Origin of the sequence: Thermobacillus sp. (genome assembly GCF_003390775.1) — a bacterium.
GTDB lineage: Bacteria > Bacillota > Bacilli > Paenibacillales > Paenibacillaceae > Thermobacillus > Thermobacillus xylanilyticus.
Genome location: NZ_QEWA01000021.1, coordinates 1 through 57671 on the forward strand (window position 1 = coordinate 1; position 57671 = coordinate 57671).

Annotated in this window: 55 protein-coding genes, 2 tRNA genes and 2 pseudogenes (1 of these 59 running past the window's edge); 38 read left to right on the forward strand and 21 right to left on the reverse strand. The window is 59.0% G+C overall.

All coding sequences use genetic code 11. The features are described from left to right. Nucleotides 1-113, reverse strand: a pseudogene (locus C6W55_RS01340) (IS5/IS1182 family transposase); the annotation flags it as partial. A gap of 776 nt (nt 114-889) precedes the next feature. After that, a pseudogene (locus tag C6W55_RS01345) lies at nt 890-1321 on the reverse strand (M56 family metallopeptidase); the annotation flags it as partial. A 392-nt stretch (nt 1322-1713) separates the two neighbouring features. Between C6W55_RS01345 and C6W55_RS01350 the strand changes: the two are divergent. Continuing rightward, entirely contained in the window at nt 1714-2004 is a 291-nt protein-coding gene (locus tag C6W55_RS01350) for a CGCGG family putative rSAM-modified RiPP protein (protein ID WP_286891030.1), read from the forward strand. A gap of 72 nt (nt 2005-2076) precedes the next feature. On the opposite strand, the gene C6W55_RS01355 is transcribed toward C6W55_RS01350, so the two are convergent. Genes C6W55_RS01355 through C6W55_RS01370 form a run of 4 tightly spaced genes read right to left on the reverse strand, consistent with a single transcriptional unit; the run spans nt 2077 to nt 4596 of the window. Next, entirely contained in the window at nt 2077-2382 is a 306-nt protein-coding gene (locus C6W55_RS01355; protein WP_286891032.1) for a metal-sulfur cluster assembly factor, read from the reverse strand. Between the two features lie 27 nt (nt 2383-2409). Then, nucleotides 2410-3639 (reverse strand): heme-copper oxidase family protein, encoded by a 1230-nt coding sequence (locus C6W55_RS01360; protein WP_286891034.1) that lies wholly within the window; start codon nt 3637-3639, stop codon nt 2410-2412. A 13-nt stretch (nt 3640-3652) separates the two neighbouring features. Then, a complete protein-coding gene (locus C6W55_RS01365; protein ID WP_286891036.1) occupies nt 3653-4255 on the reverse strand; it encodes a DUF2249 domain-containing protein in 603 nt (200 codons plus the stop codon). After that, nucleotides 4177-4596 (reverse strand): DUF2249 domain-containing protein, encoded by a 420-nt coding sequence (locus C6W55_RS01370; RefSeq protein WP_286891038.1) that lies wholly within the window; start codon nt 4594-4596, stop codon nt 4177-4179. Before C6W55_RS01370 ends, C6W55_RS01365 begins: the two co-directional genes overlap by 79 nt. Before the next feature lie 272 nt (nt 4597-4868). Here C6W55_RS01370 and xylA point away from each other — a divergent pair, with 272 nt between their 5' ends. From xylA to C6W55_RS01390, 4 genes are all read left to right on the forward strand, one after another. Continuing rightward, nucleotides 4869-6182 (forward strand): xylose isomerase, encoded by a 1314-nt coding sequence (gene xylA / locus C6W55_RS01375; RefSeq protein WP_015254235.1) that lies wholly within the window; start codon nt 4869-4871, stop codon nt 6180-6182. Nucleotides 6183-6297: 115 nt separating this feature from the next. Then, nucleotides 6298-7794, forward strand: a complete 1497-nt coding sequence (xylB, locus tag C6W55_RS01380; RefSeq protein ID WP_213484112.1) for a xylulokinase — start codon at nt 6298-6300, stop codon at nt 7792-7794. Nucleotides 7795-7824: 30 nt separating this feature from the next. Next, a complete protein-coding gene (locus C6W55_RS01385; protein ID WP_286891042.1) occupies nt 7825-8826 on the forward strand; it encodes an aldose 1-epimerase in 1002 nt (333 codons plus the stop codon). After that, entirely contained in the window at nt 8826-9488 is a 663-nt protein-coding gene (locus C6W55_RS01390) for an HAD family hydrolase (RefSeq protein ID WP_286891043.1), read from the forward strand. The genes C6W55_RS01385 and C6W55_RS01390 overlap by 1 nt, the downstream gene beginning before the upstream one ends. A 144-nt stretch (nt 9489-9632) precedes the next feature. Here C6W55_RS01390 and C6W55_RS01395 read toward each other — a convergent pair whose 3' ends face one another. The 4 genes from C6W55_RS01395 to C6W55_RS01410 form a co-directional block, all read right to left on the reverse strand. Then, nucleotides 9633-9995, reverse strand: a complete 363-nt coding sequence (locus tag C6W55_RS01395) for a LytTR family transcriptional regulator DNA-binding domain-containing protein (RefSeq protein ID WP_286891045.1) — start codon at nt 9993-9995, stop codon at nt 9633-9635. Between the two features lie 76 nt (nt 9996-10071). After that, nucleotides 10072-10191, reverse strand: coding sequence for a cyclic lactone autoinducer peptide (locus C6W55_RS01400; protein WP_286891047.1), 120 nt, complete (start codon nt 10189-10191; stop codon nt 10072-10074). Further along, the gene (locus tag C6W55_RS01405) at nt 10188-10718 is read right to left on the reverse strand and encodes an accessory gene regulator ArgB-like protein (protein WP_286891049.1); all 531 of its coding nucleotides are present in this window, start codon (nt 10716-10718) and stop codon (nt 10188-10190) included. Before C6W55_RS01405 ends, C6W55_RS01400 begins: the two co-directional genes overlap by 4 nt. Then, entirely contained in the window at nt 10711-11361 is a 651-nt protein-coding gene (locus C6W55_RS01410) for a hypothetical protein (RefSeq protein ID WP_286891050.1), read from the reverse strand. The genes C6W55_RS01405 and C6W55_RS01410 overlap by 8 nt, the downstream gene beginning before the upstream one ends. Nucleotides 11362-11593: 232 nt before the next feature. Here C6W55_RS01410 and C6W55_RS01415 point away from each other — a divergent pair, with 232 nt between their 5' ends. The 13 genes from C6W55_RS01415 (at nt 11594) to C6W55_RS01475 (ending at nt 24894) form a co-directional block, all read left to right on the forward strand. Then, nucleotides 11594-12754: a methyl-accepting chemotaxis protein gene (locus C6W55_RS01415; RefSeq protein ID WP_286891119.1), complete on the forward strand. Its 1161-nt coding sequence runs from the start codon at nt 11594-11596 to the stop codon at nt 12752-12754. A 40-nt stretch (nt 12755-12794) separates the two neighbouring features. Then, entirely contained in the window at nt 12795-13358 is a 564-nt protein-coding gene (locus C6W55_RS01420; protein WP_286891051.1) for a stalk domain-containing protein, read from the forward strand. A gap of 201 nt (nt 13359-13559) precedes the next feature. Then, nucleotides 13560-14618, forward strand: a complete 1059-nt coding sequence (locus C6W55_RS01425) for a PstS family phosphate ABC transporter substrate-binding protein (RefSeq protein WP_286891052.1) — start codon at nt 13560-13562, stop codon at nt 14616-14618. A 223-nt stretch (nt 14619-14841) separates the two neighbouring features. After that, a complete protein-coding gene (gene pstC / locus C6W55_RS01430; protein ID WP_041854244.1) occupies nt 14842-15705 on the forward strand; it encodes a phosphate ABC transporter permease subunit PstC in 864 nt (287 codons plus the stop codon). A 2-nt stretch (nt 15706-15707) separates the two neighbouring features. Further along, nucleotides 15708-16583, forward strand: coding sequence for a phosphate ABC transporter permease PstA (gene pstA, locus C6W55_RS01435; RefSeq protein WP_286891053.1), 876 nt, complete (start codon nt 15708-15710; stop codon nt 16581-16583). 36 nt (nt 16584-16619) lie between these two features. Next, nucleotides 16620-17408, forward strand: coding sequence for a phosphate ABC transporter ATP-binding protein PstB (gene pstB / locus C6W55_RS01440; RefSeq protein WP_052835844.1), 789 nt, complete (start codon nt 16620-16622; stop codon nt 17406-17408). Nucleotides 17409-17442: 34 nt separating this feature from the next. Continuing rightward, the gene (phoU, locus tag C6W55_RS01445) at nt 17443-18102 is read left to right on the forward strand and encodes a phosphate signaling complex protein PhoU (protein ID WP_015254250.1); all 660 of its coding nucleotides are present in this window, start codon (nt 17443-17445) and stop codon (nt 18100-18102) included. Nucleotides 18103-18624: 522 nt separating this feature from the next. After that, nucleotides 18625-19086 carry a hypothetical protein gene (locus C6W55_RS01450; RefSeq protein WP_052835845.1) on the forward strand — a complete coding sequence of 154 codons (462 nt, stop codon included), beginning with the start codon at nt 18625-18627 and terminating at the stop codon, nt 19084-19086. A gap of 110 nt (nt 19087-19196) precedes the next feature. Next, nucleotides 19197-21878, forward strand: a complete 2682-nt coding sequence (polA, locus tag C6W55_RS01455) for a DNA polymerase I (protein WP_286891057.1) — start codon at nt 19197-19199, stop codon at nt 21876-21878. 33 nt (nt 21879-21911) lie between these two features. Next, nucleotides 21912-22844 (forward strand): DNA-formamidopyrimidine glycosylase, encoded by a 933-nt coding sequence (gene mutM / locus C6W55_RS01460; protein ID WP_015254252.1) that lies wholly within the window; start codon nt 21912-21914, stop codon nt 22842-22844. A 115-nt stretch (nt 22845-22959) separates the two neighbouring features. Further along, nucleotides 22960-23703, forward strand: a complete 744-nt coding sequence (locus tag C6W55_RS01465) for an MntP/YtaF family protein (RefSeq protein WP_286891060.1) — start codon at nt 22960-22962, stop codon at nt 23701-23703. A gap of 13 nt (nt 23704-23716) precedes the next feature. Next, on the forward strand, nt 23717-24325 hold the full coding sequence (coaE, locus tag C6W55_RS01470; protein WP_286891061.1) for a dephospho-CoA kinase: 609 nt from the start codon (nt 23717-23719) through the stop codon (nt 24323-24325). Beyond that, on the forward strand, nt 24322-24894 hold the full coding sequence (locus C6W55_RS01475; RefSeq protein ID WP_015254255.1) for a lytic transglycosylase domain-containing protein: 573 nt from the start codon (nt 24322-24324) through the stop codon (nt 24892-24894). Before coaE ends, C6W55_RS01475 begins: the two co-directional genes overlap by 4 nt. A gap of 95 nt (nt 24895-24989) precedes the next feature. On the opposite strand, the gene C6W55_RS01480 is transcribed toward C6W55_RS01475, so the two are convergent. Beyond that, nucleotides 24990-25211 (reverse strand): alpha/beta-type small acid-soluble spore protein, encoded by a 222-nt coding sequence (locus C6W55_RS01480; RefSeq protein ID WP_015254256.1) that lies wholly within the window; start codon nt 25209-25211, stop codon nt 24990-24992. Nucleotides 25212-25345: 134 nt separating this feature from the next. On the opposite strand from C6W55_RS01480, the gene nrdR reads away from it, so the two are divergent. Beyond that, complete coding sequence (gene nrdR / locus C6W55_RS01485; protein WP_286891064.1) at nt 25346-25837, forward strand: transcriptional regulator NrdR; 492 nt, start codon at nt 25346-25348, stop codon at nt 25835-25837. Nucleotides 25838-25910: 73 nt separating this feature from the next. Here the strand turns inward: nrdR and C6W55_RS01490 are convergent, their stop codons facing one another. Then, the gene (locus C6W55_RS01490) at nt 25911-27188 is read right to left on the reverse strand and encodes an ISNCY family transposase (protein WP_286891066.1); all 1278 of its coding nucleotides are present in this window, start codon (nt 27186-27188) and stop codon (nt 25911-25913) included. Between the two features lie 171 nt (nt 27189-27359). Here C6W55_RS01490 and C6W55_RS01495 point away from each other — a divergent pair. Together C6W55_RS01495 and C6W55_RS01500 are read left to right on the forward strand one after the other, a co-directional pair. Further along, a tRNA-Ala gene (locus C6W55_RS01495) sits at nt 27360-27435 on the forward strand. Nucleotides 27436-27624: 189 nt separating this feature from the next. Next, nucleotides 27625-27700 (forward strand) — tRNA-Lys (locus tag C6W55_RS01500). Between the two features lie 63 nt (nt 27701-27763). On the opposite strand, the gene C6W55_RS01505 is transcribed toward C6W55_RS01500, so the two are convergent. Then, nucleotides 27764-28039 carry a nuclear transport factor 2 family protein gene (locus C6W55_RS01505; protein WP_213485171.1) on the reverse strand — a complete coding sequence of 92 codons (276 nt, stop codon included), beginning with the start codon at nt 28037-28039 and terminating at the stop codon, nt 27764-27766. On the opposite strand from C6W55_RS01505, the gene C6W55_RS01510 reads away from it, so the two are divergent. Both C6W55_RS01510 and C6W55_RS01515 read left to right on the forward strand, forming a co-directional pair. After that, on the forward strand, nt 28008-28517 hold the full coding sequence (locus tag C6W55_RS01510; RefSeq protein ID WP_052835847.1) for a LysR family transcriptional regulator substrate-binding protein: 510 nt from the start codon (nt 28008-28010) through the stop codon (nt 28515-28517). The two genes, C6W55_RS01505 and C6W55_RS01510, sit on opposite strands and share 32 nt — an antisense overlap. 14 nt (nt 28518-28531) lie before the next feature. Next, the gene (locus C6W55_RS01515; protein WP_052835848.1) at nt 28532-28714 is read left to right on the forward strand and encodes a hypothetical protein; all 183 of its coding nucleotides are present in this window, start codon (nt 28532-28534) and stop codon (nt 28712-28714) included. 207 nt (nt 28715-28921) lie between these two features. Here C6W55_RS01515 and C6W55_RS01520 read toward each other — a convergent pair whose 3' ends face one another. The 4 genes from C6W55_RS01520 to C6W55_RS01535 all read right to left on the reverse strand — a co-directional run bounded on the left by C6W55_RS01520 (nt 28922) and on the right by C6W55_RS01535 (nt 33576). Then, entirely contained in the window at nt 28922-29608 is a 687-nt protein-coding gene (locus tag C6W55_RS01520; RefSeq protein WP_286891067.1) for a transcriptional regulator, read from the reverse strand. A gap of 421 nt (nt 29609-30029) precedes the next feature. Then, entirely contained in the window at nt 30030-32018 is a 1989-nt protein-coding gene (locus tag C6W55_RS01525) for a glycoside hydrolase family 15 protein (protein WP_286891068.1), read from the reverse strand. Between the two features lie 48 nt (nt 32019-32066). Further along, nucleotides 32067-33080, reverse strand: a complete 1014-nt coding sequence (locus tag C6W55_RS01530) for a LacI family DNA-binding transcriptional regulator (RefSeq protein ID WP_286891070.1) — start codon at nt 33078-33080, stop codon at nt 32067-32069. A gap of 130 nt (nt 33081-33210) precedes the next feature. After that, nucleotides 33211-33576, reverse strand: coding sequence for a hypothetical protein (locus C6W55_RS01535; RefSeq protein ID WP_286891072.1), 366 nt, complete (start codon nt 33574-33576; stop codon nt 33211-33213). Nucleotides 33577-33626: 50 nt separating this feature from the next. Between C6W55_RS01535 and C6W55_RS01540 the strand changes: the two genes are divergently transcribed. The 5 genes from C6W55_RS01540 to C6W55_RS01560 all read left to right on the forward strand — a co-directional run bounded on the left by C6W55_RS01540 (nt 33627) and on the right by C6W55_RS01560 (nt 40007). Next, nucleotides 33627-34967, forward strand: coding sequence for a sugar ABC transporter substrate-binding protein (locus C6W55_RS01540; RefSeq protein WP_286891074.1), 1341 nt, complete (start codon nt 33627-33629; stop codon nt 34965-34967). An 81-nt stretch (nt 34968-35048) separates the two neighbouring features. Next, entirely contained in the window at nt 35049-36374 is a 1326-nt protein-coding gene (locus tag C6W55_RS01545; RefSeq protein ID WP_286891075.1) for a sugar ABC transporter permease, read from the forward strand. 30 nt (nt 36375-36404) lie between these two features. Next, a complete protein-coding gene (locus C6W55_RS01550) occupies nt 36405-37247 on the forward strand; it encodes a sugar ABC transporter permease (protein ID WP_286891076.1) in 843 nt (280 codons plus the stop codon). Continuing rightward, nucleotides 37244-38779 (forward strand): alpha-amylase family glycosyl hydrolase, encoded by a 1536-nt coding sequence (locus C6W55_RS01555; protein ID WP_286891078.1) that lies wholly within the window; start codon nt 37244-37246, stop codon nt 38777-38779. The genes C6W55_RS01550 and C6W55_RS01555 overlap by 4 nt, the downstream gene beginning before the upstream one ends. Nucleotides 38780-38975: 196 nt before the next feature. Next, complete coding sequence (locus C6W55_RS01560) at nt 38976-40007, forward strand: FecCD family ABC transporter permease (RefSeq protein ID WP_286891080.1); 1032 nt, start codon at nt 38976-38978, stop codon at nt 40005-40007. 53 nt (nt 40008-40060) lie between these two features. On the opposite strand, the gene C6W55_RS01565 is transcribed toward C6W55_RS01560, so the two are convergent. Then, a complete protein-coding gene (locus C6W55_RS01565) occupies nt 40061-41014 on the reverse strand; it encodes a YhfM domain-containing protein (RefSeq protein WP_213485378.1) in 954 nt (317 codons plus the stop codon). Between the two features lie 143 nt (nt 41015-41157). On the opposite strand from C6W55_RS01565, the gene C6W55_RS01570 reads away from it, so the two are divergent. Together C6W55_RS01570 and C6W55_RS01575 are read left to right on the forward strand one after the other, a co-directional pair. Then, nucleotides 41158-41454 carry a hypothetical protein gene (locus tag C6W55_RS01570; RefSeq protein ID WP_213485377.1) on the forward strand — a complete coding sequence of 99 codons (297 nt, stop codon included), beginning with the start codon at nt 41158-41160 and terminating at the stop codon, nt 41452-41454. Between the two features lie 63 nt (nt 41455-41517). Beyond that, entirely contained in the window at nt 41518-42684 is a 1167-nt protein-coding gene (locus C6W55_RS01575; RefSeq protein WP_286891090.1) for a copper amine oxidase N-terminal domain-containing protein, read from the forward strand. An 85-nt stretch (nt 42685-42769) separates the two neighbouring features. Here the strand turns inward: C6W55_RS01575 and C6W55_RS01580 are convergent, their stop codons facing one another. After that, nucleotides 42770-44005 carry an MFS transporter gene (locus tag C6W55_RS01580; protein WP_213485373.1) on the reverse strand — a complete coding sequence of 412 codons (1236 nt, stop codon included), beginning with the start codon at nt 44003-44005 and terminating at the stop codon, nt 42770-42772. 171 nt (nt 44006-44176) lie between these two features. Here C6W55_RS01580 and C6W55_RS01585 point away from each other — a divergent pair, with 171 nt between their 5' ends. Next, on the forward strand, nt 44177-45799 hold the full coding sequence (locus C6W55_RS01585) for an alpha-L-arabinofuranosidase C-terminal domain-containing protein (protein ID WP_015254271.1): 1623 nt from the start codon (nt 44177-44179) through the stop codon (nt 45797-45799). 70 nt (nt 45800-45869) lie between these two features. Beyond that, a complete protein-coding gene (locus C6W55_RS01590) occupies nt 45870-46901 on the forward strand; it encodes a LacI family DNA-binding transcriptional regulator (RefSeq protein WP_213485366.1) in 1032 nt (343 codons plus the stop codon). Nucleotides 46902-47031: 130 nt separating this feature from the next. Here the strand turns inward: C6W55_RS01590 and C6W55_RS01595 are convergent, their stop codons facing one another. Next, nucleotides 47032-48762, reverse strand: a complete 1731-nt coding sequence (locus tag C6W55_RS01595) for a sensor histidine kinase (RefSeq protein WP_286891093.1) — start codon at nt 48760-48762, stop codon at nt 47032-47034. Nucleotides 48763-48928: 166 nt separating this feature from the next. Between C6W55_RS01595 and C6W55_RS01600 the strand changes: the two genes are divergently transcribed. The 3 genes from C6W55_RS01600 (at nt 48929) to C6W55_RS01610 (ending at nt 52464) form a co-directional block, all read left to right on the forward strand. Then, nucleotides 48929-49867 carry an ABC transporter permease gene (locus C6W55_RS01600; protein WP_353682004.1) on the forward strand — a complete coding sequence of 313 codons (939 nt, stop codon included), beginning with the start codon at nt 48929-48931 and terminating at the stop codon, nt 49865-49867. A 45-nt stretch (nt 49868-49912) separates the two neighbouring features. After that, nucleotides 49913-50818 (forward strand): carbohydrate ABC transporter permease, encoded by a 906-nt coding sequence (locus tag C6W55_RS01605; protein WP_286891097.1) that lies wholly within the window; start codon nt 49913-49915, stop codon nt 50816-50818. Nucleotides 50819-50895: 77 nt separating this feature from the next. Next, complete coding sequence (locus C6W55_RS01610; protein WP_286891099.1) at nt 50896-52464, forward strand: ABC transporter substrate-binding protein; 1569 nt, start codon at nt 50896-50898, stop codon at nt 52462-52464. 67 nt (nt 52465-52531) lie between these two features. On the opposite strand, the gene C6W55_RS01615 is transcribed toward C6W55_RS01610, so the two are convergent. Beyond that, nucleotides 52532-54157: a helix-turn-helix domain-containing protein gene (locus C6W55_RS01615; protein ID WP_286891100.1), complete on the reverse strand. Its 1626-nt coding sequence runs from the start codon at nt 54155-54157 to the stop codon at nt 52532-52534. Between the two features lie 250 nt (nt 54158-54407). Between C6W55_RS01615 and C6W55_RS01620 the strand changes: the two genes are divergently transcribed. The 3 genes in view from C6W55_RS01620 to C6W55_RS01630 are tightly spaced (at most 36 nt apart) and all read left to right on the forward strand, a layout consistent with a single transcriptional unit that may run on beyond the window. Continuing rightward, nucleotides 54408-55169, forward strand: coding sequence for a response regulator transcription factor (locus C6W55_RS01620; RefSeq protein WP_286891102.1), 762 nt, complete (start codon nt 54408-54410; stop codon nt 55167-55169). Between the two features lie 36 nt (nt 55170-55205). Beyond that, nucleotides 55206-57005 carry a sensor histidine kinase gene (locus tag C6W55_RS01625; protein ID WP_286891104.1) on the forward strand — a complete coding sequence of 600 codons (1800 nt, stop codon included), beginning with the start codon at nt 55206-55208 and terminating at the stop codon, nt 57003-57005. After that, nucleotides 57005-57671, forward strand: the 5' portion of a protein-coding gene (locus C6W55_RS01630) for a response regulator transcription factor (RefSeq protein ID WP_286891106.1). Its footprint extends 125 nt past the window's final position; 667 of the gene's 792 nt are visible here — the first part of the coding sequence; the start codon lies at nt 57005-57007; its stop codon lies off the right edge, out of view. Before C6W55_RS01625 ends, C6W55_RS01630 begins: the two co-directional genes overlap by 1 nt.

Below are 57671 nucleotides of genomic sequence, written 5' to 3' on the forward strand. Positions count from 1 at the left end.
TCCATGCGCGGACGACCGCCCTTCGGTTTTGGCGGTTCCTCCGGTAGCAAAGGTTGGATTTTCTCCCACAGTTCATCGGGAATCGAAAAGAGTTGCTTCGGTGCATTTGCCATGACGATCTCCTCCAAGTGCTTCTCTTGAAGGAATTCGACATGTTCCACCGTTTTCCTACTTGCTTATAATGGTTTTCGGATAGGCTCTTAATCGTTGAATCCGAGGGGTTTCCTGCGTAAATCGAGTATTCTCCGGTCGTATTGACTTGCAGGGGAGCCGAACCCTCGCCTCCGGACAGCTTTACATAATAGACAGTATTGTTTGCATGGGACAGAAGGCCGACTTGCAAGTCAGCATCGGTCGGGGTCCAGGACGCATTAATGGTAACAGTTGATCCTTTGCCGATCTTTTGCTTATCAAAAGTGTATGCCTTGCCCGGGCTCAAATTTCCGGTAGCCAGCGGCTCCACATCGCTAAGTTGTGCTGCGGATGCGGCATTGGATTCGGAAACAGCCGGATTGGGGGATTGCAGGCCGTTATGAGGAGTTGCAGCCAAAAATTGAGTTTCGGAACTTTCAAGTATTGAAATGGCGTCGCTGCTTCCCAAGCCATTGACAGTTGAATGGCTTCGAAGTGTCGGGACCGAGTCGGAATTTACGACAGTAACAGGTGCGTCCAGTTCAGACCCATCAGCAGCCGGAAGCTTGTTGAAAAGCTGATCATTGGACGAAACGGAAGCGTAGGCAATTGATGTACCGAACAATGCCATGGTCAAAGTCGTTCCGAGCGCCAACGCCCGAACCCATTTTTTCTTTTTTGACGCTTCCATGTCGAGAATCATGGTCATTCTCCTTTCCAGTTCACTTTTACTTCCGCCGAATGCGGGGTACAACCCGTCCTTCCGATCCACCGTCTGCCACAGCACACGCAGAATTAACTCACAATATCGCCTCTTTTCTTGCATATCCATTGGTTTCACCACCTTTTCGTCACAGGAAAACTCGCAGAACCGGTCTGCATCCCGGCGTGCCATGTATGTAAACGGATTAAACCAATGGATGGCATTAATGAGCAGCAGCAAGAGTTTGACCCAAGGGTCGCGCCGCTTGTAGTGCACCAATTCATGAAGAAAAACATAATGATAATCGTTTGCGTTAAATGGCATGTCCGGCAATACAATGCGAGGCCTCACCCATCCGTAGAGGAAAGGGGTCGTCATGTTCGGCGACAGGTACACGGCGATTTTGCGTTTGATGCCCAGTTGCCGTTTGCATATTTCCAACGCATTGAGCATTTCAGCCTGGCCGGCCGGCCGGCAGGTGCGCATGATGCGCAAATGCAGTTTGCAATACTGGACAATGACTGAACCTGTAAAGACAAGAGTTCCGCCATGCACAGCCAGGGCAGGATGTCATGCCACGGAAACAGGGCATCTTTGAACCATCTTCTCATTGCTTCACCGCAAAGTACGATGCCAATCGCACGCACGTACACATATCTTGCGATTTTGAACCTTTTTAGGACTACAATATGTAGGTCGATTTAAAACTACAACATGTAGAATGGAAATATCAAGCATAAAAATTTAATATTTCCAATTAGATTGTTTATGGCTGGCGGTATGGAACTTCGGTTTTTTTGTGACAGGCTTCACAATATTGCCCGGCAGACGGCGGTACAATTTTTTCAGAAACATGAATGGAAGGCGAGGGGAACGGATTGAAAAAGCAACTCGCGCTGCTCAAGGACGGGGACTGGTCCGTCAATCTCGAGGATGCCTGTTACGAGGAGCATCCCGAAGAAGTGCTGGCGGAAAGCATGGACGCCATTCGACGGACGAAAGCGGGTCATTACGTCAATCTGGTCACGCCCGGCGTGCTGGGTGATCCGAGAGAATGGCTCATTCCCCGGCTGTCCGCGATGGTGAAGGATGCGGATCTTGCGGTTCGGGAAATCCGATATATCGATGAGTGCGGGTGCGGCGGTCATGTCACGCGGGTGTATCGCTGAATCGGAGACAATAAAAAGGCTTCGCCTCCGAAGAAACGGACGGCGGAGCCTTTTCGCCTGCGCCTTGTTTTTTCAAATGATGATGCCGAGCTGTTCTTTCGCCTCCCGCGACATGAAGTCCGGCGACCATCTCGGCTCCCAGACGACGTCGACTTCAATTTCGCGATTCCCCGCATGGGCCATGAGCGCCCTCCTGACTCCGCCGGCGATCGTGTCGTGCATCGGACAGCCGGGTGTCGTGAGCGTCATCCGGATATAGAGCCTTTCGGGTTCCACGCGGATTTCGTAGACGAGGCCGAGATCGACGATGTTGATGCCCAGCTCGGGGTCATAAACCTGCCGCAAAATTTCCCGCACCTCTTCTTCGCGAAGTTCCATTCCGTCCAACCTCCTTTGTTGGTATCCTTAACGGGAGAAGACACGGCCGATCAACAGCATGTATGCGATGGAAAAAATGGAATGCGCCGCGCCGCCGGCAGCGACGATCGGATGGGAATCCGAAAGCAGTCCCGCGAGCGGCAGCAGACCGGAAACGGCCACGGCCGCCAGTCCGGCGCTTACTTTCTTGTCGCTCAAGAGATCGGACATGACCGGGGTGCCGGGTTTGCCCGCCTGGCTGCCGTATTTCCAGGTCCACCACAGAAACGGAACGATCTTCGTCAGGTAGCACAGAATCGTAAACGACACCCAGCCGGCCAGATACACCCAGACCGCCAGCGTGACGGATTTCGTCTGGTACAGCACCTGCGGTTTCCACAGCGCATAGGCCAGCATGGCGATGACCGCGGCGCCGAGCGTGTAGTTGCCATACACGGACCACTGAATGCCCGATCCCGGACTGCGTTTGAAGCGGTGCTTCTGAATCTGGACGATGTGCGCATTGTAGACGACGACGGCGGCCGCGACCAGCAGAAGCGCGGACAGCAAGGACCAGCTGCTCCCGTCCAGCAGGAAGGAAGCCGCTCCGGCGATCGTGCCGGCGTTCCACAGGACCGGCACGACCTTCTGCAGCCCCGTCGGATAATGATGCGACAGGTAAAACATTGGCAGCAGCTTGTAGCTGAACCCGGTGATGAGCAGCCCGAACCAGCCGACGGTGCCCAGCCAGATGTGGGCGCCGAACAGACGGTTGTGCATGTCGTCCCACAGACCGGTCGCGAAGTTGACGCCCATCGCCATCCCGGTCAGTCCCGTCAGCACGAGATAAACCACCGCCGCCGCGCTGATCGTGATCGCATCCCACCGGGAGGCGCGGAACAATGTGACCGCCATGTTCCACGCGAACAGCAGAATGCCGGCGAAGCCGGTTGTGGCGAAGGCCGCAATCCAGTAAATTTCCCCGCGAATGAAGCCGTACAGCAATCCGGCGAGGCCGATGGTGAACATCGCGTACTGGACATAGCCGAGCCGTTCGCTGTAAATGTTCGATTGCAGAATGACGCTGATCAACTGATAGACCGCGCCCATGGCCAGCATGGTCGCCCAGCCGAGCACGAACAGATGGGCGTGGAACCACCCGGCAGGTCCGCGCACGCCGTCTCCGAGCCAGCCGAAGAACGACAGCAAGGACGCAGCGTGGAAGAGCACGAAACCGGCCATCCCCGAGACGATGAACAGGAAGGGGAGACGGGACACGGCGGTTGCCTCCTTACGTTTTCCGGATTTTCACGATCGCCGATCCGTCCGGCTGCTCCTCGATCTCGTACGGATAGCCGAGACGGTTCAACTCCTCGAGGAGAAACACGGGCACCCGGTCATTGTGAATGACGACTTCATCGCCCGGGCGGCACCGGACGAGCGCGTTCAGCGTGCGGACCATCGGCTGCGGCGGTTCGAGCCCGCGGTTGTCCAGTTCGATGACGGCGGGACCGTCCTCCCGCGGCAGGCTACCCTCTCCCGAGAGGTTGTCCTCCCGCGAGAGGCCGTCCTCCCGCGAGAGGCCGTCCGAGACTTCCTGTCCCGCGTCTTCCGCCGCTTCGGCCGAAATTCCGGCGTCCAGCCAGTGCTTGTTCCTCTTGTGAACGAAGGTGGCGATCCAATGCTGCTTGTCGACCTGTTCCGCTTTGCCGGCATAGCCTTTCAATTTCATGACCCCGAACAGGGGAGTCGGCCGGAATGTGGCATGAACCTTTAAGATGTCGTCTTTGCCGAGCTTTTTGACGGTGTCCATGATCAGTTGGAACGGTTCCAGCTTCTTCTCCAGCATCGGTCTGACGTCAAGCTCGACGACTTTGGCGTCCTTGCGGTCCATCCCGATCCACCTCCCGCGCGTAAAATCATACGAATACCCGCTTCTTCGCTTCTTCGTACAACGCCGCCATCCTGCCGTACAGCGACATGGAAGAAGGCGTCCTCCAGGGACGCTTTGATCCGGATCGTTCTGTCATCGACGATTTCGACGTTTGCCATCTCGGTCAGCTTCTGGCCGGGGTACATCGCTTCGAACTGGAAGCGGAGCGGCACGGGATCATGGTTGTTGATCAGCAGCATCGCTTCGGACGGCGCCAGCTTGCCGAACGTTTCAAAGATGACCCTGTGCTTCAGATGCGGCGGATATTCCGTGGCGTTGACCGTCGCGGCAAATTGTCCCATTGTGCATTCCTCCCGAACAGAAGTTTGGTTTGCGCTTTGATTATAGGAGAAGGGGGAGATCAACTTTGTGAGACGTGTCACAAATCCATATTTTTGGCATATTTTCCGGCCGGACCGGGGATGGCAGCGGCGCATGGCAACACAAATCTTTTTATAAAATTCTTAGTTTGTTTAATAGACAAACAAAGTCGGGGAAGCTATAATAATAATCGAAGCGTTTACAACCGCACTTATTTGCATCGATTACCAATTCAAGGAGGCGTCAGTCGGCAATGGCTTATTTCGAGAACGTCGGCAAGATCCAGTTCGAGGGCAAAGGCTCGGACAACCCCTTCGCGTACAAACATTACAACCCGCAGGAGAAGGTGCTCGGCAAGACGATGGAGGAGCATCTCCGCTTCGCCGTCGCGTACTGGCACACGTTCACGGGCACCGGCGCGGATCCGTTCGGCGTCGGCACGGCGATCCGCAGCTGGGACAAGTTTGACGGCATGGACCGGGCGAAGGCGCGCGTCGAAGCGAACTTCGAATTCCTGGAGAAAACGGGCATCGACTACTACTGCTTCCATGACGTCGACATCGCGCCGGAAGGCGACACGCTGCAGGAGACGCACAAGAACCTCGACACCATTGTCGCCATGCTGAAGGAATTCCAGAAGTCGACGGGCAAGAAGCTGCTCTGGAACACGGCGAACATGTTCACGAATCCGCGCTACGTGTTCGGCGCGGCGACGACCTGCAATGCCGATGTCTACGCGCATGCAGCCGCGCAAGTGAAGAAGATGCTTGAAGTCGGCAAGGAGCTCGGGGCGGAGAACTACGTGTTCTGGGGCGGCCGCGAAGGCTACGAGACGCTGCTGAACACCGACATGGCGCTCGAGCTGGACAACCTGGCGCGCTTCTATCATATGGCTATCGAATATGCGAAGGAGATCGGCTTCAACGCGCAGTTCCTGATCGAGCCGAAACCGAAGGAGCCGACGAAGCATCAGTACGACTTCGATGCGGCGACGACAATCGCCTTCCTGCAGAAGTACGGCCTGAAAGATCACTTCAAACTGAACCTTGAGGCGAACCATGCGACGCTCGCCGGCCATACGTTCGAGCATGAACTCCGCGTCGCGGCGATCAACGACATGCTCGGTTCGATCGATGCGAACCAGGGCGACCTGCTGCTCGGCTGGGATACCGACGAATTCCCGACCGATCTGTACAGCGTGACGCTGACGATGTACGAAATCCTGAAAGCAGGCGGCTTCAAGACCGGCGGCATCAACTTCGACGCGAAAGTGCGCCGCGGTTCGTTCGAGCCGGAGGATCTGTTCCTCGCGCACATCGCGGGCGTCGACACGTTCGCATGGGGTCTGAAGGCGGCGGCCAAGATCATCGAAGAACGCGTTCTGGACAGTGTCATCGAAGAACGCTACGCTTCGTTCCGCGAAGGCATCGGCAAGGAGATCGTCGAAGGCAAGGCGACGCTGAAGAGCCTCGAAGCTTACGCGCTTCAGAACAAGCCGATCGTGAACCGCTCGGGCCGTCAGGAACGAATCAAGCTGGTACTCAACGAAATCATTTACAGCGTATAATGAGTTTGTCTGGCTATCGGACGCAGCCGGCCGCAAAGGGCCGGCTGTTCGTCCCTGTTCGGGCAGATAAGGAATTCACGGGAGCGAACGGGCTCCTTCGGGGAGGAAAGAGGACATGAGCTGTGTGATCGGGATCGATCTCGGGACGAGCGCGGTGAAAGCGCTTTTGGTTGATCGGGACGGCAAAGTGCGGGCGGAAGCGTCGCGAAACTATCCGCTGTTCCATGAGCATACCGGATGGAGCGAGCAGCGGCCGGAAGACTGGGTGGAAGGAACGATCGGCGCGCTTCGCGAATTAATCTCAACATCCGGCGTGCGTCCGGATGAAGTCGAAGGCATCAGCTTTTCCGGCCAGATGCACGGCCTGGTGCTGCTCGACGAAGCGAATCGGCCGGTCCGGAACGCGATTCTGTGGAATGATACGCGGACGACGGCCGAATGCCGCGAGATCGAGCGGGTGCTGGGACCCGATCTGCTCGGCATCGCGCGCAATCCGGCGCTTGAAGGGTTTACGCTGCCGAAAATTTTGTGGGTGAAGCGGCATGAGCCGGACGTGTTCGCGAAGGCGAAACGGTTCCTGCTGCCGAAAGATTATGTCCGCTATCGGCTTACGGGCGAAATTCATATGGATTATTCCGATGCGGCCGGCACGCTGCTGCTGGATGTGGCGGGCAAAAAGTGGAGCACCGAAATTCTTGCCGCATTCGATCTGCCCGCATCGTTCTGCCCGCCGCTTGTCGAATCGCACGATCATGTCGGCGGCGTGCTGCCGGAGGTCGCGGATCAGACCGGCCTTGCTGCCGGCACGAAAGTGTTCGCCGGCGGCGCGGACAACGCCTGCGGCGCCATCGGCGCCGGCATTCTGTCCGAAGGGCTGACGATGTGCAGCATCGGTACGTCAGGTGTCATCCTGACCTATGAACAGAACCGGGACACCGACTATGCGGGCAAGGTGCATTTCTTCAACCACGGCAAAGCCGACAGCTTCTACGCGATGGGCGTGACCCTGGCGGCCGGCTATTCGCTGAGCTGGTTCAAGCAGACGTTCGCGCCGAATGAATCGTTCGCCGATTTCCTCCGCGGTGTCGGCGATATCAAGCCGGGTTCCGGCGGCCTGCTGTTCACGCCCTACCTGGTCGGCGAGCGGACGCCGCATGCGGACGCCGTCATCCGGGCGAGCTTCATCGGCGCGGACGGTTCGCATACGCGGGATCATTTCGCCCGGGCCGTCATGGAAGGCATCACGTTCTCGTTGAACGAATCGATGGCCATTTTCCGCGAGGCGGGCAAGCCGGCGGGCCGCGTCATCTCGATCGGCGGCGGTGCGCAGAACCCGGTCTGGCTGCAGATGCAGGCGGACATCTTCGGTGCGACGGTCGTTGCGCTGGAGAACGAGCAAGGCCCCGGACTCGGCGCGGCGATGCTGGCGGCATACGGCTGCGGCTGGTTCGACAGCCTGGACGCGTGCGCGGCGAAATTCGTGAAGCATGCCGCGTCTTATGATCCGAATCCGGAAGCGGTCGAGACCTATCGCGGGTTGTTCGACATCTACCGGGAAATTTACACGCAGACGCGGGGACTGAATCAGGCGCTGGCCGCTTACCGGGGGTAATCGGCCGGCCCGAAAGAGGAGAGATGGGAAATGAGCGGTATTTCGGCCAGGGAAGGCGACTTTCACGGCGAACGTGCGGTATGGCTGCGCGCCGGAGCCTACGAGGCGGCGCTGCTGCCGGAAATCGGCGGCAATCTGATCGCGTTCCGCGACACGGAGCGGGGGCATCGCTATTTGCGCGAGCCCGGACCGGAGGAGATGAATGCATTCAAGGCGAACCCGTTGATTCACGGCATTCCGGTGCTGATTCCGCCGAACCGGTACGAAGACGGCAAGCTCAAATGGCGCGGCGTCGTCTATCAATTGCCGGTGAACGAGGAATCGACGGGCAACCATCTGCACGGCTACGCGAACACTTCGGCGTGGGAGCTTGTCCGCTTCGGCGCGGATGACGAAGAAGCTTTCGCTGAAGTGAAGCTGACGGTGGACAAGGGGCACAAGCTGTTCGAATATCTGCCGTTCAAGTTCTCGCTCCGGCTGCGCTACGGGCTCAGCGCCCATGGGCTTGCGCAGCAGTTGACGCTGGTGAACGAGGGCGATGCCGACATGCCGGTGCTGCTCGCCTTCCATACGACGGTCAATGCGCCGTTCGCGCCGGGCAGCACGGCGCGCGACTATAAGCTGAAGCTGACCATCGGCAGCCGGTGGGAACTCAGCGAACGGATGCTGCCGACCGGACGGCACCAGCCGCTCACGCCGGAGGAAGAAGCGATGAAGCATGACGGCGTTTATCCGTTCTTCGCGTCGATGGACAATCACTATACGGCGGCGCCGCAGAACGGCCGCAACCGGATGGAACTGACCGACACGCGGATCGGCACGACGCTGGTGTACGATGTCGGCACGTCCTGGAAACAGTGGATGATCTGGAACAATGGCGCCCGCGAAGGGTTCTTCTGTCCGGAGCCGCAGGTCAACCTCGTGAACGCGCCGAACACCGATCTTCCGGCTGAAGAGATCGGCCTGTTCAGCCTCGCGCCGGGCGAAATCTGGGAGGAGACGTCGCGGCTGTACGTCCTGGAGAAGGCCTGATGCCGAAGGCGCGGCTGCGTGTCCGGGCGATTCTGTTCGACATGGACAACACGCTGCTTGCGTCCCGGATCGACTATGCGGCGATGCGCGGAGAAGTCGGCGCCTGGCTCGTCCGCGAAGGGTACCTTGCGGAGGACGAGGCGGAAGGCGGCACGACGGCTTCGCTCATTCAAGCCGCGACGGAGCGCGGGCTCGCCGGCGGCGCGCTGGATCAGGTCTGGGCGATCTGCGCCCGGCATGAAGCGGAGGGCATGCGCGGCGCCGAGCTGGAGCCGGGCGCGCGGGAGACGCTGGAGCGGCTTCGCGGACGCGGCCTGCTGCTCGCGGTGCTGACGAACAACGCCGAGGCCGCCGCCGAGCAAGCGCTCGGCAAGACCGGCATCCGGCATTATTTCGACCTGGTGGCGGGCCGCGAATCGGTGCCGCGGCTGAAACCGTCTCCCGAAGGCGTCCGCGCCGTGCTTGCGCGGTTTCCCCATGTGCCGCCTTCGCAATGGCTTGCCGTGGGGGACTCGTGGATCGACGGCGCCGCGGCTGCCGGCGCGGGCGTCGCGTTCGCCGCATACCGCGCGAGTATCGATCTGCCGGAGCGCGGCGTCGTGCCCGACATTCGACTCGACCGGCTCGGCGAGTTGGCGGACTTGGTGGCCCCAGCTGAATAGTGGAGTTGCAACGTTGCGCGAGCCGCATCATTGAGGCTGCGCCGTGTGCTAATCAAAACGATCGATCAGGTATCGAACTCCCTGGTCGATCGTTTCGCTTGGTTACATTTATAAATCAACAGCCGCATCCAAGCAGGAGGCGGCTCATGTTTTTCCTTTTTTTCCGGCAAGGCGATCCCTGAGTATTTTTTTCATTCTGGATGATACCGTGGAAAATTTGCTTGATTTTGTTGCGTTATCGCTAAAAAAAACGAGCGACCGCTCTTCATCAAAATGACGGATTTTCCCGATGTTGCTCAGGTTCGTGCGATCCAGCCGGAGAAATCCCAATTCTTCCAGATGCATTTCCAGGACGGACAGTTTGGGAACGACGGGATAAAACACCTCGTCCTTGACGTGAAACACGACATAACCAGAGGGGTGCGTTTCAATATAGTCGACATCGCGCAAGTCGAGATCGATCACTTCAGAGAAATTGCCGGGGTCTCTGGTAACCGGGAAACGCATGGGAATTCAACTCCATAACCGGCGACCAAGGGCTGTCCGATGTGAGCTCCCATCGGCAGCCCTTGATGCGCGGCGGTTACTTTTTCAGCTCTTCCGGGATCTCGGGACGATAAAGTACAGGTGAAGCCGTCTTCACAAACAGCCCGGCAATGCCGTTCAATACGCCGGACAGCAGCTTGGCAGCAACTTGCTTCATGTCGGGTTCACCTCCTTGTTGCGGAATAACAGGGATATCCCTTGAACAGCCAGCACGATGGCTGCTGTTCCCGAAAGGAATAAGAAATTGCTTGATACGATTAGAGCAGAACCTATTTTCAACAGCGGATAGTACTTTTCGGGTATCGTATTGTAGCCTTTCATGTTGGCAGGAGCCAGCAAAGCGACCAAGACCAGTGCGGTAACGGTCAAAAACCAAGTCCATTTCTCGGACAGTGAAATATGCGGCGGGACGGCGATAATAATGAAGGTCATCGACATGCAGGGAATGGGCGACTCGAAATGATAACCGCCCGAAATCATTCGCAAAGCGACAAAAAAGATCATCGCCGTCAATGTCTCAAGCCATTTGCCCGTCACTGCGCCGAATGCAAGAGATGCAACAACCGGGATCGTGAAATTGATGACGATGATTAGTGCAAATTTCATTACGGGAACGCTTGCGGTTTGATTCGGATTGGCTTGTTTGATTTTCGTTGCCAAGCTTTCCGCCAGCGCTTCAACCATAATATTCCCTCTCGAAAACCAAATATTGAAGAACGATATATACAATCGTTCCCAGCACTAAACCAATAAATGGAGTATATCCCCAAAAGAAAGAGATATAATAAATAGACAGTGCGACATATCCTACTATGCTCATCACGAGCAGACGAATATTTCGTTTGTTCCATTGCATCTTGACGCGATCTGTATCAGGAACAAAAGTAAAGCCCCAATTTGTCCGGATCAATAACCAGGCCATCAAAAAGGTGATGCCGGCTGTAATCGTTTGAGCTATAAATGCAGTTGGCTCATTAGGTGCGATGGTAAATCCGATAATTTGATACACAACAAGAATGACGGCCTGAATCAATGAGTACAATAAATATCCGTTTACAACCATCAAACCTGCGTAAAAAATCGGAATCCGAAAGATTTGCCAAAAGTAGAAGAACAAAATGGGCATCTGTATCAGGGGCCCGTAAGCAACCAAATCCAACGTAATCAAAATCGTATGGGACAGCAACGAAAGCATGAAAGATGACAACAACAGCCTTCCCCAATACCCCGGGAGCTGAAACTTGAATATGGCAAACGTAAGAACCATCAAGGCCAGCCATTCGAGCGACGAGAAGAAGAGAAAGAGCAAAACATCCTGGACGTCCATCTTGACGCTCCTTGCAACTCAATACGTCATGTATGAATGGATTAACATATTTCGCCAGAGCGCGCGACAAATCCTTCTTTTTTCCAACATTTAATAACGATTTTTTTTGCCGTCGCTCCGGACCGACCTTTTACATTCCGATGACGAATCGCGTCATCGGATTTAATTTTGTTTGGCTATGCTGGGCCGTGGGAAATCCCGGAAAGAAAAAGGGGGAACCACGGTGTTGACCATGATGGACCAAAAACTTGACGCGGACGCGGGGCATGCGATCGATCTGAGAGCATTCATCCGATGTGCCGTCGTCGCCGATCCGCAGATGACATGCGAACAGGTCATGCGCCTGTTCGAGCGGCATGCCGATTCGGAATGCATCGTTGTGTGCGAGGATGAGCGCGTGCCTTGCGGGCTGGTCATGCGGGACAAGCTGATCCGGAGGCTTGGCAGCCGGTTCGGCGCCAGCCTGTACAGCGACAAGCCGATTTCGCGGTTGATGGACGACCGCCCGATCGTCGCCGATGCGGCGATGCCGCTGCAGGAACTGCTGGACCTGGCGCTCGGCCGCGCGGAATCCTCCTTGTATGACTGTGTCATTGTCGTTGACGGAGCGAGGCTGGCCGGCATCCTGACCGTCGCCGATCTGCTCGGCCTGTCGAAGCTGCATCAGCAGCAGGCCGCTGTTGCGAAGCAGCGGATCATCCGCCGGATGGAACGGCTGATGGCGGACATCGACGGCGCTGTAACCAAAGTGCAACAGGCGGGCATGCACGGCGAAGCGCTGTCGCAATCGATGTCGGAACTTACCCGGACGGGCAGAGAAGCGCTGGTCGACGCCGACCGGGCGTTCGACGCATTGGCCGAACGGATGGCCGTTCAGCGGGAACGGATCGCCGAGCTTCAGCAGAGGGCGGAAGCGATCGACAGCGTGACCGCGCTGATCAAGCGGCTGGCAGACCAGTGCAATCTGCTCGCCGTGAACGCGTCGATCGAAGCGGCCCGGGCGGGCGGGCACGGCCGCGGATTCGGCGTCGTGGCGGACGAGATCCGGATGCTCGCCGCAGAGACGAAGCGGTCGGCCGGCGAAATCGCGGAGATGATCGGCGCCATCCGCGCTTCCGTGCAGGAGACGGCGGAGCAATTCATGGCGGGCATCCGCGTATCCGAGAGCAGCCGATCGGCGATCGGACGGGCGGGCGAAGCATTCGAGCGGATCTTCGCCGCGGCGGCGGACAATCACGGCACGGCCCGGGAGATCAACGCGAAGGCGCAGGCTGCCTGCGAGATGGCCGGACGAGTGGCGGCGGAAATCCGAGAGCTGGCAGACGGGTTCCGCAGTTCCGATGAGATTGGTCGGCCTGGCGAAACGAATTCCGCTGTGGCAGCGTTTAAATAAAAAAATCTACCACATCTGGAGATGTGAGGTGTGAATTTGCGTGGAAAAGAAACTCATGCTCTCGTGTGTGTTGACTATTTTGCTGCTTCTTACAGGAACTTTCGTTTCAGATGCGGCCATTGAGGGAGAAACCTTGCTGGACAGGGCCAAAAATGCCAGTTCTCCGGAAAGACCCTACACCTCATTGAAGATCGGTCAAGGAAATACGTTGGAGGAGTTCACCTGCGAAGGAGCGTACATTCCCATCAGGGACCTGTTTGCTTCACGGGTCAGTGAGATCAGATGGGACAACAAAAGCAAAATTGCCGAAGTGGTCAATGACGGAAAATCGCTGGTGCTTAATTTCTCGAATCAGGAAATCGAAAGCACAGACACCAAAATCGTACTGCCCAAGGAATGGATCCGAATGTCGCAAGGAAAGACGGAGATCCATGCGGCGGTATTGGCCTATATTTTCAATATATACGCCGACAGATTTCCGGATGAAGAACGCGATGAATGGCGGGAAAAGTTGAGTTTTCCGGGGATCCAGGGTACGGACGCGATTTCAGAAGGCAAAGGTGTCCACTTGCAAGTGTTTGTGACGTTCAAGGAGAACACCTAAGCAAGGACGGAGAGAAGCTCTTTGACTAGCGGATAAACTCGATATGCCGATGACGCAAGCCGTCATCGGTTTTTGTTTCATCAAATTTTGATCTCAGTTTTAACACACATTTTACAAAGTCGGCGTTTCGAATTAACACTTGCCCGGTAGCATGGTCGGTGAAAGCCATCATACAGACAATGTACAAGGAGTGGTCCGAGAATGTCGAAGATGCGCAAGGGCTTCCTGCCGCTGCTCATCGCGGCCGTGATGGTATTCGCGGCGGCATGCGGAAGCGGAAGCGGCGAGAGCAATGAGAGCAACGGGGGTACGACGAGCGGGGCCGGGGGTTCAAACAATGCGAACCAGTCGACCAATGCGCAGGCGAATGAATCGAACGGCGGACAAAACAACGGCGGGGCGGAATCCGCGGCGCAGAAATTGTCCGGTTCGATCGAAATTGACGGTTCCAGCACGGTCTATCCGTTGACGGAAGCCGCGGCAGAAGAATACGCAGCGGAGCAGCCGGATGTCCGCGTGACGGTCGGCGTATCCGGAACGGGCGGCGGCTTCGAGCGGTTCTGCGCCGGCGAAATCCCGATTGCCGACGCATCCCGGCCGATCAAGGACTCGGAAGCGCAAGCGTGCAGCGAAGCCGGCATCGCGTACACGGAACTGAGCGTGGCGTATGACGGTCTGTCGGTCGTCGTCAGCAAGGACAACGATTGGGTCGACTATCTGACGGTGGAAGAACTGAACAAAATCTTCGCCCAAGGCAGCACGGTGAAGACCTGGGCGGACGTCCGCGAAGGCTGGCCGGCGGAGGAAATCAAAATGTTCTCGCCGGGCGCCGATTCCGGCACCTACGATTACTTCAACGAAGTCATCCTGGAAAAAGCGGGCATCCGGAGCGACGGCCAGATCAGCTTCAGCGAAGACGACAACACGCTGGTGCAAGGCGTCGCCGGCAACAAAGGCGGCATCGGCTACTTCGGCTTCGCCTACTATGAAGAGAACACCGACAAACTGAAAGTCGTGCCGATCGACGGCGGCAACGGTCCGATCGAGCCGACGCTCGACACGATCAAGGACGGCTCCTACTCGCCGCTGTCCCGCCCGCTGTACATCTACGTCAGCAACAAGGCGCTGGAAGAACGTCCGGAAGTGAAAGATTTCGTCCGCTTCTACATCGAGAACATCGGCGGCATGGCGAAGGAAGTCGGCTATGTCCCGCTGCCGGACGAGAAATACGCGGAAGAAGCGGCCAAGATCAAAGTCTGACGGATGCGTCTGCTCGCCGAATACCGGGAGAATCATGTGATGTCGCTTCACGGCATCACATTTTTCTCGGCGATATTGTTAACGAATCGTTAAGACAGGGAGGGGTCGCCGCATGAACGGCGAGTGGCTGCAGACCGGCGGGGCCGTCGAACCGCTGAAGCAGAAGCCGGAGACCGTCCGCGCCGCCGGCGCCTATTCATTCAAGAACGAACGCAAATCCGTCATGAACCGGCTGATGCCCGTGCTGCTTATGCTGTGCGCTTCGGTCTCGATCATCACGACCGTCGGCATCGTCTATACGCTGGTGTCGGAGACGGTGCTGTTTTTCCGCGAAGTCCCGATTGTTGAATTTCTGACCGGCACGCGGTGGTCGCCGCTGTTCGAGCCGCGGGCGTTCGGCATTCTGCCGCTGCTCGCCGGCACGCTGCTCATTACGATCATCGCCTGCGTCGTCGCGATGCCGATCGGGCTTGCCAGCGCGGTATATCTCAGCGAATATGCGCCGCGCAGGGTGCGGAACATCATCAAGCCGATTCTGGAAGTGCTCGCGGGCGTTCCGACGATCGTCTACGGTTATTTCGCCCTCAGCTTCATGACGCCGATCGTGCGGGCGATTTTTCCGGAGACCGGGATTTTCAATGCCTTGAGCGCCGGCATCGTCGTCGGGATCATGATCATCCCGATGGTGACGTCGCTCAGCGAGGACGCGATGAACGCCGTGCCGAAGAGCCTGCGCGACGGCGCATACGCGCTCGGCGCCACGAAGTTCGAGTCGGCGCTGAAGATCGTGCTGCCCGCCGCGTTGTCGGGCATCGTCGCCTCGTTCGTGCTCGCGTTCTCCCGGGCGGTCGGCGAGACGATGATCGTGACGGTGGCGGCGGGCGCGACGCCGAATCTGACTTTCAATCCGCTCGAAAGCATCCAGACGATGACGGCTTATATCGTGCAGGTCAGCCTGGGCGACACACAGCGCGGGTCGATTGAATACGGCAGCATTTTCGCCGTCGGGATGGCGCTGTTCATTATCACGTTCCTGCTGAATAGTATTGCGCAATATGTCGCCAGGAAATTCCGGGAGGAGTATTGATCATGAACCTGCTGCAAGGCGGAAACCGCCATCAGATCGCCCGCCGCCGGAAAATCGATTTTTGCCTCCATCTGCTGTTCGCCGCGGCGACGTCCGTCGGCGTCATCGCCCTGTGCGCGCTCCTGATCGACATCATGATCGACGGGATCAGCAGGCTGCAGCCCGGGCTGTTCGAGAACTTTCCGTCCCGCCGCGCCGAACGCGCCGGCATGAAGTCCGCCATCGTCGGTTCGATGTACATGCTGTGCATCATGCTGCCGATCAGTTTCGTCCTCGGCGTCGGCGCCGCCATCTGGCTGGAGGAATACGCGGGAAAGAACCGGTTCACCCGGCTGATCCAGCTCAACATCAGCACGCTGGCGGGCGTCCCGTCGATCGTCTACGGCATTCTCGGCCTGACCCTGTTCGTCCGCTTGCTCATGCTGCAGCGGAGCCTGCTCGCCGGCGCGCTCACGATGACGATTCTTGTGCTGCCGATCATCATCGTCTCCGCGCAAGAAGCGCTCCGCGCCGTGCCGAAGTCGCGCCGCGACGCCTCTTACGCCCTCGGCGCGAACCGGTGGCAGACGGTGTCGCGGGCGGTGCTGCCGTCGGCGCTGCCCGGCATTCTGACGGGCGTCATCCTCGCGATGTCGCGCGCGATCGGCGAGACCGCGCCGCTCATCATGATTGGCGCGCTCACCTACGTCGCGTTTCTGCCGAAGCACATGCTGGATCAGTTCACCGTCATGCCGATCCAGATCTACAACTGGCTGTCGAGGCCGCAGCCCGAGTTCCACGAACTGGCCGCCGCCGGCATCATCGTGCTGCTCGCCATGCTGCTGCTCATGAACTTCGCGGCGATTCTGCTGCGGAACAAGTTCTCGAAGATATCCTGACGATCCGGAGGAACGCCCATGTCCATTTCCATGCCAATGCCCGCATCCGCCGCTACGCCGGCCCGGACGGCGCGGACGCTGATCGAGATCGACCGGCTCAATCTGTACTACGGCGATTTCCACGCGCTGAAGAACGTATCGCTTGACATCCCGGAGCGGGCGGTCACCGCCTTCATCGGTCCGTCCGGCTGCGGCAAGTCGACCCTGCTCCGCTCGCTCAACCGGATGAACGACCTCATTCCGGGCACGCGGATCGAAGGGCGGATCGCGATCGCCGGGACGGATATCTATTCGCCGGAAGTCGATGTCGAGACGCTGCGCAAGAAGGTCGGCATGGTGTTCCAGCAGCCGAACCCGTTCCCGAAATCGATCTACGACAACGTCGCCTACGGCCCGCGGCTGCACGGCATCCGGAAGAAAAGCCGCCTGGACGAGATCGTCGAGTCGAGCCTGAAAGCCGCCGCGCTCTGGGACGAAGTGAAGGATCATCTGAAGCGGTCCGCGCTCAGCCTCTCGGGCGGCCAGCAGCAGCGGCTCTGCATCGCCCGGGCGCTCGCGGTCGAGCCGGACATTCTGCTCATGGACGAAGCCACGTCCGCGCTGGACCCGATCTCGACGCTGAAGATCGAGGAACTGGTGCAGCAGCTCAAGGACCGCTATACGATCGTGATGGTGACGCACAACATGCACCAGGCGGCGCGCGTCTCGAATCAGACCGTCTTCTTCCTGAACGGCGAAGTCGTCGAAAGCGCGGATACGGAGCAGTTATTCGCGGGTCCGTCCGACAGCCGGACGGAAGACTATATCAGCGGCCGGTTCGGCTGACGGACCGGCATGCGGAGAGGAGCCGGAGGAAAAAGTGATCAGGCGTGTAGAGTTCGATGAAGGGTTGAACGAGCTGAAGCAATTGCTGGTCGAGATGGGCGGGCGCGTGGAGAAGGCGATCGAAGCGTCGATGCGGGCGCTGCAGGCGATCGACGGAGACGGCGCCCGGAAGGTGGTGGCGGAGGATCCCGAACTCAACCGGCTGGAGGAGCGGATCGTCGAGCTCGGCACGCGGCTGATCGCGACGCAGCAGCCGGTCGCCAAGGATCTGCGGCGCATTCTCGTCGCCTTCCGCATTTCGAACGATCTGGAGCGGATGGGGGATCTCGCGGTCGACATCGCCAAGGCCGTGCTGCGCCTGGAAGGCCGGGAACTGATCAAGCCGCTGGTCGATCTGCCGAAGATGGCGGAGCTCGTGCAGACGATGACCCGGGAATCGATCCGGTCGTTCCTGCAGGAGAATGTCGACCTCGCGTACAAAATGGCCCGCGACGACGATGCGGTCGACGCCATCTACAGCAGTGTGCTGCAAGAATTGTTCGCCCTGCAGCCGGCCAGCGCGCGAGACTCGTCGCAGGCGATGCTGCTCAGCTTCGTCGGCCGCTACCTCGAGCGGATCGCCGACCATGCCACGAACATCGGCGAATCGGTCGTCTATCTGGTGACGAACAAGCGCCCGGATTTGAACCTGTAGCCATAACGCCCGCCCTCGAAACTTCAACAGACTGAGCGATCTTATTTTGCCGCCGTCGAAAGTATTCGACCCGTTTGGAACCGAATAACGCTTCTTGGTTCCGTTGCGACAACCATCATGCGGATTCCCGGGCAAATAACGCCTCTGAGTTCCGAAAGCATTCAGCGTAAGCTTTCTGGACGGGATCGGGGTGCCGCATGAGACCATTTCTGACGAACCTGTGCCTTCTTGGTTTGCCGTAAGCTTCGCTGCTCTGGTCTTTAACGGAACGACGTTCCGTTAACGGGCATTGACGGCTCGCGGGAGCGATAATAGCGGAACGTGGTTCCGCTATTAAACGATTTCGGGAAATTGAACGTCTGCACACCGGCTTGTAACGGAATGACGTTCCGTCAGCCGGTACGATGCTGCACTCGGACGAGCCTTTAACGGTACGTGGTTCCGTTAGCGGTCGCTTTCGGATGAGTCTGAGCTTTCCCTGGAGCCTCAAGTGGACGCGGTGTTCTCGAACGCCGCCCTGCATTGGATGACGAGACCCGGCGGGTCATCCGGTGCGTCTGGGATGCGCTCAAGCCGGGCGGAAGATTTGTCGCCGAGTTCGGCGGCAAAGACAATGTCGGGACCGTGGTCCGGGCGATCATCCGGGTGCTCGGGCGGGAGTACGGGAGGGATGTCTCGCCGCTGAATCCCTGGTATTTCCCGAGCATCGCCGAGTACAGCACGCTGCTGGAGCGGCAAGGTTTCCGGGTGGTATATGCCGCCCATTTCGACCGCCCCACCCGCATGAAGGACGGCGAGAACGGGCTGAGGGTGTGGATGGCGGGGTTTGCGGATTTCTTTTTCGAAGGGCTGACGGACAGGGAAAAAGAGGACGCAATCAGACGGATCGAGCCCGAAACGCGCCCCGCATTGTTCAGGGACGGAGCCTGGCACATCGACTACAAGAGACTCAGGATCATGGCCGTAAAACCTAAGATCGAATAGCCGCTTGCGCCGCTTTCCGACCGGGAGAGCGGCGATTTTGCATTTCGCGGGCGCCATCCCGCGCGAATGTGTTATAGTAGTCGATAGACGGTAAAAGAGAGGTGCCGCCCATGGACAAATGGATCCTGATCGACGGCAGCAGCATCGCGTTCCGCGCGTTTTTCGCCATGCCGACGCTGACGAATGCCGCCGGCATTCATACGAACGCCGTGTACGGGTTTGCGACGATGCTGCTCAAGCTGATCGAAGAAGAGAAGCCGACGCACATGCTGGTCGCGTTCGACGCGGGCAAGGTGACATTCCGCCACGAAGGATACGAGGACTACAAGGGCGGCCGCGAGAAGACGCCGCCGGAGCTGAGCGAGCAGTTCCCGCTCATCAAGGAGCTGCTGGACGCGCTCGGCGTCGCGCATTATGAACTGGAAAATTACGAAGCCGACGATATTATCGGCACGCTGTCGCGGATGGCGGAAGAAGCCGGCAAGGAGACGCTGATCGTCACCGGCGACAAGGACATGCTGCAGCTTGTCTCCGACCGCGTGACGGTGGCCATCACCCGCAAGGGCATCAGCGAAGTGGAACGGTTCACACCCGAGGCGATCCGGGAGAAATACGGCCTCACGCCGCTGCAGATCATCGATCTGAAGGGGCTGATGGGCGACGCTTCGGACAACATTCCCGGCATTCCCGGCGTCGGTGAGAAGACGGCGCTGAAGCTGCTGCACGAGTACGGTTCGGTCGAAAATGTGCTCGCGAACGCCGCAGCGCTCAAGGGCAAAATGCGTGAGAAGGTCGAGCAGCACCGGGAAGACGCGCTGATGAGCAAGCGGCTCGCGACGATCTACCGCGAGGTGCCGCTTGACCGCGGCGAGGCGGAAATCGCGTACAACGGCTACGACAGGCCGACGCTGGCCGCTGCGCTGCGCAAGCTCGGATTCCGCTCGCTGATCGAGCGGCTCGGGCTGGATCATGCCGAAGCCGGAAGCGGAGCCGGAGCGGATGCGGCAGGCGGAGCAGGGCCGGAAGCGGCGGAACTGCGCATCGTGCGGCAGACGCCGGAGACGGCCGCCGAGCTTGCGGCGGACAAGCTGGCGGAAGCCGAAGCGGTGCTGATCGAATCCGCCGGCGAGAATCCGCATCAGGCTTCGCTGATCGGGGTTGCGATCGTGATCGGCGACATCATGCACGTCCTGACGGGCGATGTGCTCAAGTCCGAAGGCGCGGCGGCCGTGCGGGACTGGCTGGCCGACCCGGAGCGGCCGAAGACCGGCTACGACCTCCACAAGGCCGCGCTCGTCCTCGGCTGGGAGGGCATGGAGCTGAACGGATTCGGGTTCGACGTGCTGCTGGCCGCCTATCTGCTCGACCCGACCGGCGGCAACGACGCCTTGAGCAGCCTCGCGGCCAAGTACAACCAGCCGCCGGTGAAGCCGGATGACGCCGTGTACGGCAAGGGCGCGAAGTTCGCGGTGCCGGACGAAGAGACGCTGGCCGGCCATCTGGCGAGCAAGGCGGACGCGATCCGGCGCATCGCGCCGCTGCAGCAGCAGGAGCTGGAGCGGCTCGGCATGCACCGGCTGTATTACGAGCTGGAGCAGCCGCTGTCCCGCGTGCTGTGCAAGATGGAGCGGCAAGGCATCGCGGTCGACGCGGAAGCGCTGGAGGAGAACGGACGCGAACTGGAACGCCAGATCGCCGATACGATCGCGGCGATCTATCGGCTTGCCGGCACGGAGTTCAATCTGAATTCGCCGAAGCAGCTCGGCGAGATTCTGTTCGAGAAGCTCGGTCTGCCCGTCAAGAAGAAGACGAAGACCGGCTATTCGACGGACGCCGAAGTGCTGGAAGCGCTGGAACCGTATCACGAGATCATCGGCCTCATCCTCCATTACCGGCAAATCTCGAAGCTGCAGTCGACATACATTGAAGGCCTGCTGAAGGAAATCCGCAAGGAGACGGGCAAGGTCCACACCTATTACCGGCAGACGATCGCCGCAACCGGCAGGCTGTCCAGCCAGTTCCCGAACCTGCAGAATATTCCGATCCGGATCGAGGAAGGCCGGCGCATCCGCAAGGCGTTCGTCCCGTCCGAGCCGGGCTGGTACATCCTGGCCGCCGACTACTCGCAGATCGAGCTGCGCGTCCTCGCCCATATCTCCGGCGACGAGCGGTTGAAAGAAGCGTTCCTCTCCGGCATGGACATCCATACGAAGACGGCGATGGACGTGTTCGGCGTGCCGGCGGATCAGGTCGACGCGAACATGCGCCGGCAGGCGAAGGCCGTTAACTTCGGCATCGTTTACGGCATCAGCGATTTCGGGTTGGCGACGAACCTGAAGATTGCGCGGAAGGAAGCGGCGGCGTTCATCGAGCAATATTTTGCGGTATTCAGGGGCGTGCGCCAATATATGGACGACATCGTCGCGAAGGCGCGGCAGGACGGCTATGTGACGACGCTGCTTGAGCGCCGGCGGTACTTGCCGGAGATCAACGCGTCGAACTACAATCTCCGGTCTTTCGCGGAACGGACGGCGATGAACACGCCGATCCAGGGCACGGCGGCTGACATCATCAAGCTGGCGATGGTGAAGATGGACGCGGAACTGCGGGATCGCGGGCTGCGCAGCCGGATGCTGCTGCAGGTGCACGACGAGCTCGTGTTCGAAGTGCCGGAAGACGAGCTGGAGACGATGAAAGAGCTCGTGCCGTCCGTGATGGAGAACGCGATCGAACTGGACGTGCCGCTCAAGGCGGAAGTCAGTTATGGCAAAAACTGGTATGAAGCGAAATAAACCGGCCAACCGGGTTGGAGAGGGGGAGGTCGAATGCCGGAACTGCCTGAAGTCGAGACCGTGGCGCGCACGCTGAACGCGCTGGTCGCCGGCAAGACGATCCGCGCCGTTACGGTGCGGCTGCCCCGCATCATTCAGCGGCCGGAAGAGCCGGAGGCGTTCGCCGCGGCGCTCGAGGGCCGAACGATCCGGAGCATCGGACGGCGCGGCAAGTTTCTGCGGTTCGTGCTGGACGACCTGGTGCTGGTCTCGCATCTGCGCATGGAAGGGCGGTACAGCGTCTGTCCGGCGGACGAGCCGATCGAGAAGCATACCCATGTGCTGTTTCATCTGACGGACGGCACGGATCTCCGGTACAAGGATGTGCGCCAGTTCGGCACGATGCATCTGTTTCGGCCGGGCGAGGAATTCGAGCAGCCGCCGCTGAGCAAGCTGGGGATGGAGCCGCTTGACGATGCCTTTACCGTGGAAGCGCTGCGCAAGCTGCTCGGCGGCCGCAAGGCGCCGATCAAGCCGCTGCTGCTGAATCAGGCGTATGTCACGGGACTGGGCAACATCTATGTCGACGAGTCGCTGCACAAGGCCGGCATCCATCCGGAGCGGCCGGCATCGTCGCTGCGCGCCGCCGAATGGACGCGGCTGCACGCTTCGATCCGCGAGACGCTGCGGGAGGCGGTGGACGCGGGCGGTTCTTCCGTCCGGTCTTATGTGAACGGCCAGGGCGAGATGGGGATGTTCCAGTTCCGCCTGTATGTTTACGGCCGGGAAGACGAGCCGTGCCGGACATGCGGCACGCCGATTGTGAAGACGGTCCTCGGCGGGCGCGGAACCCATGTCTGCCCGGTCTGCCAGCCGTACCGGAAAGCCCGGGGCCGCAGACCGGCCGGCAAGGCGCCCGCCGCCATTCCGCGGCGGATGGCCGGGGACGCGGCCGCAGCGGCGGCGGATGTGACTTCGCACTCCTAAGCGGTATCACGTCAGGCGCCCTGCCCGCCGCATGCACCCCGGCATGCTCCCTGCATATGATGGCAGTACCATCTTGGGCGGCCTTCGGTAACCGCCCGCGCAGGGAGGGGCATTCATGTTCGCTACGGGCGCGTCGCTGGCGCTGCTGGCGCTGGCGGTCAGTCTTGACGGCTTCGGTGTCGGCGCGTCATACGGCATCCGCGGCATCCGGATTCCGGCTTTGTCCGTCCTCATTATCGCGATCTGCTCCGGCTGCGTTGTCTGGATGGCGATGGCGGCCGGCGGCTGGCTGACCGCATGGCTTCCGGAAACGGTCGCGCAAACGGCGGGCGCCGTGCTGCTGATCGCCGTCGGATTGTGGGCGCTCGCGCAGCTTCGGCGCAGCGCGGGCGGCGGAGAAGCCGTCCGGGGGACGGATACCGGGGAGGATTGCGGCGGGAAGACGTCGGATGCGGTTGCTGCTAATTCGGACGCGGCGGAGGCGGGCGGTCCGGATACGTCTTCGGTTCGCTCAATCGTCCGCATCGAGCTGCGGCGGCTCGGACTGGTCATCTGCGTATTGCGCGCGCCGCAGACGGCCGACATGGATCGGTCGGGGACGATCTCCGCATCGGAAGCGGTGCTGCTCGGCTTCGCGCTGTCGCTCGACGCGCTCGGTGCGGGATTCGGCGCGGCGATGGTCGGTTTTCCCGCGCTTCCATCCGCGCTGTTCATCGCAGCGGCCAGCGGCGGGTTTCTTCTGGCGGGACTTCGATTCGGCCGGCGGTTCGCGGTCCGGTTCGCCGGCGCGAAGGCCGTGTCCGTCCTGCCCGGCCTCATTCTGATCGCCACGGGCATCGCCCGATTGATGGAAATTTGACGAGGTGACGGCATTGATCATCGGACTTACAGGCGGCATCGCGTGCGGCAAGAGCACGGTCGCCGCCATGCTCTCGGAGCGCGGCGCCTTCGTCGTCGACGCCGACCGGATCGCCCGCGAAGTCGTCATGCCGGGCGAACCGGCCCTGGCCGAAGTGGCCGCCGTCTTCGGACAAGCCGTCATCCGGGATGACGGCACGCTTGACCGGCGGAAGCTGGGCGAGATCGTATTCGCCGATCCGGACAAGCGGCGGCGGCTGGAAGCGATTCTCCATCCGGCCATCCGCGAGCGGATGTGGACGCTTATCCGGCAAGCCAAGGCGGACGAGCCCGGCCGGATGGTCGTGGCGGACATTCCGCTCCTGTACGAGACCGGTCAGGAAGGGCTGTACAACGGCGTGCTGGTCGTCTATGTGCCGCGCGAAATGCAGATCAAGCGGCTGCTTGCGCGCAATCCGGAGCTGGATGAAGCGCAGGCCCGCGAACGGATCGACGCGCAGATGGATATCGAACGGAAGAAGGAACTGGCGGACTGGGTCATTGACAACAGCGGCAGCCTGGAATCAACCAAGCGGCAGGTGGAAGCGCTCTGGCGCCGGTTGTCAGACATGCGGAAGCCATGAGGCGGCGGCGGAAGAGACGCGGATGGCTGCTTGCGGCGCTGCTGCTGTTGCTGGCGGTCCTGTACGCCGAACAGAGCGGCTGGGTGAAACAGCGCATGTATCCGATCGCGTATCGGGATGATATAAGGGCAAGCGCGCTGAGTCACGGCGTGGAGCCGCACCTGGTCGCGGCCATCATCCGCATTGAATCGAATTACAAGACGGGAAGGGTATCGAGCAAAGGCGCGCTCGGCATCATGCAGATCATGCCGGATACGGCCGCCTGGATCGTGGAGCAGGCGCGTTATGAAGGCGTGACGCTGGACAAGATCCAGCACCGCGCGGATGTCGGCATCGAGCTGGGCACCTGGTACCTGGCTTCGCTGCTCCGGCAGTTCGACGGCAACATGGCGGCAGCGGTCGCCGCGTATAATGCGGGCCCCGGCAACGTAAGCGCCTGGCTGAAGGAAGGCGTCTGGGACGGCACGCTCGCTTCGAGTGACGACATTCCGTTCGGCGAGACGCGGCGGTATGTACAACGTGTCATTTATTACTATAATAAATACAAGTCGATTTATCCGGATTTGTGACGCACACAGGTGTTTTGCATGCAAAGGGCTCGGGTGCCGCCGCCCGTCCGGCGGCAGGCACCCAAGCTTGACGATAAAGCCTCTGATACCGCGGATTATTTGAATTGCCCTGCCAGCGATTGCTCGGCAATCTGTACCAGCTTCCGGGTGATGTAACCACCGATGGAGCCGGCATCACGAGTCGTCAGGTTGCCGTAGTACCCGTCTTGCGGGAGGGCAATGCCCAGTTCTTGGGCAACTTCATACTTCATTTGGTCCAGTGCGGCATTCGCCTGCGGTACGACCAATTGGTTGCTGTTGCGGTTGCTGCCCGGCATCGTCGATTCACCTCCCTCGCGTGTGGTACCTGTATTATGCGCGATATGCAGAACATCATGACGATGCGGCGCTGGTGAGTTGTTCCCAATTTTAATCGCATGCATCCGGTCACGACATGGAGGTTTCGAAACCGATGAAATGCCCGTATTGCGAACATTCCGGCACGAAGGTGCTCGATTCCCGGCCGGCCAACGAGAACAAGTCGATCCGCCGCCGCCGCGAATGCGAGCGGTGTTTGCGCCGCTTCACGACGTTCGAGATGATCGAGGAGACGCCGCTGATCGTCATCAAGAAGGACGGCAGGCGCGAGGAGTTCAGCCGCGACAAGATGCTGCGCGGGCTGCTCAAGGCCTGCGAGAAGCGTCCCGTCTCGGTCGAGCAGCTCGAAGTGATCGTGTCCGAAGTCGAAAAGGAAATCCGTGCGACGGCGAAAGCCGAAGTCGAAAGCCGCGAAATCGGCGAGCTGGTCATGGAACAGCTCTATCCGGTCGATGAAGTGGCGTACGTCCGGTTCGCGTCCGTTTACCGGCAGTTCAAGGACATCAACATGTTCATGAAGGAATTGACGAATCTGCTCTCGAAGCATGCCATGGAAGACAAGCCAAACAGTGTCAAGCGTCTGTGAATATGTCAGGTTAACTGTTCTATGAAAATGTCAGGGATGATAGCTGATTAAACAGCCGCCGTCCTCTTGCAGACTAGCCGGATGCTGTGCTACGCTGTAACTGCTTGCTGGAGAATGGTTTTCTCCAGGGATGGTTTGCAGCGGGCTTGCGGGGGGACGCAGGCGCCGCTTCTTTTTTGGCCGTTGTTGGCGCCGGGGTCTGTGTGGCCTGTGTCTCCACACAAGGCCAGGCCCGCCCTTGATCCCACAGCCACACTTGTCCATCCATGCCGACACGCACTTCGACGACGCTCTTCGCTTCCCAGCGCGGAACACCGGGGACGGGCTTTGGCATGTAGCATATCCCTTTCCAGGAGAACGTCTGCCCGCCGCTAATTCGCCGGTATTGCCGCCGGGTGAAGATGTGCTCCAGGGGTGTTTCGGGCAGCGGACGGTAGGCCGGTTCGGCATTTTGTGGGGCGACAGCGAATTGGCGGTTGTGCTTGGCGATGAGTTCCGGTAACACGCGATTGGCTTCCTCCATCGTGCACACGTTGCGCAGCCTAAGTTCGATCACCAGACGATCCTGAAAGGTTTGCCAGAGCCGTTCGATCCGCCCTTTGGCTTGTGGGGACAACGCCTCGATATGGGTAATGCCCAGATCGGCGATGGCCTGTCCGAAGGTGGAAAGCGACGGCGGCTCACCGGCCAATTCCTGCTCGAGGGTCGGCTTGCCCTTGGGCGGGTGAAAAATGGAGTGTTGGTCGCTGTAGAGCGCAAGCGGTACGCCTTTGCGCCTAAGTCCCTCGATCATGACGGTCACGTAGCCCTCCAGTGTTTCAGTCGGGCGGAAGGTGGCCGCGACCACTTCCCCGGTGGCGTCATCGATGATGCCGTGCAGGGTGAGCATGGGACCGCGATCCTCTAGCCAGGCATAGGGAGAAGCATCGATCTGCCACAGCATGCCCGCTTGAGGTTTGCGGGGGCGGGGTCGGTGAGCCTTCGGACGACGGCGCAGCCGCGCGGGACGCAACCCGCCTTCCAGCAGAATGCGGCGGACCGAAGAGACGCTTAAATGGATATTTTCGTGTTCGGCCAACAACTCGGCAAAGTGGGTGGCATTGCTTCCGAAGTAGCGCTCCTGATACAGGAGCATAACGCGTTGTTTAAGCGAATCGGCCAAGGTATGAGCGGGCTTACGGCCCCGATTCCCATGAGCGATGGCTTGTGCACCTCCGAGGCGATATTTGGCCTTAAGCCGATACGCTTGCCGAATACTGATGCCAAGAATGCGCGCGACATCCTGTTCCGCGAGATGGCCATCGATCCATTTTTCAAGAACCATAGCGCGTTTCAGTTCGCTCTTCGTCAAGGTGATCTGCTCCTTGCTCATACTGACATTTTCTCGGAACAGTTACACCCTGACAATATCACAGCACAACAACAGGAAGACAAGCCAAACAGTTGACAGCCCGGCCGCCTTCATGCTATATTATTTTCTGTTGCCGCACTTGATCGAATGTGCGGTATTGTCAGGAAATCCGGGCCTTTAGCTCAGCTGGGAGAGCGCTTCGCTGGCAGCGAAGAGGTCAGCGGTTCGAACCCGCTAAGGTCCACCATACCACGAACGCATGCAGTCCTTCGGGACTGATTTTTTCTTGGCTCGGGTATAGGGGTTAGGCAGCCTCAGCCGTTCCGCCGCATCCTGACAAAATTGCTGCAAAAATCATTTGAAAAACATGTTGACATCGAGTTGTGGAAGTGATATTATCTTTTTGTCGGCTTCGATGAAGCGACTTTCTCAAAACGGGTTCTTAGCTCAGTTGGTAGAGCAGGTGACTCTTAATCATCAGGTCCAGGGTTCGAGCCCCTGAGAACCCACCATTAACGAAGACAGACCGCCGGTCGCATGACCGGCGGTTTTTTATTTGCGTCGGCGGTGCAAGCTTAGTTTGGCCTGAACGCCGCCTCCAGGGCGCCCGTGTTCTCGAAACCGCGGAAATATTTGATCTTGCCGTCCTGCACTTCGACGACGACCGCCCAGCAGCTCTCGAACGTCCGGTTTGTGCTGCGGACCCGGTGCTTGAACCTTACCCACGCGAAGGCGGAAGTTTCATCGGCGAGGACTTTGCGGATTTCGAATTCCTGCGGATCGAGGTCTCTCGCAAACTTGGAGAGCAGCGTCCTTATTATGGACGGAACGATGGATGTCGGCGTCACCACCGTGCCGGATCATCCGGACGGCAGTATCGCGGTCGTCCCGCTGTTTCACGAAGAATTTGTGCTGGCGGTTCGCGCCGATCACCCGATGGCGAAGGCCAAGGCGATCCCGTTCGATCATTTGCGGCAAATCCGGATGTTCATGTTCGGCGCGGAACATCAGATCACGAAGCGGATCCGCGCTTGCTGCGAGGCGAAAGGGCTGGTCCTCGACAATCCCATCGTGACTTCCACGCTGTCGACGCTCCTGTCGCTCGTCGGACAAGGTCTGGGCGGAGCCATCCTTCCGCGGCTGCTGCTTGAGTATATGCGGCCCGACAACATTGCCGCCGTCACGCTGCTCGATCCCACGCCGAGCCAGGACATCTGCACTCTGTACCGCACGGACAAATATTTGAGCCAAGCCGCAAGAATCTTTATGGACGATCTGGTTTCTTTCGTGGAAAGCGTCAAGGCGCAGGCTGCCCTGTCATCGGGCTGAACCGTGCAGACGAATTGGAAAGAACGAACGACAACACGCACGCGCTGCGGTTCTATCAGAAGCAGGGCTTTCATCTGCATGCGCTTCGCGTCAACGCGCTTGCGGAATCGCGCAAGCTGAAGCCGGAAATTCCGGAGGTCGGCAATGACGGCTTTTCGCTGCGCGACGAGATCGAGTTGAGCATGTGGCTGGATTGATGGGAATTGGACTAACGGAACCATAAGACGCTATTTTATCGCCCACGCAATCTTTTGAATGTATAACGGAACGTGGTGCACTTATTGGGGCTGCGTGGACGATTTTTTTGCCTTTTTTCTGCAATAAAGTCATCTGGTTCCTTTAGCGCATGTAAATCGCATGATTTTGACCAATAGCGTATGTACGTTCCGTTAGCATTGAGCCTGTTACGCGTCATAACGTCTCTTCGCCCGGCCGTCCGATAGCCTGTCGCCGACGTTGACTTGATATGTGCGGTATCGAATATTGCCGCTCGCGACGACCAGATGGTTCGAATCTACAAGCCGATGCAGCACTTTGCGGGCATACCGTTCGGTGATTCGCAGATGACCGGCCAACTCGTTCGGCGTAAACGGCCGGAGCAGCCTGCGCGCGAACCGGACCGTTTCCGCCTCCAGCCAGTCCAGCCCCGCATCCGCATCGAAAGACAAAAATTTACCCACAAAGGACAACACCAGCTGCTTGCAAAACTCCGGCTCTTCCCGGATCGACAGGTACGCCACCGGCAGCCAGATCCAGCCGTCGAGCGAGAGCAGGCTTTGCCGGCGGCACAGATCCTTGAACCTCCGCGTATCCAGATCGCGAGCATGCGTCCGATAGTCCTGAATCTCGATGTTGCCTTTGGCGCCGCCCGGCATGAACGCGAGATCCAGATATTGGTAACCCTGGTGGAAATCGCGGACTTCCCATTCCGCATGCAAATGATTGAACGATCCGACAACGGGATACCAGATGCTGCGAAGAAACTCCACCGTACCATGGCTGAGCCCTTTTTCCAAAAGCTCGCGTCTCCGGTGGTTCTTCTCCTCCGCTATTTGCTTCTGCATCCACAGCTCATACTGTTTGGTGAACACGACGAATCTCCCCTCAATGAAAAATGCCGCTTCGATCCCGTGGGAGGATCAAAGCGGCATGTGCTTCATGACCGTTGATTTGAATATAACACCGGACAGCGCCGGGATCAAGCGCGGCATTCCCGTTCCGGAAGCGCAGAAGCGGGCAATTCAAACGGCGGTGATGAGGAGGACCGTCAGCGTTTTTCAACCGCGGCAAGTGAAAGAATCGCCCCCCAAACTTCCAACTTTTTTCAATCCCGCGCCGTCTAATTGGCATAAGCAACCGCTATTGCGTTCGAGCCTTATCCGGAATACATCGTATCTTGAAACGGCGCTTGCCTCGACAGCACGAATGCCCGGGATCTCCCGCGGAACGGGAGACAGCCGGGCATTTGCATTTGCTCGATAACAGCCGTCATCGCTATATTCGCACGACCATTCAAACCTCGCGGCCTGCCGGCGCCGTCCGGCTGCCCGCCAGCATCCAGACGGCGAGGACGAACATGGCGTGCGACCAGGTCAGCGGCACGACCCAGGCCGTTTCGCCGGTGCTGCGGTCGACTTGTTCCGGCAGCAGGCCGAGGCGCGTCCGGTGGTCGATCGCCCATTGCATCAGCCGCTCAGCTTCGTCCGGCCGTCCCTGGGCAATGCGGAATTGCGCGAGCCACAGCGTGGTCAGAATCCACGGGTTGCCACCGATGTACCGGTCGTTCTCGTAGCGCTTGATGCCGCCGACACCGGGCGTCCACAGCGCTTCCTGCACCCGGTCAGCCGTCTTCGCCATCCGCTCGTCGCTGACGTCAAGCGCCGCGAAGGGTACCGCAAGGCCGAGCAGGCTGACATCGACGATCGGATCGACGTCCAGCACATACCGCGCGTAGCCTTTGGCCGTCCGGGTGACCGTGCCGCCGGCTCCCGCCCCGACGGCGGCGTTGTACTGGTCTTCCGGCACGTTCAGTCGGATGGAGCGGTAATGGCAGCCGCGACCGGCATCCCACAGATGAGCGGCGATGCTGTCACGCACGCGCCGCGCGGCACCGCGCCACTTCTCGGCCGGTTCCCGCCGGCCGCGCGCCTCCGCGATGCGAGCGGCTGCGTCGAGGCCGCCAAAAACGGCCGCCGAGGAATAGGCGTGCTGGGCGACCCGTTCTTCCCACAAGTCATGGGACGGCTTCGGCAGGCCGTTCTCATCCAGCATGCGGACGAGGAAATCGGCGCCCCGCTCGACCGCTTCCCACACTTCATCGCCGAGCACCCATTCGCTGCCCGTCAGCTCGTAATGCCGCCACAATCCCCACAGGATCGATGCGCCTTCGTCAATCTGCAATCCCCACGACGGCGCGAGCGTGCCGTCATGATAGTGCCGCTGCTGCCACGCGCCGGACCGGTCCTGCGCGGTGAGCGCCCAGCGGAAGAACTTCTCTGACAGCGTCCCGAGTCCGGCCAGGTCCATCGCGGTTGCGATAAACGCGGCGTCCCGGCCCCAGCAGTAGCCGTATCCACCCGAGCGGGCGTAGGATTCATCCATTTCGGGCGCGGCAATGACGGCGCCGGACAGCTCGTCGCTCATCAGCTTCATGACGAGCAGGGAGCGCTCGTACAGGCTGCGGATCGGCTCATCGCCGATCGGGCACGGGTTGGCCGCCTTGAGCCAGTCGTGCCAATAATCGGCGGTTCGGCTATAGAGCTCGGCGTATGGCAAGGAGCGAAGTTCGCCGAGCAGCTCCAGGGCCGGTTCGATCCGATCCGCAGCCGACAGGTACAGCGTCAGCTCAACCGTTCCGTCGGGCGCGACATCCGGGAAGGTCCAGGCCAGCGCGCCGCCGGCGCCCAGCTGCGCTTCCGATCCGTTCAGCCGTCCGGATTCCGCCTCCTCGCGAGATGCGCCCGCCTGAAATTCGCTGCATGCCCGGTCCGCCGACACGGCGAAGACGTGCGCTCCCCGGTAATGGACGACAGCATCCGACGGTTCGTCGAAGAGCACCGCCTGATGATGGGGCGTCTCGCCGATCCAGAATGAAGCATAATGGATGAATTGCAGGGAGACGCTGCGAACTCCGGTGTTCGTGATCCGGTAATGACGAATCAGGGCTTCAACGTCGGGAACGACGAATTGCGTCGACTCGATCGAGACCGGGTGATCCGGGTGCGTGACGGTGCTGCGCATGATGTTGGTTCCGGGCTCGTACCCGGCGTCCGCCCGCCAGCCGTCCGTTTCGCTGTCGAACCACAGCGTGCTTCCGCCGTCGATCCGGATGCCGGTCCGCCACTCGTCCAGATGCTGCGGGCTGTCGATGTGCGGATGCCACAGACGATAGATGCGTCCTCCGGCTCCGAGCGCGGCCAGCATGCGGGAATTGCCGATGACGGCGTCAATCAGATGCGGTTTTTTGGACAGGTCGATTCGTTGCTGCGCTGCTTGTTGCAATCGCGTCATCTCCTCACGGGCATGAATTTGGCAGGCTTATCCAAAACTTCATTTGACGGACGAGCCGCGCACGATCAGACGGTGCGGAATGATTTTGCGGGTCTGGTGCAGCGGTTCCTTGGCAATCGTCTTGATCAGCGTCTGCGCCGTCATGTAGCCGATCTGGTACGTGCCGATGTCCACGCTGGTGAGCGGCGGCGACATATGCTCGGACAGTGAAATGTTGTTGAAGCCGACCAGGCACATGTCCTGCGGGACGGAGTAGCCGAGTTCGTTCAGGCCGTGCAGCACGCCGAAGGCGACGATGTCGTCGATGACGACGAGCGCGGTCGGCCGCTCGGGCAAATTCATCAGCATCGACATGGCGCGGTAGCCCGTCTCCTGCAGAAACTCGCCTTCAACGATCCAGTCTTCCGAAATGCTCAGCCCGGCTTCGAGCATGGCTTGCCGATATCCCGTGAGCCGGTCCTGCGAGACGGTCAGCTCCTGCGGGCCGCTGACGAAGCCGATCCGCTCATGCCCCTGGTTGATCAGGTGGCGGGTGGCATCGTATGCCGCCTGCACGTTGTCGTTGTCGACCGTCGGCGCATCGGGGAAGTCCGGAGAGCGGCCGATGATGACGAACGGGAACCCGACTTCATTGAGAAAATGGATCAGCGGGTCTTTCGTCTTCGAGCTGAGCAGAATGATCCCGTCGACCCGACGCCCGCGCACCAGCCGTTTGACGGTCTCGAGCTCGTCCGATTCGCTGCTTCCGGACGCGATGAGCAGGTCGTACCCCGAACGGTTGGCCTGCGCGAGAATGCCGCGCAGCACTTCATGGAAGAAGTAGTTCTGGAACAGCTCTTCGGCCGGACGGGGCAGAATGACGCCCAATATATGGGTGGCTTTCGACACGAGCCCCTTGGCCATGCTGTTCGGATGATAGCCGAGCTCTTCCATGACCCGGGTGACGCGTTCGATCGTTTCCTTGCTGATCCGCGGGTGCTTCGAGATGACGCGGGATACGGTCGAAGGCGATACGCCGGCCCTCCTTGCGACGTCCTTGATGGTGACGGACATGGTTGTTTTCCCTCCGTGCAATCGTTACCACACAAATGTTAGGTACAATAGTACAGGAAATCAATTAAATTGTAAAGATTGGACCAATCCTGAGCGTACAAGCGCTCACCGGGGATGCTTGTTGCACGGATCAGTCTTCCAAAACACGAGAAAAAACGACTATAAACAAAGCAATCAGGAGAAAACCCAATGCAAACGGACCATAATCTTGAAATATGGCCAAATCAGCATTGTGCAAACGATTTACTAATTTTACCCCATCCCTTATGATAGCGTTAAACAATAAAGCGCTTACGTCGACGGAAAAGCGCTGCCAACAAGCATAATTTCCAGCTCTGATGCAGATGGTCGGCGTTTTTCCACGAAGTTTGTACAAACGTTTGCTCAGATTCCGTTCTGGGCTCCGCGCTTGAAAGCAGGCAAAGGGGGGAAGTGCCGCCGGTTTGCGCCAGGAGGTTTGAAATTCGCCAGGAATACGGAAGGTGTGCACTCGCATCTGTCATTTTCCCGGTTACATGACGACAAGGAAAGGGGTTCTCACGCGAAATGAACACGAGAAACAAGAAATGGATGTCCATGGTCATCATGCTGGTGCTTGCGCTGGTGCTGGCTGCCTGCGGCGGCGGCAACAACAACGCGGGCAATACCGGAAGCAATGCAGGCGGCGAAACTTCGTCGAACGGCCAAAACAGCGGCAACGCCGGCGGCAACTCCGGCGACGCGGGCGCGGAAGAGCCGCAGATCGAAGAAGGCGCGCAGCTCCTCGTATGGGACAACAGCGACGCCGAATTTGAATGGGCGCAATATGTGGCGGAAGAATTTACGAAGCAGTACGGCATCCCGGTAACGGTCGAGAACGTCAACCATACGGACGCGCCCGGCAAGCTGCAGACGGACGGACCTGCCGGCCTCGGCGCAGACGTCTTCCTCGCGCCGCACGACCATACGGGGAACATGGCGTCAGCCGGTCTCATCCTGGAGAACTTCTACAGCGACGAAATCATGAACGAGCACATCGACGCAGCCATCACCGGCGGTTCCTTCGAAGGCAAACTGTACGGATATCCGATTGCGGTTGAAACGTACGGGCTGTTCTACAACAAAGATCTGGCGGAAAAAGCGCCGGAAACGTGGGAAGAACTGTTCGAGATGGCGAAGGCGTTCAACGATTCGGCGAACCAGAAATACGGCTTCATGTATGAAGTCGGCAACTTCTACTATGACTTCTCGTTCATCGGCGGCTACGGCGGCTATGTGTTCGGCTCGGACAATACGGACCCGAACGATCTCGGCCTGAACTCGGAAGCCGCGGTGAAAGCGGCGCAATTCGTCAAGCGGATCCATGACGAGATTCTGCCGATCAAGAAAGAAGACATCACCTACGACATCAAGGATTCGCTGTTCAAGGAAGGCAAGCTGATGTTCAACATGAACGGTCCGTGGGCCGCCGCAGGCTATCGCGACGCCGGCGTAAACTTCGGGGTCGCGCCGCTGCCGAAGCTGGACAACGGCGAGCGTCCGACGAGCTTCTCGGGCATCAAGTCCTACTATGTCAATGCTTACACGAAGTATCCGGAAGCGGCTTCGCTGTACGCGAAATTCGCCGCCAGCAAGGAAATGCAGCTCAAGCGCTTCGAGATCACCGGCCAGGTGCCGACCCTTAAAAGCCTGTCCGACGATCCGACGATCAAGAGCGATCCGGTCGTATCCGGCATTCTGGAGCAGGCGCAATACGCCATCCCGATGCCGAACATTCCGGAAATGCAGACGGTCTGGGGTCCGATGGCATCCGCCTTCTCGCTCATCTGGAACGAGAACATCGATCCGCAGCAAGCGCTTGACGACGCGAAGAAGCAGATCGAAGACGCCATCAAACTGATGCAATAAGCGGCTGCCTGACCGAACGGGCGGAACCCGTGTCCGATGCGCGTGCTCGGGCACGGCTTCCTTTTTCATTAATTGTACAGGATGGTGGTTCTTCTGAACGGCAAGGTACACGCGCGTGCCGGCGCGCTGCTGTCGCTGCTCTTCATGGGCCTCGGACAGATCTACAACCGGCAGTTCGTGAAAGGACTGCTGTACGCGCTGCTGGAGCTTTATGTGCTGATCTTCTGGTCGAAGCCGTTCGTCGAAGGGATGCGCGGGCTGATCACATTGGGCGACAAGGTGCAGCAGCGAAGCGCCCGCGGCACGATCATCGAACAGGGCGATCACTCGATCATCCTGATGATTACGGGGATCATTTTCGCCCTGCTGTTTCTCCTGTTCATTGCGGTCTACGCGCTCAACATCCGCGATGCGTACAAGGTCGGCGCGATGCGGGACAAAGGGGAGAAACCCCGCAATTTCGCGGCGTCGATCGCGCATGCCTGGGAGCAGGGCTTTGCCTATATCCTGCTGACGCCGTCTTTCGTGTTCGCGCTCTTCACGATCGTGCTGCCGCTTATCTTCGGCATTCTGATCGCGTTCACGAACTATTCCGGTCCGAACCACCTGCCCCCGAAAAATCTGGTCGACTGGGTCGGCTTCGAGACATTCACCAGCCTGATCCAGTTCCGGGCGTGGAGCAACACCTTCGTCGGCGTACTGACCTGGACGGTCATCTGGGCGCTGCTGTCGACGTTCACCACGTACTTCGCCGGACTGTTCTACGCGCTTCTGCTCAATCACCGGGTGGTCAAGTTCAAGAAGTTCTGGCGCACCCTGCTCATTCTGCCCTGGGCGGTGCCGGGCGTCATCTCGCTGCTCATCTTCCGCAACATGTTCAACGGCGAGTTCGGCCCGATCAACCAGTATCTGAAAATGATCGGTCTGCAGGCGATTCCGTGGTTCTCCGACCCGTTCTGGGCAAAATTCGCGATCGTCGTCGTCAACATCTGGTTCGGCTTCCCGTATTGGATGGCGCTCATGTCCGGTGTGCTGACGAACATCGACAAGGAGCTGTACGAAGCGGCCGAGATCGACGGTGCGGGCGGATTCCAGCGGTTCCGGAGCATCACGCTGCCGCTCATCCTGTTCTCGACGGCGCCGCTGCTCATCATGAGCTTCGCGCACAACTTCAACAACTTCAATATGATCTACCTGTTCACGTCGGGCGGACCCGCCAATCCGTCCTACAGCTACGCGGGCTCGACCGATATTCTGATCTCGTGGATCTACAAGCTGACGCTCGAGCAGAACAAGTTCAACATGGCGTCGGTCGTATCGATCTTCATCTTCATTGTCGTCGCCGGGTTCTCGATCTGGAATTTCCGCAGGACGAGGGCGTTCAAAGAGGAGGACATGGTGGCATGATGAAGAGGAAGGGAAAGGAAGGGATCGAAGATGCAAACGAGCACAAGGCCGGGTGACAAGCTTGCGGCATGGGTCATCTACCTGATCCTGATTGTAACAGCCATCGCTGTCATTTATCCGCTCTATTGGGTGGTCCTCGGCGCGCTGAACCCCGGTTCGTCGCTGTTCCGCACCTCGGTCTTGCCAACGGGGCTGACGCTGGACCACTTCCGCGAACTGTTCAATGAGACGGATTATCTGCTCTGGTACCGCAACACGCTTTTTGTCGCCGTCATGAACATGATTCTGTCCACGGTGCTCGTCGTTACGGCGGCTTATGCGTTCTCGCAGTTCCGTTTTCCCGGCAGAAAGCAGACACTGATGGCGATGCTCGTGCTCCAGATGTTCCCGAGCTTCATGGGCATGATCGCGATCTACATTCTGCTCTTGCAGATCAATCTGCTGGACAATCTGTGGGGCCTCATCCTCGTCTACGCGGGCGGGTCGATTCCGTTCGGCGCCTGGCTGGTGAAAGGCTATTTCGACGCGCAGCCGAGAAGCTTGGTGGAAGCGGCGAAAATCGACGGCGCATCGAACTTCACCATATTCTTCGGAGTCATGATGCCGCTGTCGGTACCGATCGTCACGTTCGTCGCGGTCAACAATTTCATCGGACCGTGGATGGACTTTATTTTCGCCCGGCTCGTGCTGCGTTCCAGCGACAAATATACGCTGGCGATCGGACTGTTCAACATGGTGACCGGCCGGTCCAACACCGACTTCACGAAGTTCGCGGCGGGCGCGCTGCTCGTCTCGATTCCGATTGCGCTGCTGTTCCTGTTCCTGCAGCGATATATTATTGAAGGTTTGAAAGCGGGAGCCAACAAAGGATGAGGAAATTCCGACTGTTCGCCATCGTGTTCGCCGTTGTCGTCATCCTTTTCTCGAGCGCGGTGCTCTGGATCGGGATGCGGCAGCAGCAGCTGGACCAGGCGCGGATGAAGGAGGCGCGGGACCGGGATTCGAACGTGTTCTACGAGATCTTCGTCCGCGCCTATCACGACAGTGACGGCGACGGCAAGGGCGATCTGAACGGCATTACCGCCAAGCTGGACGATCTGCAGGAGATGGGCATCAGCGGCATCTGGATGACGCCGATCCACCCGTCGCCGAGCTATCACGGCTATGATGTGACGGATTACTACGCGATCCATCCGGATTTCGGCACGATGGAAGATTTCGAGCGGTTGATCGAGGAAGCGCACAAGCGGAACATCCGGATCATCATGGACCTCGTCGTCAACCATACGAGCAGCAAGCATCCATGGTTCGTCGAAGCGAAGTCGAGCGAGAACAGTCCGAAGCGCGACTGGTATGTCTGGGCGGACGAAGAGACGAACGTGAACGCGGTCAGCGCCATCGGCGGCAAGGCATGGCATCCGGTCAGCACCGGCCGCTACCTGGGCATCTTCTGGGACGGCATGCCGGATCTGAATCTGGACAATCCGGAAGTGCGCGCGGAATTCATCCATATTGCCCGCTTCTGGCTGGACAAAGGGGTGGACGGATTCCGCCTCGATGCCGCGAAACATGTGTACGAGGACCTGCAGGGCGACAACAAGCGGACGGAAGTGGCGGAAAAGAATGTCGCGTGGTGGCGGGAATTCCGCGCCGGTCTGGAGGAAGTGAAGCCGGATGTGTATCTCGTCGGCGAGGTGTGGGACGCGCCTTCCGTCATCGGTCCTTATCTGGACGGCGCGCTCGATTCCGGCTTCAACTTCGATCTGGCTGGACGGCTGATCCAACTTGCGAAATCCGAGAACGCGACGGATATCGCCGCGAGCATCCGCCGTGTCCACGACTACTACGCCGAAGTGTCGGGCGGCAAGTTCATCGACGCGACGTTCCTGTCGAACCACGATCAGAACCGCGTCATGAGCCAGCTCGAAGGCAATGTCGACCACGCGAAGACGGCCGCGGCCTTGCTGCTCACGCTTCCCGGCCGGGCGTTCATTTACTACGGCGAGGAAATCGGGATGCAGGGCGTGAAGCCGGACGAGAATCTCCGCCGGCCGATGGACTGGGACGAAGTCGAGCGGCAACATAACGATCCGGACTCGCTGCTCAATCATTACCGGCGGCTGATCCAGTGGCGGAAGCTGGAGCCGGCGCTGGCGTTCGGCACGGTCGAGTCGTACGCGACCGGGAACAAGTGCGTCGTCTCGTTCATTCGCGAGCATGAGGGCGAGCGGCTGCTCGTGCTGCACAATCTGTCCGGAGAACCGCAGAAGGTCGGACTCGAGTCGAAGGCGGGCATCGAGGCGGCTGCTTTGGCCGTGACGCTGGCGTCCGCACCGGGGATCCAATACGACGGCGGCGAAGTGACGCTGCCGGCGTACAGCACGGCGGTGCTCAAAGCGAAATAAGCGTTGGTTCGTGAAGACGAGGACGTCCGGGAGCGGGCGTCTTCGTTTTTTGCGCCGGTCGTTCATGCTCTCTGTTGTGCAAGCCTTGCCCGGAGCGGTTTTGACAGCCCGCCGTCCGGCTTCATGCCGGTTGTCAATGAGAACCGTTATCACTTATAATAGTAAAATCGACTGTCAGAGGAGAGAACCTGCCAGCATGACCACCCATCCCTTCGCAACGGAATCGAGCAGACGACGACGCGCTGTCCTGGTGATGACGGCAGCCCTAATCCTGATTGCGGCCGTATGCGTCATCAGCATCAACACCGGCCATATCCGGCTGTCGCCGGCGGTCGTGGCGAAGACGCTGTTCGGCCTGGGGACCGACCGGGAAGAACTGATTCTGTTCGAATTTCGGCTGCCGCGCATTGTCATCTCGATTCTGGTCGGCGCCGCGCTTGCCGTATCGGGCTGCATCCTGCAGGGCATTACCCGCAACGCGTTGGCCGATCCGGGCATTCTCGGCATCAATGCCGGGGCGGGTCTGATGGTGATGTTCTTCGTGGCGTACGGTTCGACGTCGACGTTATCGACGCTGTTCATGCTCCCGGTGTTCGCCCTCCTCGGTGCCGGTGGGGCGGCGGCGCTCATCTTCGCCCTTGCGTACCGCCGTCACGACGGCGTGTCGCCGACCGGTCTCGTGCTGACCGGGATCGCGGTGGCGCTCGGACTGAACGCGGCTATCATCGTGCTGACGCTCAGGCTCAGCCCGGAGCAATATCAGTTCGCCGCTACTTGGATGGCGGGCACGATCTGGGGAACGAACTGGAAGTTCGTGCTGGCGATGCTGCCATGGGTCGCGGTGCTGCTGCCGTACGCGCTGCTCAAGGCGAGGACGCTGAACGTGATGAATCTCGGCGAGCAGACGTCGGCCGGGCTCGGGGTTCCGGTGCAGCGGGAGCGTTTCAAGCTGCTCGCCGTTGCCGTCGGCCTCGCCGGCTCGTCGGTCGCCGTCGCCGGCGGCATCGCCTTCGTCGGCCTCATCGGGCCGCATCTCGCCCGACGGCTCGTCGGGCCGCAGCACCATTACCTGCTTCCGGCATCCGCGCTGCTCGGCGGCCTGCTGCTCGTGACCGCCGACACGGTCAGCCGGCTGCTCGCGCATCCGACCGAGATCCCGACCGGCATCGTCGTCGCTGTCATCGGCGCGCCGTATTTCATTTATTTGCTGATGAAGACGAGAGATTGATATCGAATCCGCCCGCCGGGGCGGTTTTTTGCCGCTGACGGAATGCTTGCGGCTTAAGGTATCAGGTGGTAAATCTGGATCTCGGCGACCACACCCTCCTGAACCTCGAATTGCAAATGGTTATAGCCCTCATCCGTTATCCAGTAGGCTGCATTGCGGGGATCGGTTCTTCCGTCAGGAGCCATCTCAATAGCCGGATAGGCGTTTTTCAATTCTTCCAATGTGCTTCCGACTCCGATGCCCCGCGGTGTCAGGTACCCCTTCCCGGAAACCTTCATGGACATGATCCAGAACGTCTCGCCGTTCTGCTTCGGTGAGAACAGTTCAAGATGAAGCCCGTCGTAGTCCAATCTTTTGACAAATGACCCCGTGAGGGTGTCGGCATTTTCGAGCACTTCCACGGACTGCGCTGCAGGGGGGCCAAGCACGTCTTCGAGATTCACTTCGTGATCCCATGCATGAAGCGCAATGATGGAATCGTTGACCTTAATGGAGAAGTCGTTGAGCGAGATGCCGTCGGTCGTTGATTCGGTTGCATCATCGTCTTCCAATGAATCGTCAGCCGGTTCCGATTGACCGTCCGGTTCAGATTCGCCGGCCAAGAAAGGAGCGAGCAGCTCGACCAACCGGCCTGCGATGTCCTCCGGCAACGTGTAAATGGTCTCCGTGTTCGTCACGTACATGATCGCTCCCGCGGTTCCCTCCGGATGCAGCCACATATGCAAGCCTTCTGTGTGCCCGTTCGCGTAAACCATCTCCACATCATATTCCGGTTGCGCCACATCAACAATGCCCGGCTGCTTCTCCGCCTTTGAAACGGCCAGCTTGAACAGTTTAAGTGTCGGTCTGTCCTCGAATACCGCGAAAAAATCCGGATTGACTTTCCCGAAACCGGTTGACAAGGATACACCGACTTTTGTTATGGTTGGATTAAACAGGTAGTAGGCGCCATGGTACACAAAGGGTACGAGCACGAACAGCAGCAGGAGAGGCAGAATCTTTTTCAATCCCCCGGACCTCCAGAAATAGAATCGATTCTTTTATTTAGACGTGAACATCCATTGAATGGTTGCGTCCAAAAGCCGACGATTCCCCTGACCGGGAATGACGGCATCCCGATTCATGATGAACCGGAACTGGAGAAATGGATATGAAATTGCGAAAAAGGTACGTGCTCATCGCAGCCGCCATTGTTGTCATTCTGCTCTGGATGGCCAGCTTCTTCTCTCCCGAAGGGGCAATCCGAAGATACATGGTGCTTCATCTTCACCCGATCAGCGCCTTCACGTCGAAAATTACAGACATGGAGCGGTATGATCTGCAATACGGGCATCTTTACGACGTTTCCGGCTACGAGGATCGGATGACCCGCGATGAGTTAAGTGTATTCTATGTAAAAAAGAAGGGGCCGTTCTGGTATGTCGGCAGCGTCGGCTCGGCTCCATAAATGCAGATCTGATTCACGAGTTGGAGGGAGTCTGTGGTGCGGTTCGCGAGGAATGTTTTGGCGATGAGAAAAGTTCGATTGGTGTTGTCCCTGGCCTTGATCGCATGTCTGACGTTTTCGACGCTGCCCTCCGCGCAGGCGGAAGCCGGCCGGACCGTGAATATTCAAGTCAAATCCAGGTTCGTTTCAGAGTTTCCGGATATCAAGCAAGAGGGGATCATCGAGAACGGCCGAGCCTACCTGCCGCTCCGACATCTTGCCGCCATCTTGCAGCTGAAGGTGCATTGGGACGAGAAGCGGAAAACCGCGACCTTCATTCAGCCTGGCCGGGAGCTGGTGCTTTCCACCCGGACGAACACGGCCTGGCTCAACGGTCAAGCCCGCACGCTGGATACGCCTCTCAAGATTCACAATCAGCGCCGCTATGTTCCCGTCCGCTTCGTTGCGGAGTGGTTTGACGGCGAGGCCGTGTGGGACGAGCAAACAAGAACCGTCGTGATCAAGGACAATTCGCCTTTTATCTCCGCATTGGTCGATCAGGAAATGTACTGGTTCGATCATTTGAAGGGCGAACTATACCGCAGCATTGGAGGCCAGACGCCGGTCAAGCTTGGCAGCTTCAAAGTCCTCGCCGGAAGCGGGACGGAGCCGACTTTCAGTTCGATAAAAGCTGAAAAAATGAGCGGTTCGAATCGATGGTTGTCTATCCATCTGGTTGTCCACGGGTTCACCGGCATTTATGTTGTGCACGGGGTGTTTCTGAAGGACGGGCAGGTATTGCATCACGCTGAACTGGAGTACAGCGGAATATACTCGTTGGTGCATATGAGCCGGTACGATCGGTATGCTGTGTTGTCTGACGGCATTCAGGTTCAAATCGTCGATGCCGAAGGAGAAATCGTGAAAGAACTCGACCTTCAGGCATTGACCGGCGTGGACGACCGACTGATGATTGAGAAAGTGACGGATCGGTACATGCTGGTGAGGCCTTTCCAGACGCCGTATCTGATTCTTGTTGACCTGATCAAGCAGGAAGGTGTCAAGCTGTACCAGCAATTCTATTCCGAAGAAGATCAGCTTGCGAGCGAAAACGTGGGCTACAACAGCTATGAGTTTCTCCACTACTTCGATTTGCACCTGGAAAAAGAAGAAAGCAACACGTTGTATTTTACGAGCAGATCCATCGAAACCGGCGAAATTCAGACTTATACGTACACGATTGGCAAGTAATATCGATTCTTGCAGTCCGCCCTGGACGGCATGTTGCCGGGGCGGATTTTCGTCTGCATGTGCACACCAAGCGGTTGTTTGCAGGTTAGCATGCCTGACCCGTCCGCGTCCCCCTTCGGATGCCGAACACCGCCATGGCGACAACCGGCAGACACGCCGCGAGCACGAAGATCCACTGCATCTCAAGCGCTTCCAGCGCCAGCCCCCAGCCGGCCGCGCCGACCCCGATGCCGAAATCGAGCGCAACGTAGAAGGTGGCGTTCGCCTTGCCGCGGTTCGCCGGGTCCGCGTTCGTCACGGCCATCGCATTGAGCTGCGGCACCAGGCAGCCGTTCGCGAAGCCGAACAGGGCGGCCCAGCCCAGCAGCTCCCACAGCGAGCGGGAGAAGCCGATGCCGGCGAGCGCGATGATCAGAAGGATCAGGTTCACGATGACGATCGCATTCGGACCCGACCGCGCCGACCACCGGCCGACGATGAAGCGGGACAAAGCCAGCGCCGCGGCCTGGACGAAATAGAACAACCCGATGCCTTCGATGTTCCGGCTGATCGCGAAAGTCGGGAGGAAGACCGTGACCGAGCTGGTCGAAAGCGAGACGAACAGGACGACGGCCGACGGGCGGACGGCCCGGGGTTCCAGCATCATCCACCGCGGCTTCGCCGCACCCGGCGCATCGGCGGCCGGACGGCCGTCTCCGGCTGCCGACCCGTCGCTGCGCCTGCGCTTGTCGGAATCGATTCCGGCCCCGATGACAAGCGCGATCAGCGCCACGGCCCCGGTCGCACTGTAGAGTACGGTGAAGCTGAACGTATCGAGAAGGGACAAGGCGGCGGTCGGCGCGACGGCGATGGCCAGCGTGCCGAACAGGCCGAAGTAGCCGAGACCTTCCGTCATCCGGCGTTCCGGCAAGACGTCGGAAGCGATCGTGCTGGACGCGGTCGAACTGGCCGAGAACGAAATGCCGTGCAGAATGCGGAGCAAGATCAGCGCCGGTATGAACGCGACAAAGCCGTACAGGAAGGTCGAGATCATGTAGACGGCCGTTCCGATGAGGAAAATGGGCTTCCGACCGTACGCATCAAGCGAGACGCCGATGAACGGGCGGGTCAGGAGGGCGGCCAGCGTGAAGAAAGTCATCGACAGGCCGGCGAGCGCATGGCTGCTGCCCAGATGATAGAAAAAGAGCGGCATCGTCACGATCTGCACCTGCGTGCAGGTCCGAACGAGCGTGGTTGCGGCGGTCACTTTCACAAAATCAGCGGTCCAGATCCGATCCGCCGGCGCGCGGCGGGCGGAAGCGGGGGAGCCGGCGGTCGGCATGCAGTCGTCCTCCCGGGAATTCATTCACGCGGTTTACTAAATCGTTTTAGCTATTCCAAGAGTATCGTAAGGAAATCTAGCTTCCATGTCAACCAAATGGATTGACAGCTTATGGTGCAAGCGCTATCATATTTTAAGCTAAAACGACATAGCCAGGATTGGAGGGTTACCATGATCAAAAAGGCCAGCGTCACCGTTCATCCGTCGTACAAGATCGGCGTTGTGGACAAGCGGTTGTTCGGCGCGTTTTTGGAGCCGATCGGGAACTGGGTCTACGGCGGCATCTACAATCCCCATCATCCGACCGCCGACGACATGGGGTTCCGCAGAGACATCTTGGACGCCGTCCGGGAGTTCGACCTTCCCGCGCTTCGTTTTCCCGGCGGCAACTGGGTATCGGGCTGGGATTGGAAAGGGTCCATCGGACCGCTCGAGCAGCGCCGGGCGCAACTCGATCTGGCGTGGTTCCAGATTGAGCCGAACATCATCGGCCACAACGAATATCTGGAATGGACCCGGCGCGCGGGCACGGAGCCGATGTACACGATCAATCTCGGCACGGAAGGCATCAAGAGCGCCGCGCAGCTCGTCGAGTACTCGGTTCATCCCGGCGGCACCTGCTGGTCGGAGCTGCGGCGGAAGCACGGCCATCCCGATCCCTGGCCGATCAAGACGTGGTACCTCGGCAACGAAATGGACGGTCATTGGCAGATCGGCTCCTGGGAGAAAGATCCCGTGGGCTTCGGCATCCGCACCCACGAGATTTCCAAGGTGATCAAGTGGATCGACAACAAGGCGGAGACGGTTTTTGCGGGCACTTCGGACCATCACAAACATTTTCCCGAATGGGAGATGGCGGCTCTCGAGCAATGCTACGAATCGGTCGATTACGTGTCGCTGCACCATTACCACTCCGTGCCGGAGGGCGATATCGCGAACCTGCTCAACATTTCGTCCGTCTTCGAGGACTACATCCGGACGACCATCGCCATCTGCGACTACATCCAGACCAAGATCCGCACGCCCAAGAAAATGTACATTTCTTTCGACGAATACGGCGCCCATTTCGGCAGACAGGTCGAGGTGCCCTTCGGCCGCAGGGGATGGCATGACGTCTCGAAGAGCTACTTCCAGTTCGCGCCGCGCGAGAACGTCTTCAAGAATCCGCTGGATTGGCTGAACGGGGAGGAGGCCGGAAACACGGCACGGTTCCACAACCATCAGATGCTTACCGCCCTCGCGATGTCGTCGGTGCTGCTCACGTTCCTGCGCCATGCGGACCGGATCAAGATCGCCTGCATGACCGGCGGGCTGCGGAACGCGATCGCGTTTGACAGCAAGCACGTATGGAAGAACGCAACCTATTACCCCTTTTATCAATTGAACCGGCTGGCCCGCGGCGGCATGTCGATCCTGCCCGTCGTCGACGGCCCGACGTTCAATACGGAGCAGTTCGCGCTGTCCGGATCGAACCAATGCCACGCTTACGAGAACGTGCAGGCGATTGAAGCAGCCGCCGTTCACCATGAGGAGAAGGGCGAAGCCGTCGTCTTCCTGATCAACCGTTCGGTCGAGCACGATATCGCGGTCGAGCTGGATGTGAGAGGATTCGAGGGGTACAGGCTCGTCGAGCATCTCGAAATGTACACGGACGATCTGACAAAAGGGAACAGCCACGACCAGCCGGATGCAATCATCCCGAGACCGAACGCCGGTACCCGAATGGACGGCGGGAAGGTGACGGCGCTCACGAAAAAGTTGTCGTGGAACGTGATCCGCCTGGCCAAATCCTGACGACATTCTTGACATCTCGCATGCCATTCCTTATAAAAGGGGTAACACGAATGGAATGGGACGGATGGGGATGTCGACGATCAAAGAAATTGCCGAGCGGACGAAGCTTTCGGTCGGCACCGTATCCATCGTGCTGAATGGCCGCGGCGATGAGATGCGGATTTCGAAGAAGACGCAGCAGCGGGTGTTGGAAGCCGCGCAGGGGCTCGGCTATCTGCCCAATATTTCGGCCAGGCGGCTCCGGCAATCGGGCACGCGCAACATTCCGGCCATCGCCACGTTCTGGCCTTCCGATCTGGCTCCGGAACTGCTCGGCCGGTTCTTCACGGGCGCGCAGAGCCCGATTCTGGAGCAGGAATATGCGTTCGAAATGTCGATCCAGCCTTACAAGCGCGGCCATGTCGAGAAGATCAAAGAGATGTGCGACAGCGGCATGTACCACGGCGCGATCATTACGGGCGTCTCCGCGGAGGAACAGCGCTACCTGGAAAGCAACCGGTGCAACGTGCCGACCGTGCTGTTCAACCGCGAGAGCAGCGTCTACAGCTGCGTCTACGTCGACTCCTACGAGATCGGCCGCAAGGTGGCGGAATTGTTCGCGAACCGCGGCCACAAGAAAGTCGGCACGATCGTCCCTGAACATCTGGTGAATGCGGAGAACAATCTGCGCTACCGGGGATTCGTCGAGTCGTGCGGCAGGTACGGGCTGGAAATCGAGGATCGGCACATTCAGGTCGCCCCGATGTCGATGGAAGGCGGCAACAGCGCCGCCCGGCGGATCGTGGAAGGGGGAGGCAGGGTGCCGACGGCCATGTTCTTCCCGATCGGCATCATGGCGGTTGCCGCCCTGCCCGTCTTCCATCGCGCCTCCATCCGCATTCCGGATGATCTGGAGATCGTGACCTACGGCGATCACGAGGCCGAGAAGTACAGCGTCCCGTCGCTGTCGACGGTCAAACTGCCGGTGGAAGAAATGGCGGCGGCCTGCATCCGGCTCGTCATGGGATTGATCCAGGATCCCGGGGTAGGCCCGAAATCGGTCGTGTTCGAGACGCCGTTCATCTTCCGCGAGTCGTGCGGCGGATTTATCCGGGAACTGTAACCCCGCATTCGCCTGTTCGCCTGCTCGTCACCACCCGTTCGAATCGAACCGCATATCCGCATCCGATCCGTATCGCAAGCCGGCTCCCCGAGCCGGCTTTTTTCGTTGCCGCTGAGCCTGAACGCGGCGCCTAGGCGGTTTTGTACGGAAAGCGGACCATAACCCTCAGGCCGCCCGTATCAACGGATTCGAAGTCGATGGATGCCTGCCGTTCGCCGAACATCAGGCTGAGCCGGCGGTACACGTTCCAGATGCCCAGATGACGGCTCTCGCCGGCAGCACGGGACACATCCGAGACGTTCTGGCGCAGTGCAGCCAGCTTCGCGGGCTCCACGCCGATGCCGTTGTCTTCCAGCGTGACGACGACAAGCTTGCCGCCGTCCGCCGTTTGTTCGGTGCCGCACGTGATCAGGATGCGGAAGGACTTCGTTTTCTTCTGATAGCCGTGGATGATCGAGTTTTCCACGAACGGCTGGAGGGTAAGCGGCGGCACGGACGCGCTGCCGAGTTCGGGAGGCATGGAGATGTCGAACGACAGAATGTCCGGATAGCGATACTGCTGGATCGTGAGGTAGTCCCGGATATGGTCCAGTTCTTCCTTCAAGGTCAGCACCGTCCTGCTGCTCGCCGTCACATAGCGGAAATAGCGCGCGAGGAGCTGGGTCATGTGCTGCACGGACTCCTGATCCCCGAGCTGAGCCAGACCGCTGATCAAATTCAGGCTGTTGCTGTAGAAATGCGGATTGATCTGCATTTGCAACTGTTTCATCTCCGCGAGCTGCACGCGCAGCTGCTCCTCGTACACCGACACTTTGAGCGTTTTGATCTCTTCGGCCATATTGTTGAACGCGAAGTTCATGTAATTGAACTCGTTGGATGCGTTGAGCTCGATGCGCGTATCGAGATCGCCGTGCGAGATGCGCTGCATGCCGCGGATGAGCGTGCGCATCGGCGTCAGCAATACGCGCCGAATGAAGGCAATGTAGAAGACCACGATGATGAAAATGACGGCCGGCATCCAATAGATGACCTTCTGGAAGAAAGAGAGATTCTGCAGGACATCGGTGGAAGGGATCAGGATGACGTACCGGAGTCCCTGGTGCTCGGAATATCGGGACAACAGAAAATATTGCGGATTGGATCCGTTGTGTTCGGCGCGGTCGTTCAAGATCTGCCCGACGCGTTCCGGCGGAAGGCCGTGCGACACGAGCACCTCCCCGTCTGCGGACAGGATCGCCGAATGAACCGCGCCGAGCGATTCGAGGAGGCGGTTGAGGTTGATCCAGGCGCCCAGATAGATGTCCGGAAAATCGCGGTAGATCCGAATCAGATACAGTTCGCCGTCGATCGACACGAAATCCGAAAGGAATGTGCCGTACGCGATCCGCGAAGATTTCGCGACATCGTCCATCAAATTTCGCGCAGCCATGTACTTCCGGTCGTAGCCGGATCGGTTCGTTGTGAGCAACAGCGTCGAATGCTGCGGCGAAAAGTAGGTGAACGAGTCGACGTCGGGCATGAAGTTCAGCATGTAGGTGAATTTGGTGTTGGTCCGCACCTTGATCAGCGTGTTTCGCGTCTCTTCCCGGAACGGGTAGTCGATGGCGGTCGTGTCCAGTTCCTTGTGCAGAAAATTGGCCAGGTACTTCTCCGCTCCCATGAACAGCTCATCCGTCTTGTTGATGAAGTTGGCCAGCGTCTTCTCGTAGGAGTCGGTGACCTGCGTCCTGACGATGTTCCGCGCATAGGTGTTGACGTAGATCAGAAAGGCCACCAGCGGAGCGATGACCAGGATGAAGAGTAGGACGAATTTCGTCTGGATTGAATTCAGAAACTTCATCCTCCATCTGCGCTTCGCCATTCGGCTTCCCTCCTTGAACGTATTATGATCCGCAGGTCCCGGGCTTGTCCATACCCGGCCGGCTCCCGGAGCGCGAGATGTCAACGAATTGCTATGACAGGTTGAGAGAGTGTTAGCGAGGATCCGCGCGGGCGGGATATACTCGACACATCTTGATGCGAAGCGGGTGAATGGCTTGGCGTACGGACAATCAACCAAATGGAGAAAACTGCTGAAGTTTTGGCCGCTCTACCTCATGATGCTCCCGACGATCGTTCTCCTGCTCATCAACAACTATCTGCCCATTGCGGGGCTCATCATCGCGTTCAAAAACGTGAACTATGTCGACGGCGTATTCGGCAGTCCCTGGAACGGATTGAACAACTTCAAGTTCCTGTTCTCGACCCGGGACGCCTGGATCATCTCGCGCAACACGCTGCTGTACAACGCGGTGTTCATCGCGTCCAACATCATCGTCGCCCTTATCTTCGCGCTGATGCTGAACGAACTCAGAAGCCGATGGCTGCCGAAATTCTACCAGGCTTCGATGTTCTTCCCGTTCTTCCTGTCCATGGTGGTGGTCAGCTATCTCGTGTTCGCCTTCCTGAGCAAGGGGAACGGGTTCGTCAACAACAACCTGCTGCCGCTCTTCGGCATGGAACCGATCAGCTGGTATCAGGAGCCGAAATACTGGCCGTTCATTCTGCCGCTGATCAACATCTGGAAGAACGCCGGTTACTACACCGTCTTTTTCGTCGCCTCGATGGTCACGATCAGCCACGAGTACTACGAGGCGGCCGTCATCGACGGCGCGAGCAAATGGCAGCAGGCGATCCGCATCACGCTGCCGCAGCTGATGCCGCTCGTCACCGTGCTGACGCTGCTGCAGATCGGCAGAATCTTCTACGCCGACTTCGGGCTGTTCTACCAGGTGCCGCTCAACTCCGGCGCGATCTATTCGACCACGAATGTCATCGACACCTACGTCTACCGCGCCTTGCTCACATTGGGCGACTTCGGCATGTCCTCCGCGGCGGCGTTCTATCAATCCGTTGTCGGTTTCGTGCTCGTGTTCCTGTCGAACTACATCGTGCGCAAGCTGGACCGCGAGAACGCGCTCTTCTGACGCGCAGCCGCACGCTGGACTTGCCAGGGAAAGGAATGAGGAATTTTGCTGAAACGCGGTCTCAACTCGGTTCATCCGGCCACCGGCGTGTTGTTTCACATCATTTTCATCCTGTACACGATCCTGTGCATCGTACCGATCTTCCTCGTCGTGGCGGTGTCGTTCTCGGACGAACTGACGGTTGTCGCGAACGGATACCAGTTCATACCGGAGAAATTCAGCACCTACGCCTATGAATTTCTCTTCAAGGATTCAACCCAGATCTTGCGCTCCTACGGCGTAACGATCCTCGTCACGGCGACGGGCACGCTGCTCGGGGTGTCGATGATGGCGATGTACGCGTACCCGCTCTCGCGAAACGATCTGCCGTTCCGCGGTCCGCTGGCCTTCTTCGTCTTCTTCACGATGTTGTTCAACGGCGGTCTCGTTTCGTTCTATCTGGTCTATGTGCGGTTTCTCGGACTGAAGAACAGTTTGTGGGCGCTCATTCTTCCGCTGCTGGTCGCGCCGTTCTTCATCCTGGTCATGCGGACGTTCTTCAAGAACATCCCGTCGGAACTGATCGAGGCCGCCAAGATCGACGGCGCCGGCGAGTTCCGGATCGCGGGAACAGTCATCTTCCCGCTGTCCGTTCCGATTCTGGCGACCGTGGCGCTGTTCACAGTGCTCAACTACTGGAACGACTGGTTTATGAGCCTGCTGTTCATCTCGGACGACAAGAAAGTGTCGCTCCAGTATCTGATGTACAAGACAATGCTCAACATTCAATACCTGACGTCCAATACGCAGGCCGCACAGGGGATCGCGCAAGGCGGTTCGGCGGTCGAACTGCCGTCGGAGACGGTCCGGATGGCGATGTGCGTCGTCGGGATCGGACCGATCGTGTTCGCCTATCCGTTCTTCCAGCGGTATTTCGTCAAAGGACTCCTCATCGGCGCGATCAAAGGTTGAATCCGCGGCAGATTCCGGTTAATCACGGCTGCGAGGCCGGATTGACATAAAGTCGCATGTCCCAAGGGAGGGTGCAGATGTTGAGAAAGAAAAAGCGGTTGGTTCTGCTGGTCATGCTCGCCGCCATGCTCGCGCTTGCCGCATGCGGCGGCAGCGGCGGAGGCGGTTCGGACAGCAAGGGCGGAGCAAATTCGGGCAATGGCGGCTCCTCGTCCGGAGGCGGGGATCAGGCGGCGGAAATTGACGCTTCCAAGCTGCCGCCCTATGAAGTGATCCTGATGTATCCCGGCTCGCCCCAGCCGGACGAAAAGCTCGTCGAAGAAGCGATGAACAAGATTCTGAAAGAGAAAATCAACGCGACCATCGATATCCAGCCGATCGACTGGGGCGCATGGAACGACAAGATGAATCTCATGTTCGCTTCCGGGGAGAAAGCGGACCTCGTCTTCACCGCCAGCTGGAACGGCCACGTCGACAACGTGACGAAAGGCGCGTTCGTCGAACTGGACGGCCTGCTGGAAAAGTACGGCCAGGGCATCCTCGAGACGATCGATCCGTTCCTGCTCGAAGGCGCACGCGTGAAAGGCAAGCTGTATGCCGTTCCGACGAACAAGGAAATCGCCGCGTCGTGGGGCGTCCTCGTGCGGAAAGACCTTGCGGACAAATACAACATGGATTTCTCGAACGTGAAGACGCTCGCCGATCTCGAGCCTTTCCTGCAGATCATCAAGGAGAACGAACCCGATGTCACGCCGCTGTTCCAGTCGTCGACGCAGACGCTGGTCGGTTATGTGAACGGATATGACAACTTCGGCGATCCGGGAGTCCCGGGGTCCATCAAATTCGGCTCCACCGATCCGACATTGAAATATTTGATCGAAGAGCCGGAATACCTCGAGAATTTGCGGCTCCTTCGCTCCTGGTATCTGAAAGGGTACATCAATGAAGACGCGCCGACCTCGACGCTGCAGGCGAACGAGACTGCGCGCACGGGCCGGGTGTTCATGTGGCCGGAGAGCCTGAAGCCGGGCAAGGACAAGGAAATGGAAAGCACGATCGGCTTCCCGCTGACGCAGATCGAGATCGTGCCGCCGTACATCACGACCGCCGACACGACCAACTCGATGATCGGCATCTCCCGCACGTCCAAGGATCCGGAGCGGGCGATGATGGTGCTGAACCTGCTGCATACGGACAAGGAGCTGCTCAACCTGCTCGACTGGGGCATCGAAGGCGTGCACTATGTCAAAGTTCCGGCCAACGACAACATGATCAAGCTGCCCGACGGCGTCGATCCTTCCAAGCGCGCCTACAACCACGGTTCGCAATGGATGTTCGGCAACCAGTTCCTCAGCTATCTGTGGGAGAATGAAGCGCCCGACAAGTGGGAGCAGTTCCGGAAGTTCAACGAATCCGCGGAGCCTTCGCTCAGCCTGGGCTTCACGTTCGACCCGTCCAATGTCAAGGCCGAGCTCGCGGTCCTGAACAATATCCGCGACGAATTCACCGCCGCGCTCGAGACGGGCTCCGTCGATCCGGACGAAGTGCTGCCGAAATACATCGAGAAGGCGAAGGAAGCCGGCGCCTACAAGGTGCTGCAAGAGAAGCAAAGACAGCTCGACGAGTTCCTGGCTGCGAAAAAATAAAAAACAACCAATCCGTCCCCGCAACAGGTCCGTAGCCTGCGGGGACGGACTGGTTTTTCCCGAAGGATCAGCGCTGCAGGAAATGATTGCGATATTCATGCGGGGACATGCCGACGATCCGCCTGAACATTTTGGCGAAGTGGGAGAAGTGCGTATAGCCGACGGAAGCGGCGATCGAACTGATCTTGACGTCCGGCGACCGGAGCATGTCCTTGGCTCGCGTAATGCGGGCTTGTATGATATATTCGCTCATCGACACCCCCATTTCTTTCTTGAACAATCTCGACAGGTAGGCCGGATTGAGATGGACGAGCCGGGCGATCGATTCCAGCGACAGATCTTCATCGAGATTTTCGTTGATATGGGCGAGGGTCGTCTCGATGGCCGGCGAGCGCAATGAAGGACGGCCGAGCTTCTGGCAGCGCGCGAACAGTTCCTCCGTCAGCCGGGCAGACCAGAGGCTGAGCGTCTGGATCGACCGGCAGTGGGCATACAGATCGTGGTCATCGCCGAAGATCGGCAGCTCGGAGAGCGGAATGCCGTGCACGCTCGACACCTGGAAGATCATGTTCATGAAACCGATGCAGAACGCCCGCAGCGTCTCGGGCGTGGCGGAACCGGAATCGGCCAGCGAGTGGAACCACTCGTCGTGCGCATGCAGGAATTCGGTCTTGCGGCCGGTCTCCAGCATCGTCTGCCACTCCTCGAAAGCGGGGAGCCGGATATCGACATGGATGTCGCGATTCCGGGCGGATGCGGCGCAGCAGACCGTCCGCATCTCCGTCACGTTGTCCCGCTCGGCGCGCAGCAGCTGCCGGAAGCTGTACGGCACCTGCTCGATCGGACACGGGTCTCCGATGTAGCAGGAGACCGAGCAATAAAACATTTCCCCGCAGGTCTCGACGAAGTTCCGGCATCGTTCCGTCAGCTGCTGCTGCGGAATCGGCTCGGCCCCTTCCGCCAGATAGATCAAGAGCACGTTCACGCCGTTGCGGTCGTGCACGGACCTTCCCTCCAGATCATCCCGGAGGATCAGTTCTTCCGCTGCTTTGCGCAGCGCGTATTCCAGCGCTTCCTCTTCGGACGCGCTGAACGAGCCGTGCCACAGCTCGATGCTGATGAGCACCGGCAGAATCGTAAGGTCGGGACGCAGTCTGATCCGGTAGGATTCGATGGTCGACCGGATATTGTCCGGCGTCAGTCGAATCCGGTGGTTCAGCACATCCTGCCAGAAGCGGTCTTCGAGGATGGGCAGGTTTCGCTGCCATTGCAGCTGCGATTCCTCGTAACTGCGATGAAGCGATTCCATGTCCCGCTCGTGGTCCAATTCCCGGATGGCCCGCTCAACGATCGATTTCAATTGCTTGAAATCCAGCGGCTTGAGCAGGTAGTCGAGGGTCCGGTATTGCAGCGCCTTCTGGATGTATTCGAACTGGCTGTGTCCGGTCGTGACGATGGCTCGAACTCGCGGATAGCAGCGGTTCACATATTCGAGCAGACGAATGCCGTTCGTCCCCGGCATCTCGATGTCGGTGATCAGGATCCGGACCGGATGGTTGTCCAGAATCTCGACGGCATCTTCATAATCGCCGGCCGTATGGATGCGTCGGATGTCCAGGTCCGACCAATCGATGCCGCGTTCGATGGCGCGGACGGCGATGGGTTCGTCGTCCACTATCAGCAGATCGTACATGGCGGAGCCCCCATTCGTTATTCCGGCTTCTACATCATCATGAAAACCGCGTGACAGGAAGTAAATCACTGATTTTACTTTTTGTATCGTTGATTTGACATGGACAGATTGGTTTTGATTGTTGTAATTTCGTTTTAGCAACAAGCAACGATTTTGTCATCATGACAAGCCATCCCTGGATATATCGATACTACCATGTTCCTACAGAAATGGTAAACCGGAATTCTCGCTTCGGGGAGGCGATGGACAGATGCGCAAGGTACTGGTCGTCGACGACGAACCTTACATGCTGGAAGGCTGGAAGACGATGATCGACTGGAATGCCTACGGTTTCGAGCTGTGCGCGGCCGCATCCGACGGGGAAGAAGCGCTGAAGCTCGCCGACGCAACCCAGCCCGATCTCGTCTTCACCGACATCCGGATGCCCGGGATCGACGGCATCGATCTGATCCGCAAGCTGAGGGAGAGACGGCATCCGGGTTCCGGGCACGGGCCGAAAATCGTCATCATGAGCGGCTATCCGGTATTCGACTATGTCAGACGGGCGATGCCTTACAAGATTGAGCGCTATATGCTCAAACCGCTGATCCCCGAGGAGATCCACGGTCTGCTCTCGGAACTGGCCGCAAGCCGGGAGGCGCCGGGCGCGGACGCAACCGCGGATGCGGGCGGGACGGCGGAACCGCCGGGCGGAGCCGTCGGCCGGGTGATCGAATACGTGAAGGAGCATTACCGCGAGACGATCCGCATCTCCCGGCTTGCCCGGCTTGTCGGGCATCATCCCGTTTATCTCGGCCAACTGTTCAAACAGAAGACCGGGTATTCGATCCCGGAATATGTGCACCGGCTGCGCATCGCGGAAGCCCGGAAGCTTCTGCGCCGGACGAACCACAAGATCGCGTACATCGCGCAGCAGCTCGGCTATCACGATCCGGATGCGTTTACCGGGAAATTCAAGGCGATGGTCGGCGTAACGCCTTCCGAATACCGGTCCGGCGTCCGGCAAGACTGAAGCCTTGCCACATGCCCCGGAAGGAGGGGATAAGGGATGTTCCGACCGGCCGCTTTCCTTCAACGCATTAATGACATTCCGCTGAAATACAAATTTCTGCTCATCTACTTTCTGTGCGTGCTGTTGCCCATCATCGTCATCAACGTATTCTTCTACCAGCGGAATTCGGCGGACATCAAGCTGCGCGAGATGGACAATCTGCAGAAATCGATCGAACGCGCATCCGGCGAACTGCTCGGCTTGATTGAAGAATCCGTCGCGCTGAGCCGGTCCATTGCAAGCGACGCTGCGATCAACGAGGTGTTGGACCGGACATATGCCGATCCCGTTGAATATTTCGTCGCATACCATGATTTTCTCCGGAACAATCTGACCCGCTATACGTCCACCTATCCGAACATATCGGACATCCGGATTTACACGGACAACGACTCCATCCAGTCGGGCTCGAATTACTACGTCATCGGCAGCCTGAGCGGCGCTCTGCCCTGGCTGGATCAGTTCGCCGGCCGGGACGGCGACGTGCGCCTGGCCGCTTACGAAGAACGGGATGTGCTCAATTCCGGCCAGCGCATCAGCGTGCTGAGCAAGATGAACCTGTACGCCGCGAATTCGAGGTACAAGAAATATTTGCGCGTCGACCTGAATCCCGAGAAAATCTACAGCATCATGAAACGGGAAGACGGGTGGCTGCGGCTGCTGCTCATCGACGACCGGGACCGCGTCGTTCTCGACAGCGCGAACATATCCTTCCGGACCGGCGTCGCGTCTTCGGTCATCCCGGTGCCGCCGGAACGGGGTTCCGGCTACGTCATTGAGCATACGCTCGGACAAGCCGGTTACATCAAGGGATGGAAGCTCATCGGCATCGCGGATACAAGACGTATCGAAATGCTGCATGACGCCGCCCGCCGGTCCATCCTGTGGCTCGCGGCCGTCAGCGCGATCATTCCGACGATTCTCATCAATGTGCTGTTCCGCTCCTACCATTTACGGGTGAACAAGCTCGCCCGGCATATGGCCCGCATCCGCGACGAACGATTCGAACCGATCGCCATCGCGGAGGGCAGGGATGAGATCGGCGCGCTGATCCGTTCGTTCAACGCCATGGCGGTCAAGATCCATTCGCTGATCCATGAAGTTTACAAGCTGGAGATCCGCCAGAAGAATCTGGAACTGGAGCATCTGCGCGCCGAGCTTTCGGCGCTGCACAGCCAGGTGAATCCTCATTTTCTGTTCAACACGCTGAACGCGCTTTATGTCGTCTGCGTCAAGAACGGCTACCGCGATGTCGCTTCCGTCATCCGCGACCTGTCGCTGCTCATGCGCCAGATGCTGAGCCGCGGAGATGATCTGATTCCGCTTCGCGAAGAGCTGCACTTCACGGCGATGTATCTGCAGATCGAGAAGTTCCGGTTCGGCGATTTGTTTGAATACGCTTTCGAAGTCGATCCGGACGCAAATGAAATGCGGATTCCCCGGATGAGCGTCCAGCTGCTTGTCGAGAATGCGTGCAAGCACGGCTTGCAGGCGAGGAGGGACAATCGGAGAGTCGCCGTCACGGCGAAGCTGGAAGATCAGGCGCTTGCCGTAACGGTGGCCGACAACGGAATCGGCATGGAGGAGGAGAAGCTCCGGCAAGTGATGGACATGGCCAGGTCCGACAGCGGCGGACATGAGCATGTCGGCATCCGCAATGTTTGCAAGCGGTTGGAACTGTATTACCGCGGCATGGCGGCATTCCGGATCGATAGCAGGCCGGGCGAGGGCACAACCGTCGGGTTCCGCATCCCGATCAGGCTGCTGATCGAAGAAGAAAGCAAGGAGGGGCGATGATGGCGTACAGCGTTTTGCTTGTGGACGACGAGCCGCATGCGCTCGAAGGTCTGCAGCTGATGGTGGACTGGGAATGTTTCGGCTTTCGGGTGGCCGGCACCTGCCGGGACGGAGAAGAGGCGATGCTGCGGATTCGGATCGATCCGCCGGATCTGGTCGTGACCGACATCCGCATGCCGGTCATGGACGGGCTCGCCTTGATCGAAGAAGCGCAGCGCGCGGGGCATCGGGACTTGCTGTTCGTAATCGCGAGCGGCTACCACGACTTCGAATACGCGGCCCGCGCCGTCCGCCTCGGCGTGTCCCATTACCTGACCAAGCCGGTCATTCCGTCCGAGGCCGAGGAGATGCTGGGCCGATTGGCTGCTGAATTGCGCGAACGGGAGCGTGCGGACCTGGCATCGGACGACATAGAGCCGCCGGAAGCCTCGCACGCGCCGGAGACGGGCGGCATCCAGGCCGAGGTGGCCGAGTATTTGCGCGCCCACTACAGACGTTCCCTGACCATACGGGAGATCGCCGAACGATTCTATGTGCATCCCGTTTATCTGGGCCAATCGTTTGCGCGCAAATACGGCATCGGGATTCTGGACTACGTGCATGAGCTGCGGATCGAGGAAGCCAAGCGGCTGCTGGAGAGCACGGACATGACGCTCGGCGCAATCG

Bases quoted from the DNA above. Each gene is read 5' to 3' on its own strand.
- C6W55_RS01355 (WP_286891032.1), bottom strand. From the start codon at position 2,382: ATGGAACTTCGCGAAGAAGAGGTGCGGGAAATTTTGCGGCAGGTTTAT.
- C6W55_RS01365 (WP_286891036.1), bottom strand. From the start codon at position 4,255: ATGGACCGCAAGGACGCCAAAGTCGTCGAGCTTGACGTCAGACCGATG.
- C6W55_RS01370 (WP_286891038.1), bottom strand. From the start codon at position 4,596: ATGGGACAATTTGCCGCGACGGTCAACGCCACGGAATATCCGCCGCAT.
- xylA (WP_015254235.1), top strand. From the start codon at position 4,869: ATGGCTTATTTCGAGAACGTCGGCAAGATCCAGTTCGAGGGCAAAGGC.
- xylB (WP_213484112.1), top strand. From the start codon at position 6,298: ATGAGCTGTGTGATCGGGATCGATCTCGGGACGAGCGCGGTGAAAGCG.
- C6W55_RS01385 (WP_286891042.1), top strand. From the start codon at position 7,825: ATGAGCGGTATTTCGGCCAGGGAAGGCGACTTTCACGGCGAACGTGCG.
- C6W55_RS01390 (WP_286891043.1), top strand. From the start codon at position 8,826: ATGCCGAAGGCGCGGCTGCGTGTCCGGGCGATTCTGTTCGACATGGAC.
- C6W55_RS01395 (WP_286891045.1), bottom strand. From the start codon at position 9,995: ATGCGTTTCCCGGTTACCAGAGACCCCGGCAATTTCTCTGAAGTGATC.
- C6W55_RS01400 (WP_286891047.1), bottom strand. From the start codon at position 10,191: ATGAAGCAAGTTGCTGCCAAGCTGCTGTCCGGCGTATTGAACGGCATT.
- C6W55_RS01405 (WP_286891049.1), bottom strand. From the start codon at position 10,718: ATGGTTGAAGCGCTGGCGGAAAGCTTGGCAACGAAAATCAAACAAGCC.
- C6W55_RS01410 (WP_286891050.1), bottom strand. From the start codon at position 11,361: ATGGACGTCCAGGATGTTTTGCTCTTTCTCTTCTTCTCGTCGCTCGAA.
- C6W55_RS01415 (WP_286891119.1), top strand. From the start codon at position 11,594: ATGATGGACCAAAAACTTGACGCGGACGCGGGGCATGCGATCGATCTG.
- C6W55_RS01425 (WP_286891052.1), top strand. From the start codon at position 13,560: ATGTCGAAGATGCGCAAGGGCTTCCTGCCGCTGCTCATCGCGGCCGTG.
- pstC (WP_041854244.1), top strand. From the start codon at position 14,842: ATGAACCGGCTGATGCCCGTGCTGCTTATGCTGTGCGCTTCGGTCTCG.
- pstA (WP_286891053.1), top strand. From the start codon at position 15,708: ATGAACCTGCTGCAAGGCGGAAACCGCCATCAGATCGCCCGCCGCCGG.
- pstB (WP_052835844.1), top strand. From the start codon at position 16,620: ATGCCCGCATCCGCCGCTACGCCGGCCCGGACGGCGCGGACGCTGATC.
- polA (WP_286891057.1), top strand. From the start codon at position 19,197: ATGGACAAATGGATCCTGATCGACGGCAGCAGCATCGCGTTCCGCGCG.
- mutM (WP_015254252.1), top strand. From the start codon at position 21,912: ATGCCGGAACTGCCTGAAGTCGAGACCGTGGCGCGCACGCTGAACGCG.
- C6W55_RS01465 (WP_286891060.1), top strand. From the start codon at position 22,960: ATGTTCGCTACGGGCGCGTCGCTGGCGCTGCTGGCGCTGGCGGTCAGT.
- C6W55_RS01475 (WP_015254255.1), top strand. From the start codon at position 24,322: ATGAGGCGGCGGCGGAAGAGACGCGGATGGCTGCTTGCGGCGCTGCTG.
- C6W55_RS01480 (WP_015254256.1), bottom strand. From the start codon at position 25,211: ATGCCGGGCAGCAACCGCAACAGCAACCAATTGGTCGTACCGCAGGCG.
- nrdR (WP_286891064.1), top strand. From the start codon at position 25,346: ATGAAATGCCCGTATTGCGAACATTCCGGCACGAAGGTGCTCGATTCC.
- C6W55_RS01510 (WP_052835847.1), top strand. From the start codon at position 28,008: ATGGACGGAACGATGGATGTCGGCGTCACCACCGTGCCGGATCATCCG.
- C6W55_RS01530 (WP_286891070.1), bottom strand. From the start codon at position 33,080: ATGTCCGTCACCATCAAGGACGTCGCAAGGAGGGCCGGCGTATCGCCT.
- C6W55_RS01535 (WP_286891072.1), bottom strand. From the start codon at position 33,576: ATGCGAGTGCACACCTTCCGTATTCCTGGCGAATTTCAAACCTCCTGG.
- C6W55_RS01540 (WP_286891074.1), top strand. From the start codon at position 33,627: ATGAACACGAGAAACAAGAAATGGATGTCCATGGTCATCATGCTGGTG.
- C6W55_RS01545 (WP_286891075.1), top strand. From the start codon at position 35,049: ATGGTGGTTCTTCTGAACGGCAAGGTACACGCGCGTGCCGGCGCGCTG.
- C6W55_RS01550 (WP_286891076.1), top strand. From the start codon at position 36,405: ATGCAAACGAGCACAAGGCCGGGTGACAAGCTTGCGGCATGGGTCATC.
- C6W55_RS01555 (WP_286891078.1), top strand. From the start codon at position 37,244: ATGAGGAAATTCCGACTGTTCGCCATCGTGTTCGCCGTTGTCGTCATC.
- C6W55_RS01560 (WP_286891080.1), top strand. From the start codon at position 38,976: ATGACCACCCATCCCTTCGCAACGGAATCGAGCAGACGACGACGCGCT.
- C6W55_RS01570 (WP_213485377.1), top strand. From the start codon at position 41,158: ATGAAATTGCGAAAAAGGTACGTGCTCATCGCAGCCGCCATTGTTGTC.
- C6W55_RS01575 (WP_286891090.1), top strand. From the start codon at position 41,518: ATGAGAAAAGTTCGATTGGTGTTGTCCCTGGCCTTGATCGCATGTCTG.
- C6W55_RS01580 (WP_213485373.1), bottom strand. From the start codon at position 44,005: ATGCCGACCGCCGGCTCCCCCGCTTCCGCCCGCCGCGCGCCGGCGGAT.
- C6W55_RS01585 (WP_015254271.1), top strand. From the start codon at position 44,177: ATGATCAAAAAGGCCAGCGTCACCGTTCATCCGTCGTACAAGATCGGC.
- C6W55_RS01590 (WP_213485366.1), top strand. From the start codon at position 45,870: ATGTCGACGATCAAAGAAATTGCCGAGCGGACGAAGCTTTCGGTCGGC.
- C6W55_RS01595 (WP_286891093.1), bottom strand. From the start codon at position 48,762: ATGGCGAAGCGCAGATGGAGGATGAAGTTTCTGAATTCAATCCAGACG.
- C6W55_RS01610 (WP_286891099.1), top strand. From the start codon at position 50,896: ATGTTGAGAAAGAAAAAGCGGTTGGTTCTGCTGGTCATGCTCGCCGCC.
- C6W55_RS01615 (WP_286891100.1), bottom strand. From the start codon at position 54,157: ATGTACGATCTGCTGATAGTGGACGACGAACCCATCGCCGTCCGCGCC.
- C6W55_RS01620 (WP_286891102.1), top strand. From the start codon at position 54,408: ATGCGCAAGGTACTGGTCGTCGACGACGAACCTTACATGCTGGAAGGC.
- C6W55_RS01625 (WP_286891104.1), top strand. From the start codon at position 55,206: ATGTTCCGACCGGCCGCTTTCCTTCAACGCATTAATGACATTCCGCTG.